Raw genomic sequence first — 57,671 nt, 5'->3', positions numbered from 1 at the left:
ACGGCACTACGCTGAACTTCCGCCTGGACAGCCTGATTAAATGGTTTAACTGCGACCGTCTTACCGGCAACAACCCAAGAACAACCGTACTGGGCTACTTCACCAACTTCTACAACCCGAACACCAACACCAGCTACATGGGCGAAGAACCAAGCATGCTGTTCTTCAAGGCAAGAAATGTAAACTCCATCGTTAAATTCTATAATGTTATTCTTAACCCGGCGCCGGGCTTCCAGGGTTTCCTCAGCTATCAGACCAGCGTGCCTGTTAACCAGCAGGGAACATTCCTGGCGATTACGTCGCTGAACGGGAATTTTTATGCAGAGCAGAAAGATGTGGTGATCAGTGCACCTCCTGCGGGTCAGAACTATACTTCTGTCAGCTTTAACCTGGTACAGGTATCTGCTACAGATCTGGTTAACCTGATCAACAGTATGAATACCAAGTAATACAGGTGTTCATTTTTTTTAACAGGAAGAACCGCTCCGGGGGGAAAGGTTCTTCCTGTTTTCATTTTCAGTTCATGTGAAAGCGGTAACTTCAGGAAGTGCTATCGTAAACAGATATACGAATTTATTCCTGCCGGAACGATAGTGTAAAGCCGTTGTCCGGCATTGAACGAATGCTGTTCCAAAAACGGACAATTCAACGGCGGGCATATATACAAATTATTGGTTAACAGCGTGCTGTATTATGGCATCATACTGGTATCCGGAGTCTGACCCGGCATACACCGGTACAGGCATTGCCGGAAAACATCAGATATGTTCAGAAATTATGTAAAGATTGCTGTCAGGCAACTATCGAAAAACGTTACATTTTCCTTTATCAATATTGCAGGTCTTGCCACCGGAATGGCTGCCTGTATGCTGCTGTTACTGTATATCCGGCATGAAATGAATTATGACCGGCATCATTACCGTTCCGGCGATATCTACCTGGTTAACAGCGAAGCTGTTTTATCTACCGGCGCGAAAGAGGAATACCCTGCGTTATCCGCGCCTTATGCCTCCGCGCTGACAACCGCCTTCCCTGAAATCATGCAGGCAGCGCGCCTCTATGTAATGGAAGAAAAGACGCTGCTGGGCATACCCGGGCAACCTGCTACTGCTTTCTATGAAAAACGCGGATGCCAGGCAGACACCTCCTTTTTCTCCCTGTTTGCCTATCATTTTTCAGAAGGCGATGCCCGTAATGCGTTACGGGAGCCTGGTTCCATCGTACTTTCCGCCACCGTGGCAAAGAAACTTTTCGGGGACAAGCCGGCCCTGCATAAAATCATTACCCTCAACGGCAAAGAGACATACCGCGTCAGCGGCGTTTACAGGGATGAAAGCGGCCGCTCACATATAGATGCCCGCTTTTTTATTCCCCTGGGGTCCGGCTGGATGGGCCACTTCCTGCGACAGCCGCAGCATTATGCAGGCAACAACATCTTTTATACTTATCTGCGGCTACATCCCGGCGCCTCCGCAGCAAGGCTGAACCGGAAACTGCCTGCCTTCATGGAACAGCATGCCGGCGCGGAGCTGAAAGCAGCTGGCTTCAGTAAACGTATTTTTCTTACCCCGGTACACAACCTCCACCTGCACGATCAGCTGGGCACTATTGTAACAGCCACCAACAGTCGCGCCTATCTGTATATGCTTGCATCGGTGGCCCTGTTGATACTGCTGATTGCCTGCGTCAATTTCATGAATCTTTCCAGCGCACGCGCTGTACGCCGCGCTGCAGAAGTAGGCATCAGAAAAGTGCTGGGCGCAAAAAAAGGAGAACTGATACGGCAATTCATGGGCGAATCCCTGATACTGGCACTATTGGCGCTCGGTGTTGCCTTCCTGCTGGTATGGCTGGTACTACCGCTGTTCAGTCAACTTACCAGCAGGGAACTAAGCAGTGCATTACTGCTGCAACCCGGCGTTATCACAGCTTTCATTTTACTGGCAGTACTGACGGGTATCGTCTCCGGCAGTTACCCTGCATTTTTCCTGGCAGCCTTTAAACCTATCTCTGTATTAAAAGGCAGATATGCCAACACGATGCACGCTATCAGCTTCCGGCGCGGACTGGTAGTATTTCAGTTCGTCATTGCAGTCGGCCTGATACTGGCTGCCATGGTGATACGCGATCAGATGCACTTTATACGGCATCAGCCGCTGGGCTTTCAACAGGACCAGCAGGTGGTGCTGCCACTGAACAGCGAAGCTGCGCAGCAAGCCTATACCGGTATCCGCAACAGTATGCTGCAGCATCAGCAGGTGCTCGGTGCAGCAGGCGCCGTGTACTATCCGGGCATCAGCAATCCGACCGACTTCAGCTTCTACCGGCCGGACCAGACAGTAAACGATATTCAGCATGTACGCATCAACCAGGTAGCACCGGAGCTGCTGGAAACAATGGGCTTCCGGCTGGCAGCAGGCCGTGGCTTCACTCCTGCTGATACTTTCCGCAATATGATCGTCAACGAAACCACCCTGCGTAAATTCAATATCCCGGCGGATAAAGCCATCGGTTATAAACTCAACTTCGACTGGGAGGGCGTAACTTATCCCTATCAGATTATCGGTGTGGTAAAAGATTTTCATTTTGAAGATCTGCACAAAACCATTACGCCATATGCCTTTCTGACACAGCCGGCAGGATTTAATTACCTGATTGTACATGTACAGACGGCAGATATGCCGGAGACAATAGCCAGCCTGGCGCAGCAATGGAAAACAATAATACCGGAAGAACCATTTGAATACAGCCTGCTCCAGGAAGATTTTCAGCGGAATTATCATGCAGACCTGCAGACATCCAGATTGCTGGACTTTTTCACAGGTATTGCTATATTCATTTCCTGTATGGGATTATTTGGGCTCGCTGCTTTTGATGCGCAGCAGCGCATCCGCGAAATAGGTATACGCAAAATCATGGGTGGGTCCGTACTGCATATCACCACCCTGTTATCGAAAGATTTTCTGCGACCAGTAATTACGGCCATTCTCATTGCCGGCCCGCTGGCCGGTATCTGTATGCAGCACTGGCTGAATAACTTTGCCTATCATACCCATGTCAGCGGCCGGACATTTCTGCTGGCAGCCATGATAGCCATTACTATGGCGGTGCTCACCACCGGTATGCAGGCACTGCGCGCAGCATTATCCAATCCGGTAAAAAATCTCAGGGAAGCATGATAAAACACGGTGGTTGCCGTTATAACGGAGAAGTACAAACGAAGTATTATAAAACAGGAAAGCGTAACCGGACAATGAGCCTTGCCGGATACGCCTTACTTTTCCGGATACACTGCCGGAATCAGCTGCACTAGTCTTTCCACGCATGGCGTAAAAATCTCAGCCAGTTGCCATGCATGACATTTTCTATATCGGTAGCAGTATATCCTCTTTTTGATAACAGGTCAGGCACCTTTTGCAGGTCTGCAATGGTTTCCAGGTCGTACGGACATTGCTCTTTACCAAAAGCGCCGTCCAGGTCGGAACCGATGCCGATATGCAGGGAGTTACCTGCCAGCTGGCAGATATGATCCATGTGATCGATCATCTTTTCCAGGTTGCAGTTCATTGCTTCCGGGGTAGACTGTTGCCTTACCCAACCCGGCACCATCATCCAGGCATCCAGTGCACCGCCAATGACAGCGCCTTTCTGAATGAGTGTGCGGATCATGTCGTCGCTGAACTGGCGGTTATGATCTACCAGTGCGCGACAGTTGTTATGGCTGGCCCAGACAGGACCATGAAAAATATCCATGGCATCCCAGAAGGCATCATCACAGAGATGTGTTGCATCCAGGATCATGTTGAGCTGTTCCATTTCTTTGAGCAGTGCGCGGCCCTGTTCGTTCAGGTGGCCGGTAGCATCGGTGCCGTTAGCATAGCGTCCCGGCCCGTAGTGTGCGGGGCCTGCCGCGCGCAATCCTTTATTATATGCTTTCTCCAGGTGTTTCAGTGTCACGATGGAGTCTGCCCCTTCCAGGCTGAGTATATAGCCTATAGGCTTTTTATCGTTGGGAGTGCCGTCGTTCCAGAGGGAGAGGTGTTGTTCCAGCGCTTTTTTATCTTTTATCATCACCATCTCGCCGGCATCTTCCATGGCTTTGTACCAGGCCAGCTGGCCCTGTGTCTGCGCCCATGCCTGCTCAGGAGAATGCCATCCCGGCAGCGGGTTATCCGGCGCTACATATCGTCCTATCTGTGTGGCCACTACCAGTCCGATATTGCCCTTCCTTAATTCAGGGAAGGCTACCACGCCTTTCGTGCGGTCGGGTTTATCATTCAGTCCGGCCTCACGGCGGCGGATGGCGCTGACCGGCTGCTGCAGGTCCCTGTTCCATTCCAGCGCGTTCATGCTGAGATCCAGATGTGCATCTATCGTAAACATATACTTGTATAATTAACGTACAATTCTTCCCGACAAACCATTCTTCATCAGGTCGGTCACTTCATTCCTGCTGATGATGGCCCAGTCGCCGGGGATACTCTGTTTCAGGGTACCACAGGCCACTGCGAAATCAATGATCTCCTGCGGCGGATATTGCTGCAGGATGCCGAAGAGCATACCTGCAGTAAAGGCGTCGCCTGTTCCTATCTGATCTGTGATCTGTGGCAGGGCAAATCCCCGGGAAAAATAAAACTGATCATCTTTCACCAGTGCACCGGTATATATCAGGCGGTTGTCTGTCTGCTTCCGGAAGCTCATGCCCAGTGTAGTGAGCCTGGGCATTCTTTCTTTCAGGGCGATGTAACAGGCGCGGAATCTGTCTTCCAGCGGCTGTTCCGGGTCTGTTTCAATACCGAAATATACCTGCGCGGCATCCAGGTCTGCCACGGTGATGTGGCTGTGCTGCAACAGCCGCGGCATAACAGCTGCCGGATGCTGCCCGTATTTCCACAGGGTGGAGCGGTAGTTAAAATCAGACGAGATAATCAACCCAGCGTCCAGCGCGGCTTCCAGTGCTTCTTCACAAACGGCGGCACTGCTGGCGGAAAGGGCGGCGGCAACGCCGGACCAATGAAAAACCTGTGTATCCTTCAGTATTTCCGTCCAGTTGAACATCCCTTTCTGCAGGGTGGCAAAGGAAGAATGTTCCCGGTCATAGATCACCCTGGTAGGCCGGACCTGATGGCCGGGTTCCGTAAAATACAGTCCCAGCTTGTCTCCTCCGTAAATGATCTTTTCCGTATCTACCCCGTGGCCCCGCAGCTGCTGTACACCTGCTGCAGCGATGTCATGTCCGGGTATACGCGTGATGTACGATGCCTGAATACCTAACCGCGCCAGCAACACGCATACATTGGCTTCTGCGCCGGCATAGTATGCGGTATATCCGTTCGTTTGCGCAAACCGCTGTCCTCCGTTACTGTGGAGCCTCAGCAGAAATTCTCCGAAAGCTGCCAGCCGGATATTGTTGTTATCATCCCCCTTTTGCATTGTCCCGATAATTTAAGGGAAAGATAATATTTTCCCGGACATGCCCGTCCGCAACTGTGTCAGATGGTATTAATACAGTTCAAATAATGCTTCAATTTCTACCGGGATATTATCCGGCAATGAGCCAAAACCTACTGCACTCCTCACTCCTATGCCATTCTCTTCACCCCATACCGCAGCAAATAATTCGCTGCATCCGTTGATGATGTATGGATGACGTTCAAATTCCGGTGTGCAATTCACCATGCCCAGTACTTTAATGACACGTTTTACTTTGGCCAGACTACCTACATGCGTTTTGATGGTAGACAGCATGGTTAAGCCTACCTGGCGGGCAGCCAGCTTACCCTGTTCCATATCCATATCACGGCCTATACGTCCGATGATGAGCGACTTATCCTGCTGCACAGGACCGTGGCCTGACAGATACAGGTATTTGCCATCGATCAGGTAAGGCTTGTAAACGCCCAGTGGCGCAGGGGCAGGAGGTAATTCCAATCCCAGCGCTGCTAACTTTTCTTCCGCATTGTTGTTTTCCATATTTACTGATTTAATTATTACTGACTGATAAATATATTCAATACCAATACCCCCAGCAGACCGGCTATGCCTACAATGGTTTCCATGACCGACCAGGAGAGAAAGGTGTTTTTGAGATTCAGGTTAAAATATTCCTTGAACATCCAGAAGCCGGCATCGTTCACATGGGAGAACATGAGGCTGCCTGCACCGATGGAGAGTACCATCAGGTTAGGATCTGTCTGCGATGTCAGCAGCATAGGCCCTATCATGCCTGCAGCTGTAATGCCTGCTATGGTGGCAGATCCTATACAGGCGCGTATTACCGCGGCCATGAGCCAGCCGAGTACCAGCAAGGGAATGTGCCAGGACTGCATTACCAGGGCAATGTCCTTACTCACGCCGCTGTCTGCCAGCACCTGTTTCAGCGCGCCTGCACCGGCAATGATGAGCAGAATCATGGCCACATCCTTCACCGCATCTGCATAAATAGTCATAACAGATTTAATACTGCGCTGCTGGCAGATGCCCAGTGTGAAAGTGGCGATGATGACGCAGCACAGCATTACCACCGGCGCGTCGCCGGCAAAAGCAATGAAGCGCTGTGTTTCAGGAGATGCCTGTTTCACGGCATACGTCAGCACGGTGGTCACAATCAGCAGCAACACCGGCAGCAGAGCTGTCAGAAAGCTATTGGCGGCGCCGGGCAATGCCTGCGCGTTTTTATCTTCCGCTGCAAACATGGCTGCAGGAGCGGCAGGTATTTTTTTCAGGTATCTGGCAAAAAAAGGCCCCGCGATAAGCAACGCCGGTATGGCTACTATCAGCCCGTACAGCAGCGTCAGTCCCATACTGGCTTTAAAAGTGGTAACCAGCGCTACCGGCGACGGATGCGGAGGCAGAAATCCATGAGTGATGGATAATGCCGCCAGCGTGGGTAACCCGATATATACCGCGGGTAGTTTATACTGATAGACCACCGAAAATATCAATGGCACCAGCAATACAAAGCCAACGCCGTAAAACAGGGGAATACCGATGATGAAGCCTGCAATCAGCAATGCCCATTGCACATAGCGCGGACCGAATGCCTTCATGAGGGCGTTGGCGATCTGTTGTGCAGCGCCGCTTTCTGCCACCAGCTTTCCTAACATGGCGCCCAGGGAGATGATAATCAGCAGTCCGCCGATGGTATCGCCTATCCCCTTCTGCATGGACGCGGTGATGGTATTCACCGGCATTCCCAGCAGGAAGCCGGCCAACAGCGACACCACCAGGAAAGCGAGGAAGGCATTGAGCTTTCCCCAGGTCAGTAACAGGATTAATATGAGAATACAAATAAAGACGATGAAAAAAGCCATGCCCTGCTTGCAATTACAAATGAGTGATGAGTTAACCGTGGAATGCGGAACAGCAGTAATCAGTTAACAATAATTTCGTCTATCAGCATCATGCTGCTGGCGCCTGCCACGTATTCTCCGGGAGGTATCACACCTTTATTGGTGGCTGTCACCCTGATGTAGCGGGCTTTCAGCGGCGCGATGGTCCATCTGGCTCTGTTGATGCCATTTACCGGAAAACTATCAGTAACGGCTATACGCTGATAATGTACGCCATCGGCAGATGCTTCAAACTGTAACGATACGGGAGGCCACATTTTCTGCCAGTGGTAGTTGAGCGTGTTGGCGCCCAGCTGCGTAACCGTTTGCACGCTGCCCAGGTCAATGACAGCATGCAGGTCCCTGGCACTGAAACCGGTCCACTGTTCATCGTTATAGCGATGCGTACCTTCAATGCCGTTTACCAGCGTAGCCGCATTACTGCTAAAGCGGTTGGGCGCCTCCTGCAGGGAAATAGCCGCACCAGTAGCCTTATGCACTAAAAATGATTGTTGGAAAAGCCGCCCTGCAGGTTTGCCCGAAACATATAACATGGCTTTGACCGTTGTATTTTTTTGCAGTAAGATAGATTTGCCGTCACTGATTTTGCTGTTTCCGTCAGGTTGCGAGCCGTCTGTTGTATAACGGATGACTGCTCCCGGCAGGTGGCTGCGCAGGGAAATATAAATCCTGCCTTTAGCGATGCTGTCAGCCGAATAACGGATTTCATTATAAGGTGCTGCCGGTGCAGCGCCGGTCTGCATTTCCAGCCTTTGTGTGAAATTGCTGTAATCCGTTACTGTCTGCGGCGACCACGCTCTTTCTGCCATTGCCTGCAAACGCGGGTAGATCATATAACGCGCCTGCGCCTCATCCGGCAGGTATTCGCTCCACATCTGTCCCTGTATGCCGGCGATGAAAGGCAGCAGGGAGGTATCTGCTGCAGCACGCAGTGGCTCGTAGGCATACACTTCCTCCAGCGGCGTATAGCCGGTAGCGGTAGGCTTCTCTGCCAGGTATAATGACTGGTAATGATCGAAGTAGAGATCGTCTTCCGGTGTCATGATAACATGATGCTGTTGCCGGGCGGCGCTCACTGCACCATCTACGCCCCGCCAGTTCATCACGGTGGCGCCGGGTGCGAGCCCGCCTTCCAGTATCTCATCCCATCCGATGATATGACGGCCTTTACTTTTCACAAAATCACTGATACGGCGGATAAAATAACTCTGCAGCGCATGTTCATCCGGCAGGTTTTCCCGGCGCATCCGTTGCTGGCATGCGGCACAGGCCTTCCACCTCACTTTCGGGCATTCATCCCCACCTATATGGATATACGAAGAAGGGAACAGCGCAATGACTTCTTCCAGTACATCCTGCAGAAACAGGAAGGTACTGTCTTTACCGGCGCAGAAGACATCATCGAAGATGCCCCAGAACTGGGCGGTTTTGTACGGGCCGCCCGTGCAACCCAGCGAAGGGTACGCAGTGAGGGCTGCCAGCGCATGTCCCGGCATTTCTATTTCAGGGATTACGTTGATATGCCTGGCTGCGGCATAGGCTACTACTTCGCGGACCTGTTCCTGCGTATAGTAGCCGCCGTAACGTTTGCCATCGAAGCGGTGCGGCAGCTCCTTCTTATGACCGATCATCGTCTGATCACGCCAGGCTGCCACGCTCTGCAGGCGGGGATATTTCTTTATTTCTATACGCCATCCCTGGTCATCCGTCAGGTGCCAGTGGAAGTTGTTGAGTTTGTAATAAGCCAGCTTGTCAATGAACTCCTTGAGAAAATCAACGGAGAAAAAGTGACGGCCAACATCCAGGTGCATGCCCCTGTAGGAAAAGCGCGGATAGTCTGTAATCAGACCTCCGGGTACCACCAGCACAGCACCTTTCGGGCGCCACAGCTGCCGCAGGGTTTCAATACCATGCGTTACACCCGCCGCATCATGACCTGTAATTTTTATCTGTGCCGGCGTGATATGCAGCTGATAGCCTTCCGGCTGTTTCACCACGGAACTGTCCAGCTGCAGCACAATAGCGCCGTTATCCTGTACAGGTAAGGCATGGCCGGTTGCGTGGTGTACATATTCCTGCAGGAGCTTTGTTTCCTGCTGTAATGCGGGAGCATTTCCTATTGCCGCGTTGGCGGTAATAAAAAAGGTATCCGCTGTCATGGAAACTGCTACGGGCAAAGGAATCAAGGCTGCCACAGGGGCAGCCTCTTTCCTTTGTGCGAACAGGCAGTTATGAATCAAAAGAACAAGTAAGATGAGTTGTAGCTTTTTCATGGTTATTTGTCCCACCAGATTCTGGTTGTTAATAAATCCGGCCCTTGTCTGTCAACAGCCGCTTTGTAATTCACACCGTTGATACCCTGCTCCGCCTGTGAATAGGGGAAACGGCGCGGAATAGTTCCGTTGGTAACGTTTCCGTTGTAATTCACGGGAGTGAGCTGCGGGTATCCGGTGCGTCTCCAGTTGGCATAGGCTTCCTGTTCATCGAGTAATAAAGCCACCCAGAACTGAGTGTGAATCTGATTCATCTGCGTTTCGAATGAACCGCCTGCATCCAGTGCGTTATCGCTAACATACTGGCTGATTTTTTCCTGCGGGATAACGCCTGCTGCGCCAAACTGTGCCCAGTTACGCAGTGCGGCGGTTACGCCCTCTCTGTAATATTGTGCTTTGTCGCCGCTGCTCCATCCGCGCAGGGCCGCTTCGCTGAGCAGCAGATTGGTTTCTGCGCTGGTCAGTATCATCAGCGGTGCGTTATATTGCAGGATGGTAGCCGGGTTCGGCTCTGAATAGGTAACAAAATCGGGCAGGCGTACATCGGTACCGTTAGGCATACCTTTCTGAATGGCAGCGGAGGTATCCGGGTTACCAGCATTCCACACCACAGACACCACGCCTAAACGCGGATCATTATGCGACTTCAGGAAATCGATGAAGGTTTTGCTGTACTTGCCCCATTCTGTGTTGGCAGCGCCTTTGGAGGTAGATACATAATCCTGTCCTACCAGTTCAAAAGCAACCGGGTTGTTGTTGTATGTCTGCGGTCCGTTACTGTAACGCAGGATGGCATTGTCTGCCGCACCGGTAATCACACCGCCTTCAATGGCTTTCTGCACCCAGTCTTTCGCAATCACCTTACCGCCGGTTTTCTTCGTGGTGCGCATGGCTACACGCAGCATCAGGGAGTAACCGAATTTCTTCCACTGTGCGATGTTGCCTTTGAAGAGCAGATCGGCACTGCCGAAGGTAGGTTTGGTGGCATCGAATGATTTGATGGCAGCTTCCAGTTCTTTCAGCATGTCTGCATAAATATCTTCCTGTGTGTCGTACTTGGGAAGAAATAATTTAGACCTGCCGCGGATGGCCTCGGAATAAGGCACATCTCCGTAGAGATCCGTGATACGTTGCATCAGCAGTACTTTCCAGATACGGGTGGCAGCCAGCTTGTTCACATCATCTGCTGATGTGGCGGCCATCAGAATCTCTCCCAATGTTGTAACTGCATTGGTATAGATGTACCTGAAATAAAAACTCTGATAGAAATCGTTCACGGCATATTTGTCACCCGCACCGGCACCGCCTATTTCCTTGGCGATGGAGAAGTGCTGGATATAAGTACCGCAATGAAGATAGGAAGTATAAAAATACCCCCTGTCATATGGTAGTTGACCTTTCAAAAGACTTTGTGTGAACAGCAGATCAATATTCGGATTTTCTGCAGCATTGGGATTCACATTCATTTTCTCAAATCCTTTGTCACAGGATGTAAAACCCAGCACTGCACCTAACAACAGTATATATTTATATTTAGCGAAACGTAGCATGTGTGTAATGTTTAATGATGAACTAAAGTTTTACCTGCAGATTCAGACCGAAACTTCTGGTACGTGGTACACCAAACATTTCAAAGCCCTGCGCGTTGGAGTTGCTGAAAGTAGACTCCGGATCGATGTTCGGCGCATTTTTATACAGGATAAACAGGTTTCTGGCTACAAAGGAAACAGCTACTGACTGCATCTTTGCGAAAGCAAATACTTTAGCCGGAATATTGTAGGTGAGTACTACCTGTCTTAACTTAATGAAGCTCGCATCATACACAAACTTCTCTGACAGGTTTTTATAGTTGTCATAATATCCCTGCAGGTCTTTATCGTAGGTAAATGTTTTGGAGAACGGTTTACCATCCTGGTCTACACCGGTTACGGTTAATCCGCCATCGCGGCCGGGCAGGGTCATGTCATGCAGACCGAAGCGCGTGCCGTACAGGTTGGTGGCAGAGTACACCTGACCGCCGAATTTACCGTCAATCAGGAAGCTCAGGTTAAACTGTTTGTAGCGGAAATTGTTGGTGATACCGGCGGAGAACGGAGACACACCGGTGCCGAGATCTGTCAGCGGCGTTCTCATTTCATAACCTGTCTTGTTATCATAAACGGTATTGCCACTGGCATCTTTCAGTACCTTGAAACCTTTGATGGTGCTGTAGGGCTTACCTACTTCTGCAAAAATATAGGCGTAGCTGTTTACGCTCACATCCAGCTGCAGGCTGTTGATACCTTCAGCCAGTTTCACCACTTCATTTTTATTGTAGGCCATATTATAGCTTACATCCCAGGAGAAATCCTTCTTTTTCACGGGGGTACCGCCGAGCATGACTTCAATACCCTTGTTGCTCATTTCGCCTACGTTGAGCAGGGCGAAGTTATAGCCGGAAGCCGGAGAGATGGCTGCCTGCATGATGTCGTTGGTAGTTCTGCGGCTGTACCAGGTGATGTCTGCCGATAAGCGGTTGTTGAGGAAACGTCCTTCCACACCAGCTTCAAAGGTGGTAGACAGCAGTGGTTTCAGATCCGGGTTAGGCGCCTGGAGTAATCCGGAGCCACCGATACCGGTAGCAGAAGGTGTCTGCGTAGGCATCTGCAGTGGTTGTCCCAGGTGCCCGCCACCGGTTAGGATGGTGTAGGTCTGGTACAGGGCATAAGGCTGTGGCGTAGCGCCGCCCACCTGCGCCCAGGAGGTTCTAACCTTCGCATAGTTTACCCAGGATGGGAGCTTCACGGCTTCAGACAGCAGGAAGCTGGCGCCCACAGAGGGATAGAAGATATTATTGTTTTGTGGCGACAGGGTAGAGAACCAGTCATTACGGCCGGTAGCAGTCAGGAAGAGGATGTCTTTCCAGGAGAGATCTACCGAACCGAAGAGGGAGTTGGTTGCCTGGCGCTGGTTTACATTTACGGTACCCAGGCTCACCACATTGGATGGATCATAGAAGCCGGGTGCGAAGAAATCAGTACCGTTCAGGTTCACCGCATCGGAAATGGATTTGCGTTTGTTACCACCGGCCATGGCAGTGAGCGCGAAATCGCGGCCCAGTTTGCCCTGGTAGTTGATGGTCAGCTCTGCATTGGTTTCCGTGCTGGTAGTAGTATACTGCTGGTAGAAGCCTTTCGGTGCATAAGCGGTACCGGTAGGCACAATACCTGTGTAGTTGATGTTCATGTAATCGTGGTTCACACGGCCGCGTACAAACAGGTTATCGAACAGGTTGTATTTGATGCTCGCATTACCGATAAAACGTTTGCGGTCATCATTGTTGCGGAATTTGTTGATCACGAAATACGGGTTGCTGGCGAAACCGGAAGGGTTCCAGTCCACTTCCCTGCCGGCAGCATTGTAGCCGGGATCCAGGCTGCGGATGTCTACCGTGTTGGCAAGTACATACGGGCCCCAGTTCACGTTACCCGGTGCATCGGATACGCCGCTTCTGTTTTTGGCTTTTTCAATATTATACTGTGCGTAGCCTTCCACGGTCAGTTTTTTACTGAGGTTGGATACCAGGCTGACAGAGAATATTTTTTTGTTGAGCGACTGGTTAGGTACCAGGCCATGGTTGTTCATATCGGATAAGGATACACGATACTGCGTGTTGTCCGAACCGCCGGAGAAAGCCAGGGTGTTGGTAAAGGTGTTACCGGTATTGTAGAAGTTCTTGATGTTGTTTTTCTGTGCTACATACGGGCGGCTTACTCCATCAAACTGAATCACATCGCTGCCGTCTATTTTAGGTCCCCAGGAGAGGCGGCCGGCGGCGATAGCTTCACCCATGGTGACCGGCTTTTTGCCATTCTGGCCGGAGCCGTACTGGTATTGCCAGTCAGGGATGATGGAAGGTGTTTCCAGCGTGAAGGTGGAGTTGTAATCCACGCCGATACCTTTTTGTTTTACACCTTTTTTGGTAGTGATGAGGATAACGCCGTTGGAAGCACGCGCACCGTACAAGGCAGCAGCAGGGCCGCCTTTCAGCACAGTGATGGTTTCAATGTCGTCCGGGTTGATACCACCGATACCATCGCCACGGTCGCTGTTCAGACCAATAGAACTGTTGCCGCTGGCCACATTGCTCTGTGTGGTGTTATCGATAGGCATCCCGTTCACTACATAGAGTGGCTGGTTATCACCGTTGAGGGAGCCGTTACCGCGGATGATCACGCGGCTGGAGCTACCGGGGCCGCTGGCGAGGCTGGAAGCGTTGACACCGGCAATTTTACCGGTCAAGGCATCAGCCACGTTGATTTCGCGGGCCTGGGTGAAGTCACTGCCTTTCACTTCCGTTACGGCGTAGGCCAGTGCTTTCTTTTCCTTTTTAATGCCGAGTGCAGTCACCACCAGTTCGCCCAGTGCTTTGGCGCTGACGTCCAGTGGAATGTTGATGGCGGTTTGTCCGGGTGCAATTTTTACGGTTTTTCTTTCAAATCCAATGAAAGTAACCGCCAGTTCGATGTTGCTGGCATAGGCTGCCGGAATTTTGATCGCGAATTTTCCTTCCGCGTCGGTCATAGCGCCTACTCCTTTAGCGGCTACGAGCGATACGGTGGCGCCGATAATTTTTTGTCCGTCGGCTGCGTTGGTCACGGTACCTGAGATTTGTGTTGTCTGCGCGTGGCTGCATACAGCTATCAACAGGCCTAGCAGTGGCAGGAGGATCTTTGGTAAGGAGGCCACTCTTATCATATTTTTCATCATGTGGTAAGTTGGTTGACAATTCTTCAAATAATGCGGAATACAGGTCTAAAAATAGGGATTTCATTTATTTCTGCAAATTATTTGCAGAAAAATATTGCAAATAATGCATAATATTTATCAAGAACAGCAATAAACGCGGCTATACCGGGGAAAATTAATTATTTACAGGTAGTAAAAAATTGCGGAAAAATTATTTTCTTTACTAAAAGTGCAAATTTGTGGGGTAACTGCTAATTTTGTCACTTAACCCGGAATAGGCAGATTCCTGCGTTTTTTGCAAATGCTGGAATTTTTACCTATCATCACTTTGAATTTTATCAGACGATATGGATAGCATTAACACTCAGGACCACGTACCCCCCGCTTCCCTCACCAAAAAATCGAGGAAACAACTGATCATTCAGCAGGTGAACATCCATACCCGCATCACCTACAGTGAACTGGTCAGCCTGATTAATGTTTCTGAAGATACCATACGCCGCGATGTGAATGAGCTGGCGGATGACGGCGAAGTGGTAAAAATAAAGGGCGGCGCCATGTCCATCGCCTATCATTACGGACATGACTCGCAAACCTACGCACAGAACAACAAACTGGCCATTGCAGAAAAAACGCTGCAACTCCTCCGCGATGATATGATCGTACTTATCGGCGGCGGTACCACCATCCGGGAATTCATCAAAAAAATACCGGCCACCCTGCGCGCCACTTTTATTACGGTGAATGTACTCTCCGCCGTAGAACTGCTGGATAAACCGATGATTAAAACCATCGTTATCGGCGGACAGATATCCGCCTACAGCCAGATGACCGTCAGCGGCGAAGTATTTGAATACCTTTCCAATATCAAGGCGGACCTCTGTATCATCGGCACCAACGCCATTGATCCCGTGAACGGGCTGACGGATGCGGACTGGGAAACTATACAGGTAAAGAAAGCGATGATTAAGGCAGCCGATAAAGTAGCCATACTGGCCATTTCTGAGAAGCTGAACTCATCCATGAAAATGAAGATCGCCGATCTGCAGGATATTGATTACCTGATTACTGAACTTCCTGCGGGCAGTGAAGCCTTGCAGGCATATAAAGCGAAAGACCTGATTATTCTCTGACGTGCTTAACAAAAGAGCTACAAATTATCCTGTCAGATTTCGTATATATTTAATAATTTGCCAGCTGGTAATTGAGTAGCAATCATTCTCACAAAGCAAATAAATGGGTCCATTAGCTAAATCTCTAAAGAGAGTTTACGTTTTTCTGTTTGCAAGAAAAATTTTCTATCCTGTACATCAGTACGTGTATAAACTGAGCATGCTGGGCATGGGTATGCAGAACTATGAAAACGACACCGTATCCGGTGAAAAGGCATTCATCAAGTACATCACCAATACCGGCATCCTGTCTTCCGGCGCTATCCTGGACGTTGGCGCCAACGTTGGCCACTACTCAGTTATGCTGCGGAAGAACAACATCAAACTTCCCATTTATGCTTTTGAACCGCATCCGGTAACATTCCGGGAACTGGAAAAAGCCGCTGCCACCTATCAGTTTACCGCTGTGCCTTTCGGCGCAGGAGAAGCTGCTACCACCACCGCTATCTACGACTACGGCGCGGGTACTTCTTCCCACGCTTCCCTCTATAAAGATGTGATCGAGCAACTGCATCACGGCGTTGCCCAGGAGGTAGCCATCGCGCTGACCACCATCGACGAATTTGTTGCGGCTCATCAGATCAATGAAATCGCTCTCCTGAAAATAGATACGGAAGGCCATGAACTGGCTGTACTGAACGGCGCAAAGGAAACCATCCGCAGAGGTATCGTGAAAGCGGTGCAGATAGAGTTCAACTCCATGCATGTCATCTCCAGAACATTCCTGAAAGATATCGTGGACCTGCTGCCGGAATACGAATTTTACCGCCTGCTGCCTGACGGATTAAGAGCGCTGGGGAAATATAATACCATCACCTACGAAATATTCTCTTTCCAGAACGTGGTAGCTATCCGGAAAACGGCCCGCTAATTTTGTGCAGCCTGCTCAAAGGCAGGCATTATTTTATCTACAGATAAATGCTCCAGGGCATATCTGCGGGCATTCTGCGCATATATATCCGCATCGCCGGCAATAGCTTTGCTGATAGCGTTATTCAATTCAGACTGGTCGTCTGCTTCTGCAACAATACCCATCTCATGACGCGTTATCAGCTCATGCAGGCTGGTACCCGGATTGGCTGTTACAATGGCCAGTCCGCCTACCGCCATGATGGTCGTGAGTTTGGAAGGCATCACCAGGTCTGCGGCATGGCCTTTCTGAATGACCAGGTGCACATCTGCCATATTCAGAAACCGGTTGAATTTTTCGAAGGGCTGCAGCGGCATAAAGATAGTATTCTGCAGCTGCAGCGATTCGGCCATCAGCTGCAGCTGCTGCCGGTAAGGCCCGGAGCCGCAGATCAGGAACTTCACCGCCGGGTTATCCCGGAAAGATGCTGCTGCATGCAACACCGCCTCCAGCCCCTGCTTTTCCCCGATAGCACCGGAATATAAAACAATCCGGTCCGACGCCTTAAAACCATATTCCGCTTTCAGCACTTCCTTGTTTTCCAGTGGATGAAACAGGCTTACATCTACCCAATTGGGAAACAGCATCACTTCCCTGCCGGCCTTCTCCCCTATCTTCCGGATCATACCATCAGAGATACTGCTGATGACATCGGCGCGCCGCATGATAAAACGCTCCATGCCGAAAAGCCGCTGCAGCAGCCAGGGAGAGCGGATCATGCGCAGGTCCCTCGCCGCTTCTATCTGCATATCCTGGATATGATAAAGAAACTTTGCCCCCCGTACTTTTTTGTAGAATACCGCCAGCAAGCCCAGGATAAAGGAGGGCACCACGGTCATGACTATATCAAACCGCTGCCGCGGTAAGGTTAACAGCAACTGCCACGCTGCAGCTACCGCAAAGGTGGCGTCCTGTAATATGCGTTTCTTCCCGGAAGGCTTCACCGGCACATATTGCGGGCATCTGTAAACAGTAATCCGGCCTGTATCAAACTGCTGTACTTCTTTGGTAAACCGGTACTTCCGGGAGGTGTAGGGTGCCTGTACCTTCCATTCAGGATAGTAGGGATAGGTGGTAATAACGGTACAGTCATACCCGCGGCCCGCAAGCCAGCGGATCATCTCTCCGTTGTATTTGCCGGTACCGTTGGGTTCCGGTGAAAAATTCCCTGTGATCAGTAACAACCGCATAAGCTAAAAAGCATTTCTGTCTCCCTTGATCATGGATACAAACGTCTGAAATATAATCTGACAATCGAGCCACAGACTGTAATTCTCCAGGTACCAGATATCCAGGTTAATACGTTTCTGCATCTGTTCCGGGTCAGACAGGTTGCCCCTGCACCCGTTGATCTGCGCCCAGCCTGTAATTCCCGGCTTGATATAATGTCTTACCATATAATGACTCACCTTTTCCTTCAGCTCCATATGTTCGGCGGTGGCTAACGGTCGCGGCCCTACGAAAGACATATCTCCTTTCAGCACGTTGATGAACTGCGGCAGTTCATCCAGGTTGGTCTTCCGCAGAAAACGTCCTACCAGCGTAATACGCGGGTCATTACGCATGGTCAGCATAAACTGTCCGCTGCTGTTCCATTCGCTGTTCGGCACCATGGTCCGGAACTTATAGCAGGTGAGCCGCTGGTTCTTCAGTCCCCATCTTTCCTGTTTGTAGATCACCGGGCCGCGTGAGGATATTTTTATCAGCAGCGCTATCAGGAGGAAGAGCCAGGAAAAGGTAATCAGCAGTGTGATGGTGATGAAGATGTCGAACAGGCGCTTGAGCTGCTGCCGGCCGCTGTCGTCCAGCGGCGAAGAGCGGATGGTAATCAGCGGAAAAGTGCCGAATAAGCTCATGCTCACCGTAGTGGTACAGTGATGATGGCAACCGGCAATAATCCGCACCCGCTTGGCGGCGCCTTCACTGGTGGTGATAATCTGCTGCGTCTGTTCCCGCGAACTTTCCGGCAGGGCTACCACTACATCGTCTACCTCGTGCTTCTCAAGTATCTGTTTTAATTCTGACAGCGTGCCCAGGTATTGCCCGTTCAGCTGTTTGTTCCGGATATCATCCACAAAGCCCACGCAGCGGTAGCCATAGTGTTCATTGTCGATGATGGTCTGGTGAAAATTCAATCCTGTTTCACCTGCGCCCACAATCAGTATATTCCTGGTATTATGCCCGTGCATACGGAGGCGGAGCAGAAACTTCTTTATTAATAATTTGGAAATGATAATCCCTACAAAAATGTTGATGGAGTAAACAACGGTGAAAGTACGTGAGTAGGGATAGTATTTAAAGAAGTAGAAAAACAGGAAGGTCAGCACACAAACATGCAGCAGGATGGTTTTGAGGATAACTACAAACTCATAGGAAAATGGCCTGGAGCGGAAATCATCATATAAATGCAGATAAGTACCGATGATGGTCCAGGACAGGAGGCTCATCATCAGCAGTAATAAATTCAGCTGTAGGAATGCTGCATTTCCCTGTACATGAATATACTGCTGCGCCAGCCAGAAAGATCCGGCCAGTACAGCATAATCCATCAGCTGTCTCAGAAACAGGGATGCATTCAGGATCTGTCTCATACTCGATGCAGCTTTACATTTTCACATTTGACCATTGTACTCAGTATTTATGTCTTGCTGATCCGTTAATTCTTTTTCTCCGGTACAGCAGGTCCATCTGCAGTATCTGGAGATTATCCGACTGCAGGTAGCCTACCGGCGCTATCAGTTCAAAGCCCTGTTCTTTTACAAAATGGTGCATTTCATCAAACAGCGGTTCGCCTTCGTACATGCGTACAAAGGAGGTTTCAAACACCAGATAGTCTATCTGTGGAATACATTTTTCTGCGCCCAGCAATACTTCTTTTTCAAAGCCCTGTACATCCAGTTTCAGGAGTACCGGGGCGCGGAAGGTGATATGTCCGAGCAGGGAATCCATCTGACGTACGGCCACTTCTATCTTCCGGGCGTTGGCGGTACGCGGTATCAGCTGCTGTTGCAGTTCCGACACCTGTAGGGCGGAGCTGGCATGTGAATAGCTGTTACTGTAAAATTCCAGCATGCCGTTGCAGCTGCCCAGCGCAAAGTTGTGGGTATGTATCGCCGGTGTTTTCCTGGTGTTCTGCAATAATTCCGCAAAGGTATCCGGCACGGGTTCAAAGGAATGAATCACCGCATCCGGATAGCGCTGTGCTGCGGCCAGTGCAAACTGGCCTTTGTTGGCGCCTACATCCAGGATGGTGTTCAGCTGCGGAATATAATGGGAGCAGTTATGCAGCAGGCGTGTGGAAGCGATGGAAGCTCCCTTTTTCATCAGCGAAAAAAAGCTGTTGCCTGACTGTAGCATCACTCTTGCTGCATCTACTACTTTAAACAATGTACTCATGTTGAAAATTTATTACTCCAGCAATCTTTATAAAAACGAATGGTTTCCGCTATACTTTTCTCCCAGGTGAAAAGCGCTGCCTGACTGAATCCTGCCTGTATCAGCTGTCCGCGCAGCTGTTCGTTTTCCAGCATCCGGATTTGCGCTGCAAAGGAGGCTGCATCAGCGGTACGGGCCAGCAGTCCGGCCGGCCCTACCACTTCCGGAATGGAGGCTGCCAGCGTACTCACTACCGGACATCCGGCCTTCATCGCTTCTCCCGGCGGGAAGCCAAATCCTTCGTAGGTGGAGGTATACAGGAGACAGAAAGCATGATTATACAACTGATTCAGGTCTGCTGCGGTTACCTCCGGAAACAGCTGGTAGCGGCCGGGAATGCGGCTTTCCAGCAAACTGATTTCCCAGGGTTCCCAGCGTTCGCCACCCGCGGCTACGAGGCGGTATGCGCGTGGCAGCCGTTGCATGGTATCCAGTGCGGCCAGAAAATTTTTATATTTCCTCCGGCCGCCGACATACAGAATGTAAGGCTGGCGCAGCAGGCACGACTGCTGTTTAGCGGCCGGGTAAAAGTCGTCTGCAATCCCGTGATGGATCACTCTTACCTTCGCGGGATCAGTATCCGGATAAAAATGCAGCAGGTCTTTCCTGGTATTATGAGAGATACAGATGATACCATCTGCCCGCCGGATACCGTATGCCTTCTGCATTTTATTGGCCAGCCCCCGCGGAAAGCCGGTAGCCAGCCGGTGTTCATGCGCGAAATCATGCAATGTCAGTATGTTCACAATATCCTTCTGCGGAGATACGCGGAGATAGCCTCCGTGGAAAACCGCCGCTGCCGGCAGCTTACAACGCACCGGCAGGTAACGCAGGTATTTGTCGGGAATCACACTCTCCCGGATGCATCTATGCCGCTGATAGTCCAGCCGCTGCTCAAACAGGTTGGAAGATGACGGATGCGCGTTGAGGAAATTAACGGTCATCCCGCTGTTACAGATGCCCTTCAGCAGCTCGTACCAGTAAACAGACACACCGCCTGCCTTCTGAATGGTAAATACGATATTATCCATAAACAGCTCCATAAGCACCATACATTACAATCCCCGGAGACGCGGCGCCACCTCTTCTTCCGCATCATCCTCTTCCGGGTCATTATTGCCGTACACGCTCAGCAGCGCCACAATAATCAGGAAGAGGTCAATCTGACAAAAGAAAAAACAAATGGCTACGTACGCCAGGTAATGGTTATTGAAAGATGTATTCCGTTGATTGGTTTTTGTCATGATTATAAAAAAGAAGCACAGGGCGATTGCCCCGAATTCCGCCAGTATATAAAACCAGCGCATATTGATATTATGCCCGCCGATACCGGAGGCCCATGCCTTGGAAGTATACTGTCCGAAGAAATAGGTTTCCGGAATAAACACGCTGTTACCTGGCCCGTATCCTGAAATCAGCAGGTATGGCTCGCTGCGGAAAAAGTCTACAATAGGCAGTTCCATATCCCGCTGCAGCGGAATACCCAGCACGATGTTATCTTTCTGCCAGATCTCATTATCATAGCGGTAGGCGGAACGTTCAAAAAGCGTTTTATACAAGGGATCGTTCCTGTTTTCCATATAGTGTTTCAGGAAGAAATCCTTGGAGGCTGCCACGATGAGAAACACGCCGATTACGACGCCGAGTGTTCCGAGGATTTTAGTTCTGACGGAAGGCATGTTCTTCAGAAAAACAAACAGCAGCCCTGCTATCATCATATTTACCCAGAAAGTCTGGGAGGAAGTAGAGAAAGCGATTAAGAAGGCGAATAAAGCGGATTTATACTCCCGGTCCTTTATCAGTATCGGAATGGAAAGCGACAGGAAAGCGCTGAAGGTTTTAGGTTCCGAAAACAGCGCCTGAACCCGCATCCCGAGGATACCGTTGCTGACGCCTTCTATGAGGTAGCGCCGTTGCAGCCCGAACACTTCTCCCAGTTCAATACTGTTGAAAATACGGATCACCAGTATCTGCAGAACGGCAATACAGCAGGCAATCATGGTGATTCTTTTCATGGTGGCATAAAAACCATTAAAGGAAATAAATTCCCGGTCCTGTATGATCCTGGCGCCCAGCGCCATCAGCGGCAGGTAGGTTTTTATATAGAAGTAAAGCGGTTTGGTATAGAAGGTAAACATCTTACCCTGCGGATAGGAAAAGGGATCTTTGTACAGCTGTATAATGAGGAACACCGCTACCTGCGACAGCAGTGGCATCATCAGCAGCAGCAGGTATTCCTTTTTAATGAAAAGCCTGCCGGTAATGAGCCGGTGTACCTGATCTACCAGGAAGAACATCTGGATAAAGAAGCTGGCGGTAAAGGTAGGGCCGATGGCCAGCATGGTGTAGGCTTCCGATGCGAAGGCATACAGCAGGGTATCAATAATGGTGATTCTGCCCCGGTAATAGAGGTACAGCAAGGTGATGGCAATAACCAGGGGCATCAGTTCCCTGAATATTTCCACAAAAACATTTGTGCTCTGAAAACTACTATAGGCCGATTCCAGATCCATTAGCTGTAAATGCGTTTATAGAGATGATACAATAATTTGTTTTCCTTCACAATCCGTTTCACTTTTCCCAGGAGCTTGTTGCCGCCGAATATGGTTTCTTCCGTATAATCGTCTGCTGCCCGGTTTATTGCCTTTACGGCGGGGTGAGTGATCTGTTCCAGGTCACCGTATACTATTTTCCTGAACCAGCCCGGCATATGCCGGGTGTGGGTGGCGTCTTTTCCGTAGCCGATATTCCGGACCAGGCAAACGTTGGGCGTAACAGCCAGTCCTTTGTTAAACCAGACGGTCATAAACCACTGAATATCCCAGGTGTCGATAGCGTGGTCGTATATGGCCTGCACATCCTGCAGGAGTTTTTCGTTCATGCCTTCCCGTGAGGCATTGCGATAATGCAGCAGGGTGAAGTCATACCGCTGCCAGGCGCGTTTCCAGGTAGCCCATCCCCATATGTGGCTGTAGCGGGAAAAATAGTAGGATGCTTCGCCCCGCTGTATTCCAGCCTGGTAGTTGCTGCCATTGATATGCATCACGGAGGTATCATGCCGGTAATGTTCCAGCAGGCGGGTGCAGAAGGAAAAAAATCCCGGTGCGGGGATACAGTCATCTTCCAGGATGATGCCTTCTTCCACCTGGCTGAAGAACCAGTCGATAGCGCTGCTTACCGCCTTTCCGCATCCCAGGTTTTCTTCCCGGAACAGGGTACGTACCTGGCAGGGCCAGTCGATTCCTTTCAGCACCTGCTCCCTGGTAATGGCGCACTGCTGCGCTTCTCCGGGCCTGTTGCCCCGGGGGCCGTCGGCTGCGATATAAAAATACTGCGGCCGTTGCTGACGGATCTGTTCCAGCACCTGCATGGTTTGTTCAGGTCTGTTAAACACAAGAAATAACACGGGGGTATGCATAACTACTACTTGGTAGCCTCAAGGGCTACGGCGTTATTGAATCTTATTTCTTCTTCCACTCTGGCGAACATATTGTCCGGCGCGTCGTTGAAGCGGCAGTTACGGATATTGCGGAAGCCGGCCTGCTGCAGCGCATGGCTGAGCGAAACGGCGTCCCACATGAACAGGTGTTCGCTGTTACCGAACGCGCTTTGTACGATGTGCCGGAGTCCTCTTTTTCTTTCTTCCCTACCCAATAGTGTTTCCTGCAGGAATTTTACGTTTGCTTCCCTGTCCTGCCGGCCCAGGTTGTCGATATATCTTTTGGCGGCCACTTCCAGATCCGGTACCACACAGCGGAAATAGCCGCCGGGCTTCAGGATGCGGTAAGTATTCCGGATCGCTTTGAGGCAATCTGCATAAGACAGATGTTCCAGCACATGACTGCAATAAATACCGTCGCAGGAATTTTCGGCAATGCCGGGCAGCCCGCTGATGATATCGCCATGTATTACATCCGGATGGAAAGTTACGTGCATGCGCTTCCTGAGAATCCTGCCCATCAGGGGCAGCTGCTGCAGCCGGAGTGTCGGGGAAGAATCAAAATTCTTCCAGCCTTCCGGCGCCGAAAATGGGCCGCTTCCATATTGAACATATAGCTTATCTCCTGCTTTCATCACTCATCATATTTTTGAAGAAATACGTATAATACGTTTTAGCAAAAATGTTGTAGCCTACCTCCTGCATATACCTGCATAAATCGCTGCGGTTGATGTCTGACAGCTCATTGGGCTGCGACTCTACCAGTACGTAGGCAGGCCGGTACTTATCCCAGTTGTTGGAACGCAGCACATCCATATCCAGCCCTTCGGCGTCGATGGTCAGGAAGTCAATGCTACTGCCTTTCAGGTAATGGTCCAGTATATCTGCCAGGGGCCATGTCTCGATCTTCTTCTCTGCTATCACCTTGTACTGCGGTTCCCTGGTATATTCCTTTACTTTATCTGCAGAAAAAGTATTCAGCGCCGGTTCGTTAAAAATAGAATAGGTCAGCAGCTGCCTTTCTGCGGATACGCCTATTTCCAGGTTGGTATCCATCGGGCGGTACCGGTTAAACAGGGCGCTGGACCCCGGCATGGGATCGATGTTGATGCCGGTCCATTTCATCCGGTAAAAAAGATAGGTGTTGGAGAAACGGAACGGATGATGCGCACCGACATCCACATAGGTGCCTTTTTCTTTCTGATGGAAAATCCTTTTCAGAATCAGGTCTTCTCCTTCAGAGCTGTAGGCCCTGACACTGTATCTTATTCTGGGGAACAGTCCGGATGCAATCTTATTGATGATATAATACAGCTTACTCATTCGGTAAAGGATTTTTTTCATTCACAGATAACAGCTTACTGATAAACACGCGAAATCCTGCGCAGGCCTGCCGGAAATCGGCGATGGCCGGCTGCAGGCGGAACATCTTTTTGCTGAGCTGCCAGTTGCAGCCGGTAGTATCGAGCAGCAGCATCATACTGTAGACAGACATATAAGACGCTACTGTGGCGATAGCGGCGCCCACGCCGCCGTACACCGGGATCAGCAAAAAGTTAACCCCTACATTTACTATCAGCCCTGCAATATTTGCATACATATAGTTTTTATACGCTCCTTCAATAATAAGATGCTGTACCAGCACTGAACAAAGGAATACCGGAATACCGGCCCAGATGTGGATCATCAGTATCGGGGAAGCTGCCAGGTACCTGCTGCCATACAGAAAAGGTATAATCAGGTGCGCGGTAAACATCACTGCCCAGGCTACCAGGAAGCTGACCCAGAAAGACAACCGCAGCCACTTTTCCAGCGTGCGCAGGTAGCTGGCTTCACTGATTTTTTTCTGCCGGATCAGATCAGGCAGCATGGCCGTAGCAATAACCGTGGGAATAGCGTAGCCCAGCTCCGAAATGCGGGCAGCTACCACATAAACACCCAGCTGGTAAGGATTTCCCAGCACATCCAGCAATACCTGGTCTACCTTCACAAACAATACTACCACCAGGTTGGAGAACATCAGCGGCCAGCTTTGCGCCAGCAGCCCTTTTACCAGCGGCATGTCTATATCATTCCATGACAGGCGCTCATAGTACCTGCTGTACAACAGCAGTATCACAGCATAGGTGACTACCAGCTCCAGTAACGTGATCCACAGGAAGGCCACCAGGGTAGCATTCAACGCAATAGCTATCAGTTTGATTACACTGAAAAGCAGGAATACAGATATTTTGGGGATGATTACTTTCCTGACATCATTCTGTACCTGGTAGTAGTAATCGAACACATCGAACGACTGCAGCAATACCGTAAAGGAGGAGAACACCGTACAAACGATGTACACCGCCTGATGCTGCCGTGTGGCGCCTACAATGGCAATGCTTATCAGCATACAGATCAGGGCCGCGGTAAAGCGCATGAAGATGATACTGGTGATAACAGCTGCGCGCCGGTCAATATTCTTCACCAGTTCCTTCACCGCAATTTTATCCATTCCCAGCAAAGCCATACTTCCCACAATAGTGGTCAGCGCAATGGCGTAGTTCCATATGCCGAACTGTTCCGGTCCCAGGTGCCGCGCCAGCAGCGCCAGTACAAGGATGCCGGGAAACAGCTTGCTGACTTTATCTGCCAGCAGCCATGCGCTATTTTCGTATAGTTTATGCAATCCGTTTGGCTGTTTTCCTGATGAATGATACCCAGTTCTTTTTCTTATCCCTGTTTTCCTTATAGGAATACTGATCGTAATAGTAGTATGGATAGAAAGTATCGTATTCTATACCGTTAAAGATGAGGCCCATCTTTTTGAAATACCCTTCCTTGATATTTTCGGAAACAGGCATCAGTTTGGATTTTAAAGTGAAATTATATCTCACCACAAAGAGGGTGCAATCTACCACCGAGGCCAGGCTCTTGGCATCGGACACCATACCTATCGGCGATATGTCGATGATGATATAATCAAATCTTTCTTTCAGTACCGCCAGCAGGGCTGCCATGCGCTGGCCCTCTATCAGCTCAATGGGATTGGGCGGTATCGGTCCGCAAGACACCACATACAGCCGTTCTGTATTGGGTACCGGCCGGATGATTTCATCGATGGTTTTGTTGCCCATGATATAATTGGTGATCCCCGCCTGCTGATCCATGCCCAGGAAGTGCGACAGCTTGGGCTTGCGCAGATCCATTTCCACCAGTACCACCGTCTTGTTGCTTACCGTCAGTGAATTGGCCAGGTGAGCAGAGAGGAATGTTTTGCCTTCTCCGGAAACGCTGGAGGTCAGCATTATGGTGGCATGTCCTTTATGTTCTGACAATAAAAATTTCAGATTGGTACGCAGATTGAAAATCTGTTCAGATAACATGGACCGTGTACTGATGGCCAGGCTTTTTTCTCCTTCGTCCTGTTGATATATTTCTGCGATCACCGGCAGCCCGAATACCTGTTCTATTTCCTTGCGGCTCAGCACCCGCGGGTTCAGGAAGTACTTGATGTAGATGTATATGCTGGCCAGTACCAGTCCGGCGGCGATGAATCCTACGAATACCAGCGATTTCCTGGGCGACTCCGGTTTCTCCGGAATGAATGCCGGAGAGATCACCTTATTATCTGTTACATTGCTGGCGTAGGCGACAGACGCTTCTTCCTTTTTCTTCAGCAGGTAGAGATACAGGTTTTCCTTGACAGACTGCTGCCGTTTGATGTTGATATATTCCCTGGCGTATGCCGGTATATTGGCGATACGGCTCTGTATCTGGTTTACCTTATCCTGCGTTTTGCGCTGTACAATACCGGCATTACGTTTATAGCCCGCGATGTAGTCCCGGATGGTATTGCGGGCTTCCGTTACCTGGTCTTCCGCATTCTGCAGGATAGCGCTTCCCGGCTGCAGGGAAAGCGAAAGGTGCCTTTTCTCCTTCAGTCCTTCTTCATACCGGTTAATCATGGCTGTCAGTGTCTGATCCACTGTTCCGCTGGTAGGTGCAAAGGGGTAAGCACTGGAAGGGTTGCTGACATAATTTTCTATCTGATCAAAAACAGAGAGCTGCAGGTTCGCTTCGCTGAGGCGCACATCGGCTTCCTTCACCTGTTCCAGCGCCAGTTTGGAGCCGGCGTCTATGTCTGTGATACCGCGCTGCACCTTAAAACTTTCTTCCTGTTTTTCGAGTACACCGAGTTCTTCCCGGAGAGAGTCGATACGGATGGTGAGGAAGCGTACTGTCTGCAGTGCGCCTTTGTTTTTATCGTCCAGCGTATAGTCGTTATAGGTATTCAGCAACGCCTGCAGGAAGCCGGCAGTACGCTCCGGTACGGGGTCCCTGTAGGTGACCAGTACTACGGTAGCATCACGGTTTACCAGGGCGGTACCTATGTCTTTGGATATGTCGTAGGCCATCTGCAGCACGGAGTCTACCTGAATCCGGTAAACGCCCTGGAACTGCCTTTCGCCGGAAGGATGCCAGAAGATGGCGAACCTGTCTTTATCAATGGTAAAAGGTTCTCCGGATTTAACATCCAGCTGCATGGTGGAGTCTTCATCTGAGCCGATGCGTTTTACGTGCAGCAGGCCGTTTTCGGGCATCACATCAAATTTATAATTGCCAACGCGGGCGCTGTCTGTCAGGATGCTGACGGACAGCGGCAGATCGTTGTACAGTTCTACATTGTGGAGTGTGCCTTTTTCATAGTAATGAATATTGAAACCGTTTTCTCCGATTGTTTTTTCCAGCAGGATGGGAGATTTGAGGACTTCCATTTCATTCTCGATATTTTTACCGCTGTTGAAGAGGGATAATGATTTCAGCACGTCTCCTTCTTCGCCGGGCGTCTTTTTTTCGTCCTTAAGGTAAAGCCTGGCGCTGGACATGTACATCGGCGTTTTGTATTTCAGATAGAGCAGCGCGCCCATAACGGCGATCAGCAATACCATGAAATACAAAGGCCAGTGGAAAAATACTTTCATTATCAGATCGTTGAGATCGATAATTGTATTCCTGCTGTTGGGTGCTTTATGGTGGCTCATATGGTACTGATCATTTACTGAGAATAACAATCGTGGTAATCAATGAAATGATTCCCGTGATAACAGGCAGCAGCTGAATGGTGCGGGAAGACGGGAAGCTTTTGTTCGGTCCTGGTTTTACATATATAATGTCGTTATTGGTGAGGTAATAGTAGGGAGATGACAGGGCATTTATATCATTGAGATTGATATTACCATAGCTTTTGACGCCGTTGATTTCGCGGATGACCATGACATCATTCCGTTTAGCCGTTACGTTGAGATCGCCAGCCATACTGAGGGCATCCAGCACGGAAGCGCGCTCACCGCCGATGCGGAAGGATCCGGGACGGGCCACATCGCCGAGTACCGAGACGCGGAAGTTGACCAGCCGCGTAGATACGTACACGTTACGTACGGTTTTTGACAACTCGGCCGTGACCAGTTCATTGATACCGGCGGTAGTTTTATCTTTTACATATAGTTTCCCGATAACGGGCATGGCTATATACCCGCTGCTGTCAACCAGGTAACCCTGATCCATACCGTTGCCGGGCGTTTGGCCGGCCGCTGCGGCAGTATTGGGATTGAAGATCTGTGAGATTTCCTTATCGAAGGTGGTTACGGTGATCTGTAGTATATCTCCGGGTTGTATCTTCAGTTGCTGCAGCCGGTTCACCGAATCTGCGCCGGGAGTGACGGTGTCGTTGAAGTAGGTGATTTTCTTTGTATTGACACAGCTGGCGAATATTACCAGGGCCATCATGAGTAAATAATTAGATTTTGATCTCATATCAGATGATTAATAAATCAATGATGGCGCTAACAAACGATGGCAAACAGTCTGCCGGGGCAGGCTGTTCCATTTTTTTGCATTCTTATAAGCCAGCGTTTTTCCTACGCCGGGACTACGGAATATTTTCTGTTAATATTACAGGCGCTTCCGGAATGGTTGTTTTTAATTTCCGGTTGGCGTACCATTTTCTGATGCTGTTCTGTACCGGTAATTCAAACCGGTAATACACCACGATGCTGAGGCTCACCAATACCAGGAGGAACAGGATCATCGCAGCAGGATGGTGCATGACATCTCTTTTCAGGCCCAGCCATTCCAGGGATAATATAGTGAGTATCATCAGCGGAAAATGCATCAGGTAAATGCCAAAGCTGGCATTTCCGAAGATGTTCCACCGCTTGCTCATGCGCAGCCCTGCAGCCTCCCATACCACCAGGAATAACACCGTTACAGGTGATGCAGTAGAGCGGAAAAGCAGGTTCTTGGCCACATTGAATGATTTGGTATAAAATGCCGCTGACCTGTCCGGAATAAAGTGCTGCATGAGTTGTACCCATGCTGCTTTCACCGGCGGATAGTAGAAGACAACGGCTATCATGATATACATCGATATGGTAATTACGGCAAGGACTTTCAGTCCTTTCTTCATGTTGTCGGTTTTGATCAGCCATAAATAAATATAGTAGATGATGGCTCCCAGGAAGAAGCAGTAAATCGCTTTTCCGAAGAGCAGCCCCATCGCCTGGAATAATAAGCCCACCATCACAAGACCGGCCAGTACTATCATTTTGCGCTGCCATTTCATGAGGCAGAGCAGGAAGAATATCAGGTAGGTGACTACTTCTACAGATACGGACCATGAAGGTCCGTTGAAAGAGGGGCCTTTTTCAAATCCCCAGGTCTGCATGAAAAATATGTTCAGCATAAAATGATACAGGTCGTTATACTGTATCACAAAATAGTGTCCGACATCCCGGAGCATCAGTCCCTGAAAGACGGCCACCGCCACAAGCGTCACAGAATGCACCGGATACAGCCGCGACATACGGGTGACCATGTATTTACCGAATGATACTTTTCTTTGGGCAATGGATTCCGCATACAACCAGAATAAAACGAAGCCTGACATCAGAAAGAACAGGTCTACCACAACGCTTGCATCGTCATAGATGACCGACAGGTAATTATACCAGGGTAATGCAGCTTTATTGTACCCGTCTTCAGTAAACACATCATTGGGGTAATAAAACATCTGCCAGTGAAATATGACGACAATTAACGCACCTACTGTACGGATTGCGTCCATAGAATAAAAATGCGTCGGATAGTTTCGGTTTGGAGTCATGGATGGCGTTTCAGCAAAGTCAACCTAAAATCGGATAAAGGGAAGTCAATGAGGACGTTGCAATGTGTTAGTAAATTAATTATAATAATCATTCAACACATAAACTGCCATCTGAATGAACAAAATGAATACTCCGAAAACACTCCAGAGATAATGAACAAATTGAACAGCAGAAAAGTTGAACAAAACATAATTTATCTGCCAGCAGGCACAGCAAAAGTGAAATTGTCCTTACACCCCGCTAAACTGTCCGGATGTCAAATATCTTTTTCCACCCTCCGTATAGCCGGTACGTTTGTAAAAACACCACTCATGCAACCAAATACTGCTGCTCCCAGGGAAGCCTGGCTCGACTGGCTCCGCATCATCTCTATCGCCGGCGTACTCTTCTTTCACTCCGCCATGCCTTATGTACCCTGGTGGTGGCATATTAAAAATGCCGCTACCAGCAACATACTGATGGAGATCAATGATTTCCTGCACCGCTGCCGGATGCCGCTGCTGTTCTTTATTTCAGGCACCGTCAGCTATTATATGCTGCAGAAAAAAAGCGGCGCAGGTTTTATTGCCATCCGCTGCCGGCGCCTGCTCATCCCGCTCCTGCTGGCCATGCTGGTAATAGTACCGCCACAGGTATATATGGAACGCGTATCCCAGGGATATACCGGTAACTTCCTGCAGTTCTATGCCCGGATGTTCAGTACCGGCGCTTACCCCAAAGGGGATCTCAGCTGGCATCACCTGTGGTTCGTCGCCTATCTGCTGGTATACGACATCCTGTTTGCGCCGGTATTCGTCTGGTTCAACTCCGCCAGGGGAAAGGCTTTCCTCCAACGGCACTACTGGCTGGCCACCCGCCGCTATATTTACCTCCTGATGATACCCGGCGTACTGATCTACACCATCCTGGTCATGAAATATCCGGCCACCGGTGACTTGATCCATGACTATGCCTTCTTCCCCTATTACCTTACGTTTGTACTGGCAGGGTTTATCTGTATTGCGCATCCTGCGCTGATGGACAGCCTGGAACGCAACCGGCGGCTGTCTTTCGCCCTGGCGCTGCTCACGCTGATCTTCATTAACTACTGCCGCTGGAATGATGCCGATCCATGGGGGGAGAGATATGCGGGACAACCTCTAAATATGTCTTTTGCCTACAGCTACCTGGCTATACAGGCCATCTCCGGCTGGATGTGGGTATTCATGGCCCTGGGGTATGGGAAGCGATACCTCAACAGGCAGCATCCGGTGATACTGACGTATGCAAATCAGGCGGTGTATCCTTTTTATATACTGCATCAGACGGTGATTGTCATTCTCGCCTATTATGTGGTGAAAGCGCCGGACGGCGTAGGTATGAAGTATCTCTTTACCGTAGGGTCCACCTTTTTCGTCAGCATGAGCATCTATCACCTGTTTATACAACCGTTCCCCGTGATGCGTTTCCTGTTCGGCATGAAGCCCAAACCGCGGGAGAAGCCGGTGGTAAAGGAAAGCAGCACTCCGGAGATAGCCGCTCCCCTGCCGGCAACCGCATAATAAATTGTATCTTACCATTGCGTCATGAAAATATTCCATAAATATATTTTTCCCGGATTGTATGGACTGCTGGTCTACTTTACCATCCGCCTGCTGGTAGACAGCTGGTCGGGCAACGAATTCTGGCGCCGCCCGGCCGCTACCAACATCATCGAAATCAGCTGCAGCATCCTGATGGGATACCTGTGCCTGTGGGCCTATAACCGTCTGTTCAGCCGGTTTGATAAACAATATGCGCCCAGCTTCTCCTACCGCCGCGTTTTCCGGGAACTGCTGTATGTATTCCTGGTGAATACGCTGATACAAAACACCCTGATGGTACCCATGGCGGCCGTGACGGATAACGGGCTGCAGGTGTTCGACGTCATCGATATCAATATCGTCACACTGCTGTATTCCTTTATCTATTATGGCATCAAGCGCAGCAACACCTTCCTGCAGGCATATATCAGCAATCAGCTGCAGCTGGAGAAAATAACGAACGATCAGCTGCAGACAGAACTGAAATTTCTCAAAGCCCAGTACCATCCGCATTTTCTGTTCAACGCCCTCAACACCATCTACTTCCAGATGGACACTGATGTAAGGGGGGCGAAAAAGACGGTGGAAAAATTTTCGGAGCTGCTGCGCTACCAGCTGTATGACCAGCAGCAGATGGTCAGTATCCGCAGTGAAATCAATTACCTGCAGCATTTTATAGACCTGCAGCAGGTGCGGTCTTCCGCCAGGTTGCAACTGCAGGTAGACATTGACAAGAGCTTCAACGGGGAGCAGGTATATCCGCTGCTTTTTCTGCCGCTGGTAGAAAATGCCTTTAAATATGCAGGCGGCAAATTCCGTATCAGCATACAAATGAAAAAGCAGGATGACAGTATTTATTTCTGCGTGGAAAACTCCATGCCGGTTCCGTTTGCGGCCCTGCGGGAAGGCGGCATCGGACTGGAGAACCTGCAAAGAAGACTGGCATTGTTATATCCTGGCAAACACGTGTTCACAACTGGTATACAGGAAGACACCTTCTGTGCTGCATTAAAACTTACGCTATCATGAAAGAGAAAAGGATCATACGCTGTGTTATAACCGATGATGAACCGCTGGCCGGCCAAGGCCTGCTGGGATATGCGAAACAGACGGGTTTTCTGGATGTGGTGGCTGTCTGCGAAGACGCTCTGCAACTCAATACTGTGCTGAAAGAACAACCGGTAGACCTCCTGTTTCTCGATATAGAAATGCCTTATATCAGCGGTATAGAATTTCTGAAAAACTTTCCGAATCCGCCCAGGGTAATATTCACCACGGCATATGAACGTTATGCCCTGCAAGGGTTTGAGCTGGATGTGCTGGACTATCTGGTTAAGCCGATTCCATTTGAACGTTTTTTAAAGGCAGCGAACAAGGCCTATGATTTCTTCTCTGCCCAGGAGGTTGATGCAGCACAGTTCTGCTTTATCAGAACCGGTAATAAACTGGAAAAGGTTTTATTCCAGGATATTCTTTTTGCAGAGGCACTGGAAAACTATGTAGCCATTTATACGGCAGACAGGAAAATCGTAACGCATGCCACGCTGAAGTCGGTGCAGGAGATGTTACCCTCCCGCATATTTGTACAGCCGCATAAGTCTTACCTGGTCAGCATTCCACATGTCAGCGCCATAGAAGGCAACATCCTTCATGTAGGAAAATACGAGATTCCGGTGAGTAAATATCAGAAGGAAGAAGTACTGGAAAAGATTGTCAGCAACAGGGTGCTGAAGAAATAATTACGTAAATTAGAAGATGATTCACCATTGCTGCAACTGTGCAGCAGTGGATGTTTGCCCAAATTCCAAATCGTTACTTCCGATGATGAAATCACCTCTGTTAACAGCGCTGCTGACGCTTGGTATCAGCATCACCTATGCGCAATCCACCATTCTGCACTGTGGCGCACTTATTGACGGCATCAGCAATACGGCGAGGAAAAAAGTGTCGGTCATCATCTCCGGAAATAAAATCAGTGAGATAAAAGATGGCTTTGTAAATGGTTCTCCGCAGGACCAGATTATTGACCTGAGCCGGCAGACCGTTACCCCTGGCTGGATGGATATGCATGTGCATATGGTCAGCGAGATGAGCAAAAGCTCCTATGCAGACGAGTTCACCAAAAACCCCGCAGATTACGCCTTTCAAAGTGTAGGCTATGCCGAACGTACCCTGATGGCCGGCTTCACTACTGTCCGTGACCTGGGAAGTACTGACGGCGTGAACATTTCCCTTCGCAATGCTATTAACAAAGGGCTGGTAAAAGGTCCGCGGGTATTCACTGCCGGCACGCCCATTTCCGCCACCGGCGGACATGGAGATCCGACCAACAGTTTCCGCAAAGACCTCATGGGCGACCCCGGTACCAAACAGGGAGTTACCAACAGTGTGGATGAATGCCGTAAAGCTGTACGGCAGGCCTATAAATACGGCTCTGACCTGATTAAAGTAACGGCTACCGGCGGTGTACTGAGTCCGGCGAAAGATGGCAGCGCCCCGCAGTTTACAGAAGAAGAGCTGAAAACGATCGTGGAAACCGCGAAAGACTATGGTTTTCGTGTAGCCGCGCACGCACATGGGACCGAGGGTATCAAACGCGCTATCCGTGCTGGCGTTACCTCCATTGAACATGGCACCTATATGGATGACCAGTGTATATCGCTCGCTAAAAAATATGGCACCTGGTATGTGCCTACCATCACCGCCGGGCGCTCTGTAGCTGATTCCGCCAGGATCCCCGGCTTCTTTCCGGCTATTGTGCAACCCAAGGCAGAAACCATTGGCCCTAAAATACAGGGTACCTTTGCCAGAGCATATAAGGCGGGCGTCAGAATAGCCTTCGGCACCGATGCCTCCGTATATGCGCACGGTAAAAACTGGATAGAATTTACCTACATGGTAGAAGCAGGCATGCCTCCTATGGAGGCCATCAAATCCGCCACCATTCACGCTGCCGACCTCCTCGGCATGAAAGACAAACTGGGCAGCATCACCGCCGGCAAACTGGCAGACATCGTAGCCGTAGACGGCGATCCGCTGCAGGATATCCAGGTAACCAGCAAAGTGAGCTTTGTGATGAAAGACGGAGTTGTGTATAAGAATGTGACGGGTAAGTAGGGGAATTACGAATTGCGAATTACGAATTGCGAATTACGAATGATGAGCGAAGACCGGTTTATTTTTTTATTTAGTTATTTGAGATTTATATAAAAGCGAAGAACTGAGCGGTTTTTTAAAGTACAATCGCTCAGTTCTTCGCTTTTATATAAATCTCAAATAACTAAATAAAAAAATAAACCGGTCTTCGCTCATCATTCGTAATTCGTAATTCGCAATTCGTAATTTCACTAACTTACACCAAACTACTTTTATGGCTGCAAACGAAAACCTGGAGCAGATTGCACAACGATGGCTGGACGCTTTTAATCAACGTAACCTGGAGCAGCTCCTTTCGCTGTATCATGAAAATGCGGAGCATTACAGTCCCAAGCTGAAGCTGCGGCTTCCTGCTACCAACGGACTGGTTACCGGAAAGCCTGCCCTGCGCAGCTGGTGGCAGGACGCCTTTGACCGGCTGCCTACCCTTCATTATAAAATCAATACCCTGACAGCTAACGGACAGCGGGTATTCATGGAGTATACCCGGCAGGTTTCGGGGGAGGCGGACATGCTGGTGGCTGAAGTGCTGGAGATCCGCGACGGCAGCATCATAGCGTCGAGAGTATATCACGGATAGGCGACCGTTGTTCGCAATTATCCCCTTATTTGTCGCAACGTACCATTTTACCGGTATCTCTATCGCCCTACCTTTATGAAAGTAAATTACTATTCATGAAGCAACAGATTACATGCTTCCTGTTCATCATCCTAACAACAGCAGCCATGTCACAAAACAAAGGAAATTATGCGCCGGTCAACGGTCTGAAAATGTATTATGAAATATATGGCAAGGGCGCTCCGCTGGTACTGATACACGGCGGAGGTTCCACCATCGATGTTACCTGGGGCAGAATTATTCCGCAGCTGGCGCAGCATCATCAGGTAATAGCAGTGGAAATGCAGGCGCATGGCCGTACCGCAGATATTGACCGGCCCTTCAGCTTTGAACAGGATGCCGATGATATTGCCGCCCTGCTCCAATACCTGCATATACCTAAAGCTGATATATTCGGCTTCAGTAATGGCGGGCAGACCACCCTGCAGGTAGCTATCCGCCATCCCGAAGTGGTCAACAGGATAATTGTAGCCTCCGCCTTCTACAAAAAGGCCGGCGCCTACCCCTGGCTATGGGACTTTCTCGCCAAAGGCTCCTTCGAAGGTATGCCTCAGCCCCTGAAAGATGCGTTCCTGAAAGTAAATCCCAGCCAGGAAGCCCTTCGCGCCAGCCATGACCGCGACCTGCACCGGATGCAGCATTTCCAGGACATGAAAGAAACCGATATCAAAAACATCAAAGCTCCCACCCTGATCCTTTGCGGCGATCATGATGTTATCACCCCCGAACATGCCGTGGAAATGTTCCGCCAGATACCCGGCTCCCGCCTCATGATACTTCCCGGCGGCCACGGTGAATACCTCGGTGAATTACTTACTCTCTCTCCTGCGCATAAAGGAGATTTTGCGGTAGTGCCATTGGTGGAAAGCTTTTTAAATTAATTACGAATTGCGAATTACGAATTACGAATGTAAAGGCGAAGATCAAAACGAAGATTATCAGGGATAATTATTAAATATCATCATTAATCTTCGTTTTGATTTTCGTTTTGATCTTCGCCTTTACATTCGTAATTCGCAATTCGTAATTCGCAATTAATTCCCCCTCATATTTCCGTTTTGCGTAAAAACATTTCCCGAATAGCGTATAATGGCAGCCTGCGGTTTTATTGCTTTGCAGTAACCAAATCACTGTCTGCACTACTATGCGCTTCATTATAACGGCCTTGCTGGCTTTCTTCCTGACAAATTCCTATGCACAGACTATCATAAAAGGACAGGTAACTGATCCGGAAGGCAACCTGGTACCCGGCGCCAGTGTGATGCTGACGAATGGTAGAACAGAGATTACCAGCGATAAGGGCGAATTCATTTTTACAGATCTCACTCCGGGAAAGTATACGCTTCATTTCTCCTTTATTGGCTATGAGCCGGCGGTGCGCACCTTGCATGTAAAAGCAGGGGAAACCCGTGTGTTGCAGGTAGCCCTGGCGTCTTCCGCGGAGCAGTTGCAACATGTCGAAATCATCGGCAGAAAAGAAACAGGATATAAAAATACCAATTCATTTATAGGCACTAAAACGGCTACGGCACTCAAGGATGTGCCGCAGTCCATCAGTTATGTAACCAAAGAGCTGATGCAGGACCAGCAGGCGCTGCGTGTGGGCGAAGTAGTAAAAAACATGAGTGGTGTCAGTCAGTATACCACTTATGATGATTTTATGATCCGAGGTTTCCGTACCCAGAACAACGGCCAGGTGCAGCTGCTGAACGGGCTGCGTACCATCACCGGCTTCTGGAAACAGCCGCTGACCAACTACCTGGAGCGGGTGGAGGTCATCAAAGGGCCGGCATCAGCGCTGTTCGGCAACAGCTCTCCCGGCGGTATCATTAACAGGGTCACCAAAAAGCCGCTGACCGAAAAAAGGCAAAGTCTCAGTTTCAGCACCGGCAGCTTTAATACCTTCAGGGGATTTGCAGATTTCACCGGCCCGATGAATGAGTCCCGCTCTCTGCTGTACCGTCTGAACCTGGGGTATGAAAATGCCCAGAGCTTCCGGGACCTGCAGTTTGATAAGAACTTTATTATCGCTCCGTCGTTTTCCTTTCTTCCCGGAGCGCATACGCGTGTAAACCTGGATGTGGTGTATAACCGCAGTATGAGCCGCCTGGACCGCGGGCAGGCCGTTTACGGCAACAATGATATTTATTCCGTGCCTGTTTCCAAAAGTCTGAATGCCGCGAACGACTACCTGAATGAAGACAATATCATGATTACTACTTCTTTCAGTCATCAGTTCAACAAACATATACAGTTTAACTTCGCCTATCTGAAAACCATATGGGATGAAGATCTGCTGGAACACCGCACAGCCAACGGCTATGCGAAAGACAGCGCCGGCAGGGAACTGAGCACGCTGGTGGAAATGCAGGTGCTGATACGCAAGCGTAAAGTATTTTCCGATAACGTATCTGCCTATTTCAATTTCGATGTCAGCACCGGTGCGATAGCACATAAGATAGTAGCCGGCTTCGATTATGCACAGAACAAAATGCCCTGGGGTGCAGCGCAATCCGTTGCCAACGGCTACCGCAACAATACCAATACCGGCGCGGGAGCCTATAATAAAGATATGCCCGGCAGGTTCCTCTATGAAACCGTGAATGGCATCAAGCGGCCGGTACCTAATGTGCCGCACTTTGACCTTACCTCAGAAAGCCCTTACCAGCTTTTTGATATGAGCAAATACTTTTACAGCAAAAGCAACTACGACGCTACCTTCTATAACACACAGGGCATTTATGTGCAGGACCAGCTGACGCTTGGCCGCTTCCAGGCTTTGCTGGGACTGCGTTACGACCGTTACACTGATTTTCTGAATTACACCAAAAAGGCAGAACAACATGTATCCCAGGATGTATTGCTGCCGAGAATCGGGTTGGTATATACGCTGAACAGGCATATCAATCTTTATGGTACGTATACCGAAGGATACAATCCGCAGACAGCTTCCATCATTAACAATCCTAATGCCGGCGGGCCTTTCAGTCCATTGCAGAGTAACCTCGTGGAAGCGGGCGCTAAAAGTGACTGGTTTGGAGATCGTTTATCCGTGACCGTATCCGCGTATCGTATTCAGCTGAAAAATGTGCTGTACAAATCCGGCGATGCCGGCAATCCCGATCTGATGCGGCAGGTAGGCCGGGTGGAATCCAAAGGCGCCGAGGTAGATGTTAAAGGACAGGTTACGCCCCACTGGTTTATTACCGCCGCCTATGCCTATAACGAATCAGCCATTGCCGAAAGCCCGGTAGCTAAAGAGATCGGGCGGCAGAGCCCCGGTGCGCCTAAGCACCAGGGCAGCATCTGGACCAAATACAGCATCGGCAGCGGCAAGCTCAAAGGGCTGGGCATTGGCGCCGGCAGCAACTTCGTGACCGAACGGAATGTAGACGGCAATGATGTACAGACACTGCCGGCCTATCAGGTAGTCAATGCCGCATTGTATTACAGGATAGATAAGTTCCAGCTGCAATTCAACCTGAACAATATTCTCAACAAAACCTACTGGGTGGGCGGTTACGATTACCTCCGGCTGTTTCCCGGAGCGCCGCGCAACTGGATGTCTTCCGTATCCTACATGTTCTGATAACGGATTTTATGAAAAGGGTATTTAAAAAGATAACCGGACAACTGCATTTATGGCTGGGACTTGGTTCCGGCCTGGTTGTTTTTGTGGTGGCGCTTACCGGCGCGCTGCTGGTATTTGAAAAAGAGCTGGATGAAACGTTCCGGCGGGATACCTATTTTGTAAGCTATAAGTCCGGACAGCAACGGCTGCCGTTGGACAGTATCATCCGCAGGGCGAAAGCTGCGCTGCCCGGCGGACAGCTGCGCCGGATGGAAGTGGAAACGAACGCTCCCGGCCATACGATTTTATGCCGGGTAGTGCAAAAAGGAGAATTTTACCAGATAGCCTTACATCCCTATACCGGCCAGATAGTATATACCGGTGCAGAAGACAGGCAGTTTTTCCGGGTGGTGCTGCAGCTGCATCGTACCCTGCTGGCAGGTGAAGCCGGCAAGGCCGTCACCGGTGCCTGCTGCCTGATCTTCCTTTCGCTGGTGCTGACAGGGCTGGTATTATGGTGGCCTAAAAAATGGAAAGGGCTGAAACAGCGCCTGCAGATCAAACGGGGCGGCAATATAAAACGGTTTACCTGGGACCTGCATGCAGTAGGTGGCTTTTATATACATGTGGTGATTTTCATTATCGCGGTGACGGGGCTTACCTGGAGTTACAAATGGTTCAACAACGGGATTTTTCTGTTGTTTGACGGCAAGCCCCCCGTCGCCAATAAAGCGCCGGCAGATGTGAGGATGTTGCCCAACGGGGAACACTATTATGAAGATATTTTTGCCGGAGCCAACCGGCGGTTGGCATATCCGGGGACCGTCAGCATACAGTTTCCGGAGAAAGACAGTATATCCGTCACCGTTAGCAAGATAAATGCTGCTGCCTCCATACCCAATGTGGTGGACATGCTGTATTTCGAAAAAGGCAGCGGCCGGTTGTTATCCACGCGGCTGTATAAAGATCAGAGCCGTGGTATGAAGGTCCGCAGGCTGATTTATCCGGTGCATACCGGCAGTATCTACGGCTGGCCTACTAAAATACTGGCGCTGTGCAGCAGCCTCTTTGCTGCCACCCTGCCCGTTACCGGATTCCTGATGTGGCGTAACCGCCGGAAAAAACCGGGCAGAAAGAAAGCTACAGCTTCCGGGCGCCGCGACCCGGTAAAAAAGCAGTCCCAAAGCCCGGCCATAGCCACTTCCGGCAGATATACGCAGGAAGAGGCATAATTTCTTTAATTTCAGGCGGTGAAAACCGCTGCATATGCATGATAATGAAACCTCCCGGCTGGCACGACTAACGGCAATACTGACGCACTTACAAACCAAACGACTGATAACAGCCACTGAGCTGGCCGCAAAATTCGGCGTCAGCGTAAGAACCATCTATCGCGATATACGGTCGCTGGAGCAGTCCGGTGTTCCCGTGCTGACAGAAGAAGGCAAAGGCTACATGCTGATGGAAGGCTACCGGATACCGCCGGTAACATTCAGCGAAAGTGAAGCCAATGCCCTGATTACCGCAGAACAGCTGGTGATAAAAAACAGGGATGCTTCCTTTGTAAAGGAATACAGTGCCGCCGTTGAAAAAATAAAAGCGGTATTAAGATATACTACCCGTGAAAATGCCGACCTCCTCTCCGGCCGTGTGGCCTTCGCGCAGAACGCCGGGTACGACCGAACCAGCAACTACCTGTCATCCCTGCAGCTGGCCCTGACGAATTTCAATCTTATTCATATCATGTATCAGTCTACCGAAAACAGCAAGCCAACCGAGCGGATAGCAGAGCCTTTTGCGCTGCTCAGTACCCAGGAGAACTGGCTGCTGGTAGCCTGGTGCCGCCTGAGAAAGGACTACCGCCACTTCCGGCTGGACAGAATCCAACAGTTACAGGTGCTCAGCGATAAATTTGAACCGCATAAAATCAGCCTGCAGGAATATTTTAAATATTCAGAAAAAAATTCCACCCACCCCTGACATAGGGCTGTCAAACTGCCATTCTACCTTTGAAGTAAACAAAGATTATTCACTTTTAAAATACTTCAGATTATGGCAAACACACAGACTTTACGCGGATTTACAACGATGACCAGTTTTGTCGCCGATCATAAAGGGGCCATTGAATGGTATACTGCATTATTTGGTATGCCTCCCTACTTCAACAAGCCAGGGTATGCAGAATTCCGTGTCGGGGATTACCAGCATGAATTTGGTTTGATAGATGCACAATACGGCCCTCCCGGCATCACCGGCGGCACACCTGCCGCCAGCACCCTGTACTGGCATGTAGACGATATTGATGCTGCACTTGAAAAGTTGCTGGCTATGGGCGCCACTGCCTGGGAGCCTGTTACAAAACGCGGCGAAGGATTCATTACCGCCTCCGTCATTTGTCCTTACGGCATCGTGATCGGACTGATGTATAATCAGCACTATCTTTCAGTACTGGATGCTATTAAGCAGCAGTAAGCTGTTTTAATGATGAATTAAGAATTATGAATTATGAGTTGGTGAGAAGATCTAAGCGAATGATAAAACACCTTCATTCGCTTAGATCTTCTCACCAACTCATAATTCATAATTCTTAATTCATCATTAAAAGTTTTATTATATTCATTCCTGCATCCATCTCCAGCCTTAATATACCTAAGCCGTTATAAAATCACGCAAATGGAGCATACTATGTTGCAACTAACACATGTAAAAAAATTTTACGGCGGGCAGGTAGTGCTGGATATTCCGGATCTGCAGCTGACCAACGGGCTTTACTGGGTAAAGGGGGCCAATGGATCCGGGAAGTCTACTTTTCTGAAGATGATTTCCGGGCAGATTCCTTTTGAGGGAGATATTCTTTTCCGGGGTATCAGTATAAAGCGGCAGCCGCAGGATTATCGCCGTCAGATAGGGTGGGCAGAGGCGGAGCCATTATTTCCTCCTTTTATGACAGGTATGGATCTTATCCTGTTACATGAACATATCCGGAAGGCAGATAAAGCCGCCACCCGTTTGCTGATGGAGCAGCTGCAGCTGCATAGCTTCGTGAAAGGCGCCATTGGCAGCTATTCTGCGGGCATGACAAAAAGGTTATCCCTGGCGCTGGCATTGATTGGCCAGCCTTCGCTGGTAGTGCTGGATGAGCCGGTGACTACACTGGATGCACATTCCTTTACAGCAGTATCAGACATCATACTGGAACAGCAGCAGCGGGGCGTTACTTTCCTGATGAGTTCCCACCAGGATCTGGATACCCGCATTTCGCAATCACAACAGGTACTCACCGTTGTCAACAAAAGCGTATTCAACTGATGAACCAGCCTGCACGCATCTTCTTCCGCGCCTTTGTCAAGCCCTTCTACCAGGAGAACGGCGGCATTCTCGTATTTATCTTTACCATGATGTTCTTTATTGTCAGCCAGCAATCGGGCGCCGGGTTATATGAATATCATCTTTTTCTGGTGATTGGTATGCTGAAAAGTCCGGCTATACTGATAGTGGTATTTTTACTATGGCTGTTGTATACCCGGAAACTTTCCGTTTTTGTTACAGCGCAGCTGCGGCGGCAGGAGTATGCATTTCTGCATATCATCCGGCATCTCAGCAGCAGACAGCAGTTCAGCCTGTTTTTCTTCACGGTTCTGTGGCTGCAGCTGCCGGTGTGGCTGTATACCGTTTTTATTGTTATTACCGGATGGCAATATCATTATTTCACAGCGCTGATAATCGTACTGGCGTACCTGTTAGTACTCTGTGCCGGCACAGCATGGCTGCAGGCATACCGGCTGAATCATCCGGAAAGCAGGTTGCTGACGGCTTTCCGGAACAGGGCGTGGATGTCGTCATCTACCTATACAGGAATATTGCTGCGCTTTGTTTTTTCCCGGCAGATGACCACGTGGATGGGTATCCAGCTGTTTACCTGTATACTGCTATATTGTATTGCTGTAAATAATCCGTTATCTGATTTTGATGCACCTGCCGTTTTTATTGTTTTTATGCTGGGCATACTGGGTAACGGGGTACTGGTATATCGTATCCGGGAGTTTGAGGAGACGTATGCCCGCTTCTACCGGAGTATGCCTGCCGGATGGTGGCAAAGGGCAGGACAGTATGCAGGAGCTTATTTGCTGCTACTGCTTCCGGTACTGCTTACACTGGGTATACTGACACCTGCGCATATTCCCCTGAAGGCAGCCCTGCATTTTGCCTTATGTGGCTACAGCACCCTGCTGCTGATGCATGGTATACTGCTGTGGCAGCCATATAACGGGAAAGCCTATACGGTCATTTTGTTCCTGTTGTTTTGTCTGCAGTATGCATTCCTGATGGTATCCGGGCTGACAATATTGTCTGTATTATGTTTTGCAGGAAGCCTGCTGTTGCAGCGCTATGCGTATTATCATTACGAACGAAGTATGTAAATTTCTGATTTTGAGATTTTGAGATTTGAAATGCAGCGGAGAACTGAGCTGATACGAATGATTTAACTGCTCAGTTCTTCACTGTATTTCAAATCTCAAAATCCCAAAATCCGTAAATTCGAAAATCCCAATTCCATTTATATGAAAAAGATCATTCTTCTCCTGCTATCCTTCAGCCCATTATTATTACCGGCGCAGGATAGCATTCCTTCATTTGTCCGGGACAGCCTGGACACCTATGTTTCCCGGGGCCTGACCGAGTGGCAGATACCTGGTGCAGCCGTATGTATTATCAAAAACGGGAAGGTGATAGTCATGAAAGGTTATGGTGTGAAAGAGATGAATACCGGTGATAAGGTAGATGAACATACCGTATTCATGATTGGCTCAAATACCAAGGCTTTTACCGGTACCACGCTGGCGATGCTGCAGGCAGATAAAAAGCTGTCGCTGGATGACAAGGTACAGCGGTGGCTGCCTGATTTTAAGCTGTATGATCCGTGGGTCGCCAGAGAAGCCACCATCCGCGACCTGCTGTGTCACCGGCTGGGCTTTGAAACCTTCCAGGGAGATTTCATGTACTTCGATTCAGATCTTACCAAAGCGGAGGTGCGGCAGAAGCTCGCCCAGGTGAAGCCGGCACACAGCTTCCGCAGTCAGTGGGGATATACCAACGCTGCCTTTCTCACTGCCGGAGAAATTATTCCGAAAGCCAGCGGCAAAAGCTGGGAAGCATTTCTGAAAGAAAGGATATTTGAGCCACTGCAGATGAACAGTACCATCGCGCTGACCAGTGGGATAAACAGCGTAGCCAACAAAGCTGCCGCGCATACCGTATTTCAGGGAGTACTGCAGAAAATACCCTATGGTCAGATAGACAACCTGGCTCCTGCCGGCAGCATCTGCTCTTCCACGGAAGACCTGAGCAAATGGGTAATGATGCTGCTGCAAAACGGCAAAGCAGGAGATAAACAGGTAGTAGCCGAAGAAGCCATCGCAGAAACGAGGCTGCCCCATTCTATCCTGGGTAATGGCGGTCATCCGTACAACCGCGCGCACTTCGCGCTCTATGGCCTCGGCTGGATGCTGGAGGAATACAGTGGCAGGGAAATTATCTCGCACACCGGCGGTGTAAACGGCTTCGTTACCAGCATCACCCTGCTGCCCGAAGAACAGCTGGGCATTATCGTACTCACCAACACTGACAGCAACGGGTTCTACGAAGCCCTGCGCGACGAAATCCGCGATGCCTGGCTGGGTTTACCTTACCGCAATTACAGTCATATTTTCGGGGAGTACTACCGTCACCGCGACATGCAGGCAGCGAACAAGCTGCAGACCATCCGTAAGAGAACAGCCGCGCAGCCCCCTACACCGTTACCACTGCAGGCATTTACCGGCGTATACCGTCATCCTGTGTACGGCCAGATGAATATCACCCTGGAAAACGGAGCACTGGTCATGCATTTCTCCCATCACAAAAAACTGCTGGGCAGGCTGGAACATGCCGGTAACAATGAATTCCTATGTACTTACAATATTCCTATGTATGGCATACAGCTGTTACCTTATACGGTAGCCAAGGGCAAAGTGAGTTCGCTTACGGTGAAGGTGGATGGCTTTGTAGAGGGGACGCCGTATCAGTTTGTTAAATTGTAAAGCCAGTAATTAGAGACTATCTCATCAATTTTGTAAAAGGATACTACAGCCTTCATCTTATTTTTAACACAGTTGATGGGATAGTGTAACAATGGGACTGGACGCGAAAGTATCATTTTGCATCTCTCTCCCATTTAAACAATTCATTAAATGAAACTGTGTCTATCTTAATACTATGAGATTTTATTACTACTCTAGTACCATAAATATATTTAGTATCCAAAGATGACATTTGAGCCTTTTCTTCTGCCCTTATTTTTGCTGTATCCCAATTTTCAATCAGACTTAACACATGTTGCGAATATTTTCGCTTTAGGTATCGAAAAGGATAATAACCAAAGCCTTCACACGATTATGAGCACCATGATTATTTTCTTATTCTATCTGGTTTACAGTCACAAATCACTCAAATAATATAACATTGGATTAACCTCTTGCTACACAGATAATAATTGTTTTTTCTTGAATAGGCTATTCAAAATTGTTTATTTCTTTTCCTTCAAGAATTTTCCATTAAGTTCAAATTTTTGTTTATTCATAATGATATAATTTTCAATAGAAACATCTGTCAATACTGTAAGTTGTAGCCTGGCTTTCTTTTCCTCGACAGCAATCCATTTTGATGAGATTCCATTTTCAAAAAGAACCTTCACTCTATTTATGATTCCAAGTGAGCCATTACACCTCCCTATTGACGGAAGACACTTAAGACTATCATTATTAACTAATACAAATGCACTTGTCAGCAGTTCATGTTTTATATTCCTAACAACTGCAATATCAAAACTGTCGATAGAACTACTTTCATTTTCATAAGATATTTCTACCGGAATATTATTTCTTTTATATGTACTTTCCAGTGTTAATAAATTATCGACCAGCTTCCATTTGCCTTCACTTATTCCATGATAAGCAAAGGTATTTATACTATAGAAATAAGTTTTATTTTTATTAAGTATCAAACTAATTATACCATAGCTATCATTTGCTTCATAAGTAAATTTCCGAAAGACCCCATTTATTTTATCCTTTGCGGTTAGACTACGCTTTTCAAGTGTCTGACATTTTCCTTGGTCTGAAAGTGCCACCAAAATTATCAGTAAAAAAAAGGCTCTCATACTTTGTCTATTTTTTATTAAGTAATTGTCCTGTAAACAACTCTGGAACGCCATTAATTTTTTGACTGCTGGCATTAATAACGTTTATTGCTTCCATCACCGTTATATTTACATTATTTTTAAATCCAAGCACAAAAGATATGCGAGTATTAGGATTATACTTTGTATAGGTTGCAGAAGAAGTATTTGTTGTGAGCTGTTCATCACGCCCCATCAATGAGGCATATTGTTTATTTGTCCCCATTGTTTTCTTAAACCAATTCAAGTCATAATCGCCTTTGGCTACTGAATTGGATGCACTTCTAACCTAAATGGCTATCCAGTTTACTCATCAGCATCTTTTCAATTCCCGCTTCTGAATCCAGGCCAGGAAATTGTTTAGTTGATCGGCCGTTTTAAACTGCTTCAGAAAGTCGTCTGATAAAAAATCTTCTGTCTTCATAAAACTGTATATGCTTTAAAATTAAAAAATCGGAGTGAAACCCCGATTTTTAGAATTTACACAATTTTTGAGATAGTGTCCAATACGTTGATTCATTGCCTACTCAAATGGGTTATCATTTACCAGAAAAGGATTAAAACCATGCGGAATTTGAGAAATAATAGGTCTTAGCCCATTCCATACTGATTGATCCCATCGATAAGCATCATACACCTTTTTATTCTTATAATATATCTCAACACGGGGGATAGTACCCATTGGCTTTTTAATTGTTGAATCAATGTTAAGCTTGCTCAAAATATGAATTAAACCTTTTATTGAATCGACTCTAAATATATTACTACTCACTGAAGAATCTATTCTCAGTGGTTCGGTATAATAAGAACCTATTCCTTTGACTACATAACCAAATCCATCCTTATGCAGGAAAATGGAATAGAATCGTTGCCCAAGCCTTACATCGGTATGAATATCATATTCTCTCTGTGTTATTTTCGCCGCCCCACATGATACTATACCTTGAAGCAAACCAACTAATATTATTATATTCTTCATAACTCTTTATTTGCGTATAACATTGGCTTTATTAATTAATTGGCGTATCAGCCTCAGTTCCTGCTTTCTTATTTCCATACCTTTTGATACAATTTCAACCTGTTTAGTTTTCGAATTATACCGCAATTTATCATTAGATTTGTCCTGCACAACTTCCTGATAAAAATAAATTAACAATTCCTCATAAAGCACTCGTGCCTCCAAGATTTTCTATAAAAGACCATTATCCAGTTTAATGCTTTCACTAAGCACACTGTCCAAGTCCTTCGAATAAACAGAGACTTGAATACTCATTCTGAACTCAGCGGCCAGACTAACCAAATCTCTTGGCATAAATATAGACTGCAATAATTGACCATTTGAACTTTCAATGCCAAAATCCAGATTTATGTGATCGATTCCCCCTGTTGTTTTGATATTCATAAGCTGATTACGGTGTTTTCTTAAATACTTAATTGTATCTTTTACCTGCGCATTTAAATCACCGTAATCTGCTTTACTTGTCTCTATTGTAAGATAAGAATAAGGCAATTTTTCTCCATCAGGTCTTAACGAAGAACGTGGCTCCCCTTTAATCATTTTCTTTAATACCCGTAATCTGGTGACATTTAGAAACTGCGGGATATCAAAATCTTTTCCAGCTATCATTAAAATACAAGGCATAAAATCAGAAACATTCAGGGTAAGGTATGATTTGTCATATTTTTATGCCGACAAAACTATTGTTTATATTTCAGCCTGGTTCTATTTTATATAGTAAAATTGTCTTGCACTATCAAACAAAATAAAAACAGGGGCAACGGAAATTCATTCCCGTTGCCCCTGTTCATTTTATACATTTCCGGGTCTACAAATGCAGATCCCTTGCACCTTTCACTTCGGTGGATATTTCTCCCAGCATAGTTCCGGCATTACAATTCTGACCGGTATATACTTTTACGAAGTCGATGGCATTCAGGTTTACGGACTGGCCACTGCCATTCACTGCCCAGGCGATATCAAAAGTGTTGTAGCCCAGTGTCGGGTACTCGCTGGAGTAGCTGTCTGAATACCCCCAGGCAAATGCCAGGTTGGTGATGATAGCGCCAGGTTGCAGCGTATTCACCAGTTTGGTGCCTGTAAAGGAAACAGAGTCCTGATTCGGGGCGGTGGCCGGGTAATAATTGTTGGCGGTGTGGTAGGTGTTGGCTACTACATAACCGGAAGCGCCCTGGTTATCTTTCCACAATACGCTGGTACCAGCGGCATGCGGGTTATAATAGGTGATGCGGTAGTTTTTAATGGTGCCCGCAGCGTTATACTGGCTGCCTGCCAGCTCGTACCAGGCATCGTCCGGCTGACCGTTACCATTAACATCCTTGCTCACCATTACGACGCCGGGCTCAGACCACTGATACGTGGGGCCCAACGGATTGCCGTAGATGCCCAGGTCTGCGCCGGTGCCATTCACTACGGAATGATCGAAGCCAAAGATGATGTAACCGCCGAAACCACCCAGCGACACCATATTGCTGGTGCTGCCGATAAGCGCCTGTGCAGCTGCCGGGGAGCCCAGTGCTGTTTCATTGATGAACTGACCGGCAGCGGGCTGATAAGCATAAATTTTACTGATCAGCGGACTGCTAACTAACGTTGCCGCACGTACGGAGGCATCGCCTGCCAGGCTGGCTGCCAGCCCTTTGCCGGCAGGTATGGAATTATCAACAAGGTTTTCCTTGCTACAGGCGGCAAACAGTACGGTACCGGCCAATGCGATGAATGTCAGATAGGATTTTCGCATGATGTATTGTTTTGAGGATAAAAAAATCAATAGAATACAGGGAGTGCAGGGAAATAATATCCCTGGTAGTTGACGGTCTGTTTTAATGTTCCGGACACGGCATCATAGAACAGCCACCTGTTATCATTGCTGCTGCCCCACTCGTCGGTAAGGGTGAGCACTATCAGCTCCCGGGTTCTTTCGTTAAACCTCACTACGGACCCGTAGAAGTATTGTCCGGCCGGCAACGTGATAAACGGCGATGTTACGGAGGCGGCATTTCCTGGCGTATAGCGGTACAGTTTAGTGCCGCTGTATTCGATGGTGCCGTCAATACCGGCTGTCTCCTTTCTTTCTGCGATATACACTTCATTGCCGGAAGCACTGGCAGTGATGCTGCCGGAACGCCATGACCACAGCGCCCAGGGGTTAGTGACTTTAAACGGCAGTTTCACTTCGCTTACTGCCAGTGAGGCGTCGATCCTTACCAGGGCAGAGTCTCCGGCTGTCCATACAGCTCCGTCTTTGGTACGGGTGAAACCCATGGTGCCTTTGGGATATTTTTTGACGATGCTGTAATCGCTCTTCTTCAGGATAACAACACCCTCTTTTTTGGTGAGTACAAACACATATTCTTCTGTCACGAGCATATCTCCTGCTGCGCCGTCGATGCCGGCTACTTTAGCGCCCAGGGAAGGCCCAGTCAGGTTCACCCGGTATACGCCGTCTACTGCGCTGAGCAGGCCCCGGTTCTCGTCTACACCGGCAAATGCATACCCTTCGTTCTGCGGCAGCTGATCTATCCTGCCGGTTTCTTTCATGGTATAGGCATCGGCTACTACCAGCGGTCCGCCTACTTTTACGGCCAGGTACATCTTGCCTTTCCAGATGGTAGCAAACTGCAGGGTGGATGTTACCGGTCCCAGGCTCTTACCGGGGTTCTCCGTCTGAAAAACATTATAGGCTATCCTGTTGCTGTCATAGCTGTAATAAAACACATCACCGTTGGCGACGCCATACTGCGCCTCCTGCACCACCCAGAAACCATTTTCATACTTACCCCACACCTTCACTTCATACACGGCGGAGTCGGTCGCGGCCTGATTGCTGGCGGAGAATACAATGCGGTAATCTCCGTGCTCTCTGGCAGTGAAGGTAAATACTGCCTCCCTGCTTACCGGTGTTCCATTTACCTTCCACGTATATGCGGCGTTCGACGGATTGATCACCGACGGCCGGAAAGTAACGGCGGCACCTATTTTCAGGGTATCCCGCGTACTGCCGGTAATGATACCCGGCCCCGGATCTACTTCATCTTTCTGGCAGGAAGCCAGGAAAGCCATTACTATACCTGCCGTCAGCAAGGCTTTTGTAAATTTCATTTTCATGTAATGATATTTATGAGAGATGTATGATTTTATTCTCCAGGTAACACTTACGGGCACAGCATCTCCGGCCGTTGCACACAGTTGTCTTACAGCATTTACATCAGACAAAAAAAATTCCTGCACGGAGTTATCTCCATGAAAAAATCCTGTTCAGGGCATACAGCACACAGCAAACAATAGCGGGCATACAAGCGCTTAACACTGATACACGTACTATGGAATAAAACTGATCACCGGGCACACCGGCATTCCTTCACTCATTACTTTTCACCCGAAAGCACTGAACGTTTGAGCGCAACTGGCAGGTCTTCTGGCTTCCTTCTTTCCGGGGGCCTTCCCGTCCGGGTCAGGACAGTGGCAGGGAGCATTCCGGAAAAAGATCTTACTGATCTGAAGGTCACAGCTACGGGGATAGCTCCGGTATCACACCGGATTCCCTTTTAATACAACGGCAATAGCCGCCGCAACCAAATGCGGAGCAAAACTACGAATTATTTGAGATTTTATTATTTGGTTATTTGAGATTTGGTTATTTAAAATGCAGCGGAGACAAAAGCGAATACTTTCGCAACAATCTCCGCTGCATTTTAAATAACCAAATCTCAAATAATAAAATAATAAAATAAAAACTGCCGACAGATGGAGTTTCTGCCGGCAGCGCCTTTTCAACTAAAGATAAATAAACGGTGTCAGATCTTTATAGTGATGATGTCTTTTCCGTTCCAGGCGGAGCGGTAAATTTCTTTTCGTTTGTTCGTTACTGTTATGAGGAATGATTTCCCCTGACGTTTAACGGAGATGTCCAGGTCTGACTGGAAGGCGCGGATATGACGCAGGGCCATATGGTTCCAGCGGGCAGGCAGCCGGGGGCACATGGTGAATTGCCGCAGGCCGGTGGGAACAATGCCAAAGAGCCCTTCCGTTACGGTACGGCAATAGAGGGCGCTTTCGGCGGACAAATGCCGCTGATTCCCTTCCGGCCACGCTTCTACCGGATACGGCACATGTTCTCCCAGTAAGCGCTGACGCGTATAGTAAGCAAAGGCTGATAATGCCGTATCGGTTGCACCGGCGAAGAACATGCCCCGCAACGCATACAAGGTGGAACGATCCCAGAAGGTATGATCTCCGGCGGCAGTGAGCACGCCGTTGGGGCTCCACAGCGCCGGTGAAAGCAACGCCTGTATAGTAGCATCCCTGCGGGTGAAGATGCCCATCGATAAAGGCAGGCATATCCAGGAACGCAGGATGGTGTTTTCTTCATAATAACGGTAAGTGTCGAATCCCTGCACCTGGTGACCGAAATAGCGCTCTATGGCATCGGCCAGTACGCGGGCCGACTGCTCCCAGGCGGCGGCAGTATCTTTATGCCCCAGCGCGGCAGCAAGACAAGCAGCGCTTTCATATGCCCCGTAAGCCAGCGAATTGGTGGACAGGTTTGCCTTCCCTGCCGGGAAACGGCCTTCCAGTTCATCGGAGTCGGAGGTGATGATACCATCCGGACGGCGCTTCCCCTCCAGGTACCGGAGGCACCACTGTATCAACGGATACAGCTGTTGCGCTACGGCCGTATCGCCGGAGGCAAGGGCATACCGCGCAGCGCCATAGGCAATCATCGCCTGGTCCCCACGGTCACCGGCGCCGTTCCAGATCCCCGCCCCTTCTGCTATAATGGAACTGGGAATAGGCTTATAGCGGTCATTCATATACGTAGCAAACAACCGGAAGCTGTTGGTGGCAGACTCATTGCCGGCGGCATCTCCCAGGAAAGGGAAAAACGGATTGGCATACTCTGCCTGATCATTGGCCCATATGGCAGCGTAATAAGCGCCTCCACCCGGACCATGCATCAATCCGCCCCTCGTATCGTAAATGCTCTCCGCCGCTCGTATCTTTGCAAAGGAGAAGCCCTCATTCAGTGTATCATCAGGCGTTTCCAGCACCAGGTTCTCCTGCAGCGACTGCACAAACATACGGCGGCGCTGCAGCTCATAGGCGGCTGAATAATAGGCCGATGGAGCAGATACTACTCTTGCGCCGTACATATATGCTACCTCCAGCTTCTCTCCCGGCTGCAAACGGAAAGTACCCGCCCTGCTGCCGGTGGCCGTAATGAGGTAAACGCCGTATACTCCTTTCTCAGCAGCGGTATACCGCTCCACAGACAGGCTGTCCAGCTGCAACGTGCACACACTGCTGCCCCTGTTCTCAAACTGCCGCCATTGAATAAATACCGGCTTGTCTACCGATGGATACAGTATATCCTTTACCGTTATATCGCTGTTGCTGCGCGAAGTTATCTGCAAAACGCCATCCAGCTCCACCGCTACAGGATACAGCTGCAGCGGCACACCGCCGGCGGCAGCGGCAGGTATTGCCGTACTGTCGAACGTCGTGCGCAGGCTTGCATGGGTGTTGTTCGGAATGGTGCGCAACATGGGAAACACCAGCTGCTTATGTAATACCAGCAAGCCCTTATCATCGGCGCCATAGGTGATAATGCCTGAAAGCTGACGGCCGCTCATCTCTATATGATCCCGGTGCGCCGGCCCCGGCTGCACCTTCCAGCGGATAGTACGCTCCGGCGTCAGCTGCCAGCGGAGTGATTGCGCCATCCCGGTGCTGCAGACAACCGCCAATACCGTCAGCGCTGATATAATTTTTCTCATTACACTACTTTTCTGCTTAAAATAATAAAAAATAACCCGGTGTAGAAACACCAGGTCTGATCACTTTCAATAATCGATGTTTTGAACCAATAAACTATTCTTGTTCATCTCTTCTTTCGGAATCGGGAAGAGGTAATTATTGAGGTTAAACTTGCGGTCCTGTAATGTCGGATAGGCATAGGTAAAGGAACCATCCGGCTGTTTGGTGATACTCACCCTTTTCAGGGGCTTGTTATCAGTTATCTCTGCAATCTTCCAGCGACGTACGTCGAAGAAGCGGTGGCCTTCAAAACACAGCTCTATCTGTCTTTCATGGTAGATAAGCTCTTTCAGCGCCTCTCCGGAAGCGGCTACCGCCGGTTGCTGCACGCTGCTGCGGCTGCGGATGAGATTGAGATATTCCAGTGCGGCAGCTTCATCTCCTGCTTCCAGGCTGGCTTCTGCATAGTTCAGGTATATCTCTGCCAGCCGGAAGATAATCCAGTTCTGGCTGCTGCCGCTCTCTATGCGGTTGTTGTTTTCATCGGCATACTTGCGCCAGTTGTAACCAGTCAGGCTTGCATTCCAGTTGTCCACCGGACTTTGCGGGCTATCCATACCTCCTGTGAAATACTCCACGGTGCGGCCTTTGAAAGGAGCGCCGTTGTACAGGATGCTGGCATAGAAACGCGGATCGCGGTTATCATAGGGATGCTGCGGATCATATCCTGAGCCGGACGCTGTAATCATCTTACCGCTTTTCATTTCAAAGGCATCTACCATATTCTGGGAGGGCACATAGGCAGAATAGCCATGAGAGCCATTCGGATAAATGTAGAGATCAATAATGTTATCTGCATAGGTAGCATTCATACCGAATGATAAAATTGATTCGGGTGTTCTCTTATCCAGGAATATCTGTTTGTAATCTGCGCGCTGATCCAGCTGATAGTATCCCTCTTTGCCCAGATCTATTACCGCTTTGGCGGCCTCGGCAGCTTGCTTCCACTTCGTGATATCATGGGTGGGATTATGCAGCTTGCTGGCAGCATACAGGAGCAATCTGGATTTCAGTGCCAGCACTGCGCCTTTGGTAGCACGGCCGGTGCTGGCGGCATCGTACTTAAACGGCAGCAAAGCGTATGCATCTTCCAGATCCTTTAATACAAACTGCAGGCATTCTTCATAAGTGTTACGCGCTACCAGGAAGTTATTATCAGAGATGGAATATGATTTTGTAATCAGCGGAACCCCGCCATAGCGGCACATCAGATCGAAGTAACACCAGGCGCGGATGAATTTCATCTCTCCGTTCAGGCGGTTCTTCCAGGCCTCATCTCCGGTAACCTTATCAATCCGCTCAAAGAAAATATTACAGCTGCGGATATAGGCATAATCATCTGTCCAGTTATCCAGCCCGGTATAGTCCGGCGTGATCTGCCCCAGGTTGAAACGGAATTCATTTTCATAATTCCAGTGATCATATCCTTCGTCAGAAGCGCCGGAAAGACCGGTAGTGCTGGCTTTGGTAGAAGCGTCGATAAAGTGTGGCAATATCCAGTAGCGGGCATTCACATAGGCTTCAACAAGGCGGAGGTCAGACCACATCACTTCGTCGGAATAGCTCATCGGAGGCTGTTTGTCCAGTATATCCTTGTTGCAGGAGGAAAACCCCATCCACACGCAAAAGCCGCCCACCAGGCATTTATATATTGTGCTGTTCATACATTTCATTTTTGTCGGATGATTATAAAGAGATGCTGACGCCGGCGTTAAAAATTCTCGTCTGCGGATAATAGTTACCGGTTACGTTATTGAGTTCCGGGTCATATTTTTTCACCGGGCTGAACACCAGCAGGTTAAATCCGTTGGCATATACCTTCAGGTGCTGGAGCTTCAGCTGCTGCAGGAATGCAGGTGTGAAGGTATAGGACAGCTCCACTGTTTTCAGGCGAAGGAACGCGGCGTTTCGGATCCAGAAATCAGACTGGCGGTTGTTCACGTAGCTGTCGCGGTCAAATGCGGCCGGCATGGAAGCATTGGGATTGGAAGGCGTCCATCTGTCTTCATACATCCACAACGGCGGGGTGATAGAGCCGCCATGCTGTGAGGGCAGTATCACCATTTTAGCGCCCAGCTGGCCCTGCCAGAGTACATTCAGTCCCCAGCCCTTATAGTTTACGCCCATGGTTATACCGAAGATGCTGGTAGGGGTCGTGCTTTCGTATATGCGTACCTGATCGTCGGAGGTAATCTTTTTATCGCCGTTCACATCGATGTAGCGGATGTCGCCGGGCTGTGTACCTGCCGGATGTATGGAGTTATCTATTTCCTGCTGGTTATGGTAGATGCCAGCTGTTTTGTACACCAGCCAGGAGCCCATCGGGTGGCCCTGTACACGTTGCCATTCAGGGATATTGGCTGCTTCGTCATTGAATACCACCTTATTTTTCGCAAAGGTGTAATTCACGCCGAGATTGTAGTTCAGATGACGGTTCACCTGGTAACGGTGCGTTGCCTCGATTTCAAATCCGTGGTTGTCTACAATACCGATATTTTCCGGCGGCAGGCTTCCGTTCAGTCCTGTAGTAGCAGGTACAGAAGCGTTACGGGCCACCAGGATGTTGGAACGGCGGGAAGTAAAATACTCTGCATTCAGTGTCAGCAGGCCGTTCCACCAGGCTGATTCGATCCCGATATTTTTTGTTTCTGCTACCTCCCAGGTAATATTGGCATTGGGAGATACGCCGGCAGAGAGGCCGGGCACGCGTTGCGGGTCATTACCAAAATACACGCCGTTATCTCTGTTGTATTGCAGGATGTACTGATAGGGATTGATTTTATCATTTCCCATTTTACCCCAGGAGGCTTTCAGCTTCAGCTGATTGGCGGCAGGTACGGCATCCCTGAAGAATGGTTCTTCTGAAATGCGCCATCCTACGGTGATACCGGGGAAAGTTCCCCATCTTTTATTTTTGGGGAAGTTGAAAGATCCGTCATGACGCAGGATCAGTTCTGCCAGATACCTGTTATCGTAGCCGTAGCTTACGCGGCCGAAGAGGTTCTGCCGGGCTACCTGTGCGGCATTGCCACTGTTGTCTTTATCCTTATCGGCGCCCAGCGAGATCTGATCTACCTGGTCGCTGAGGAAATCCTTACGCATGGCTGTAATACCCTCATCGTATCCTTCACTCTGTTCATACGCTACAAAGCCGCTGATATCATGTACGCCGAATTTTCTTTCATAGGCTACTTTCAGCTGATAGGTTTTGTTGCGGTAGTTTCTGAAGCCCTGATCCAGCCGCATCGGCCCTTCCGTGCTACGCACGTTATCATACTGTTTTGTATTGGGATTATAGCGGAAGGCGTCCCAGTTGCTCTGGAACCTCTTTTCCTGGTGGAACTGGAAGTCAAAGGCCGCCAGACCGCTTACGGACAGACCCTTTGTTACATCGGGCAGTTTCAGGTCGAAAGACAGGTTGGATTGCAGAAAGTAATCTTTCACTTTATTGTAGCCGGTCTTGCCCGTCGCCATCAGCACCGGGTTGCGGCCGCCGGCGAGGCCGGGGCCAGGCAATCCGTTAGGGTAGTAATCGGGCAACGTAGGATAAGCAGATAGTGTTTCGCCGAAAATAGTTCCGCTCCCGTAGTTGGAATACGCCCTGTCTTCCAGGCGGCCGGAAACGTCTACGGCTACACGCAAATCACGGGTAATGGAAGCGCCTACGTTGGAACGCAGGTTATATTGCCGGTAGTTGGTGGCAGACTTCCGATAGATACCATCCTGGTAGAGATATTCACCGGAGATGAAATAATCGGTTTTATCGCTGCCGCCGTTAACGGACAAGGCGTGCCTGGTCTGCGGAGACAAATTTTTCAGCACAGCCTTGTACCAGTCAGTATTGGGATGCCCCAGCGGGTCGCTGCCATCATAATATTTCCTGATATCTTCATCAGAATACAGCAGCGGCTTGTTGGCGCGGGCAAATTTTTCATTCATGTAGGTAGCGTATTGTCCGGCATTCAGCAGTTTGGTGATGTTGGTAGGCTGAGACAGGCCATAGCTGCCGTTATAATTGATAACAGGCTTTCCGGGCTTTCCTCTTTTGGTGGTTACGAGGATAACGCCGTTTGCTGCCTGCGCGCCATAAATGGCGGCTGATGCGTCTTTCAGCACGGTGATGCTTTCCACATCGTCCGGGTTAAGCCGTTCAAAGGCGCCCCGGTTGGCGATACCATCGATGACAATCAGCGGGCTGTTATCGTTCAGGGTACCTTTACCACGAATGAGAATCGTGGAGTAATCGTTACCGGGTTCA

46 protein-coding genes and 1 riboswitch (2 of these 47 only partly in view) are annotated in these 57,671 nt (G+C 49.1%); of the genes, 18 read left to right on the top strand and 28 right to left on the bottom strand.

Annotation, left to right across the window (positions count from 1 at the left end):
* The 3 genes from GWG06_RS20205 to GWG06_RS20195 all read left to right on the top strand — a co-directional run.
* On the top strand, window positions 1-449 hold the 3' end of the coding sequence (locus GWG06_RS20205; RefSeq protein ID WP_127034845.1) for a hypothetical protein. Its footprint begins 667 nt before the window's first position; only the last 449 of its 1,116 coding nucleotides appear in the window; its start codon lies off the left edge, out of view; it ends in the stop codon at window positions 447-449.
* Between the two features lie 315 nt (window positions 450-764).
* Window positions 765-3,179, top strand: a complete 2,415-nt coding sequence (locus GWG06_RS20200) for an ABC transporter permease (protein WP_160715504.1) — start codon at window positions 765-767, stop codon at window positions 3,177-3,179.
* Window positions 3,176-3,313 carry a hypothetical protein gene (locus GWG06_RS20195; protein ID WP_160715502.1) on the top strand — a complete coding sequence of 46 codons (138 nt, stop codon included), beginning with the start codon at window positions 3,176-3,178 and terminating at the stop codon, window positions 3,311-3,313. Before GWG06_RS20200 ends, GWG06_RS20195 begins: the two co-directional genes overlap by 4 nt.
* Here GWG06_RS20195 and GWG06_RS20190 read toward each other — a convergent pair.
* From GWG06_RS20190 to GWG06_RS20160, 7 genes are all read right to left on the bottom strand, one after another.
* On the bottom strand, window positions 3,310-4,383 hold the full coding sequence (locus tag GWG06_RS20190) for a dipeptidase (protein WP_160715500.1): 1,074 nt from the start codon (window positions 4,381-4,383) through the stop codon (window positions 3,310-3,312). The two genes, GWG06_RS20195 and GWG06_RS20190, sit on opposite strands and share 4 nt — an antisense overlap.
* 12 nt (window positions 4,384-4,395) lie before the next feature.
* Entirely contained in the window at window positions 4,396-5,433 is a 1,038-nt protein-coding gene (locus GWG06_RS20185; RefSeq protein WP_127034849.1) for a sugar kinase, read from the bottom strand.
* Between the two features lie 69 nt (window positions 5,434-5,502).
* The gene (locus tag GWG06_RS20180) at window positions 5,503-5,973 is read right to left on the bottom strand and encodes a RidA family protein (RefSeq protein ID WP_127034851.1); all 471 of its coding nucleotides are present in this window, start codon (window positions 5,971-5,973) and stop codon (window positions 5,503-5,505) included.
* A gap of 17 nt (window positions 5,974-5,990) precedes the next feature.
* Window positions 5,991-7,313: a gluconate:H+ symporter gene (locus GWG06_RS20175; RefSeq protein WP_127034853.1), complete on the bottom strand. Its 1,323-nt coding sequence runs from the start codon at window positions 7,311-7,313 to the stop codon at window positions 5,991-5,993.
* 59 nt (window positions 7,314-7,372) lie between these two features.
* The gene (locus tag GWG06_RS20170) at window positions 7,373-9,625 is read right to left on the bottom strand and encodes a glycoside hydrolase family 20 protein (RefSeq protein WP_160715498.1); all 2,253 of its coding nucleotides are present in this window, start codon (window positions 9,623-9,625) and stop codon (window positions 7,373-7,375) included.
* Window positions 9,626-9,627: 2 nt separating this feature from the next.
* Complete coding sequence (locus GWG06_RS20165) at window positions 9,628-11,175, bottom strand: SusD/RagB family nutrient-binding outer membrane lipoprotein (protein ID WP_127034857.1); 1,548 nt, start codon at window positions 11,173-11,175, stop codon at window positions 9,628-9,630.
* Window positions 11,176-11,197: 22 nt separating this feature from the next.
* Complete coding sequence (locus GWG06_RS20160; RefSeq protein WP_160715496.1) at window positions 11,198-14,374, bottom strand: SusC/RagA family TonB-linked outer membrane protein; 3,177 nt, start codon at window positions 14,372-14,374, stop codon at window positions 11,198-11,200.
* A 326-nt stretch (window positions 14,375-14,700) separates the two neighbouring features.
* On the opposite strand from GWG06_RS20160, the gene GWG06_RS20155 reads away from it, so the two are divergent.
* Both GWG06_RS20155 and GWG06_RS20150 read left to right on the top strand, forming a co-directional pair.
* A complete protein-coding gene (locus tag GWG06_RS20155; RefSeq protein WP_160715494.1) occupies window positions 14,701-15,486 on the top strand; it encodes a DeoR/GlpR family DNA-binding transcription regulator in 786 nt (261 codons plus the stop codon).
* A gap of 184 nt (window positions 15,487-15,670) precedes the next feature.
* Window positions 15,671-16,396, top strand: a complete 726-nt coding sequence (locus tag GWG06_RS20150; protein ID WP_235938438.1) for an FkbM family methyltransferase — start codon at window positions 15,671-15,673, stop codon at window positions 16,394-16,396.
* Here the strand turns inward: GWG06_RS20150 and GWG06_RS20145 are convergent.
* The 12 genes from GWG06_RS20145 to GWG06_RS20090 all read right to left on the bottom strand — a co-directional run bounded on the left by GWG06_RS20145 (window position 16,393) and on the right by GWG06_RS20090 (window position 30,414).
* Window positions 16,393-17,625 (bottom strand): WcaI family glycosyltransferase, encoded by a 1,233-nt coding sequence (locus tag GWG06_RS20145; RefSeq protein ID WP_127034865.1) that lies wholly within the window; start codon window positions 17,623-17,625, stop codon window positions 16,393-16,395. The genes GWG06_RS20150 and GWG06_RS20145 overlap by 4 nt on opposite strands.
* A 3-nt stretch (window positions 17,626-17,628) precedes the next feature.
* Complete coding sequence (locus GWG06_RS20140; protein WP_127034867.1) at window positions 17,629-19,026, bottom strand: undecaprenyl-phosphate glucose phosphotransferase; 1,398 nt, start codon at window positions 19,024-19,026, stop codon at window positions 17,629-17,631.
* A gap of 40 nt (window positions 19,027-19,066) precedes the next feature.
* Window positions 19,067-19,831 carry an FkbM family methyltransferase gene (locus GWG06_RS20135; RefSeq protein ID WP_127034869.1) on the bottom strand — a complete coding sequence of 255 codons (765 nt, stop codon included), beginning with the start codon at window positions 19,829-19,831 and terminating at the stop codon, window positions 19,067-19,069.
* Entirely contained in the window at window positions 19,828-20,913 is a 1,086-nt protein-coding gene (locus GWG06_RS20130; RefSeq protein ID WP_160715492.1) for a glycosyltransferase family 4 protein, read from the bottom strand. Before GWG06_RS20130 ends, GWG06_RS20135 begins: the two co-directional genes overlap by 4 nt.
* A 12-nt stretch (window positions 20,914-20,925) precedes the next feature.
* Window positions 20,926-22,383 carry a hypothetical protein gene (locus GWG06_RS20125; protein WP_160715490.1) on the bottom strand — a complete coding sequence of 486 codons (1,458 nt, stop codon included), beginning with the start codon at window positions 22,381-22,383 and terminating at the stop codon, window positions 20,926-20,928.
* Window positions 22,383-23,264 carry a glycosyltransferase family 2 protein gene (locus GWG06_RS20120; protein WP_127034875.1) on the bottom strand — a complete coding sequence of 294 codons (882 nt, stop codon included), beginning with the start codon at window positions 23,262-23,264 and terminating at the stop codon, window positions 22,383-22,385. Before GWG06_RS20120 ends, GWG06_RS20125 begins: the two co-directional genes overlap by 1 nt.
* A 29-nt stretch (window positions 23,265-23,293) precedes the next feature.
* On the bottom strand, window positions 23,294-23,944 hold the full coding sequence (locus GWG06_RS20115; protein ID WP_160715489.1) for a class I SAM-dependent methyltransferase: 651 nt from the start codon (window positions 23,942-23,944) through the stop codon (window positions 23,294-23,296).
* The gene (locus GWG06_RS20110; RefSeq protein WP_127034879.1) at window positions 23,928-24,632 is read right to left on the bottom strand and encodes an FkbM family methyltransferase; all 705 of its coding nucleotides are present in this window, start codon (window positions 24,630-24,632) and stop codon (window positions 23,928-23,930) included. Before GWG06_RS20110 ends, GWG06_RS20115 begins: the two co-directional genes overlap by 17 nt.
* On the bottom strand, window positions 24,625-25,977 hold the full coding sequence (locus GWG06_RS20105) for a flippase (protein WP_160715487.1): 1,353 nt from the start codon (window positions 25,975-25,977) through the stop codon (window positions 24,625-24,627). Before GWG06_RS20105 ends, GWG06_RS20110 begins: the two co-directional genes overlap by 8 nt.
* Window positions 25,970-28,333 (bottom strand): GumC family protein, encoded by a 2,364-nt coding sequence (locus tag GWG06_RS20100; RefSeq protein ID WP_160715485.1) that lies wholly within the window; start codon window positions 28,331-28,333, stop codon window positions 25,970-25,972. The genes GWG06_RS20105 and GWG06_RS20100 overlap by 8 nt, the downstream gene beginning before the upstream one ends.
* Before the next feature lie 10 nt (window positions 28,334-28,343).
* Entirely contained in the window at window positions 28,344-29,105 is a 762-nt protein-coding gene (locus tag GWG06_RS20095) for a polysaccharide biosynthesis/export family protein (RefSeq protein WP_127034885.1), read from the bottom strand.
* 115 nt (window positions 29,106-29,220) lie between these two features.
* Window positions 29,221-30,414, bottom strand: coding sequence for an acyltransferase family protein (locus tag GWG06_RS20090; protein ID WP_158631322.1), 1,194 nt, complete (start codon window positions 30,412-30,414; stop codon window positions 29,221-29,223).
* A gap of 351 nt (window positions 30,415-30,765) precedes the next feature.
* Between GWG06_RS20090 and GWG06_RS20085 the strand changes: the two genes are divergently transcribed.
* From GWG06_RS20085 to GWG06_RS20025, 13 genes are all read left to right on the top strand, one after another.
* Window positions 30,766-31,995, top strand: coding sequence for an acyltransferase family protein (locus tag GWG06_RS20085; protein ID WP_160715483.1), 1,230 nt, complete (start codon window positions 30,766-30,768; stop codon window positions 31,993-31,995).
* Between the two features lie 24 nt (window positions 31,996-32,019).
* Window positions 32,020-33,045 (top strand): sensor histidine kinase, encoded by a 1,026-nt coding sequence (locus GWG06_RS20080; RefSeq protein ID WP_160715481.1) that lies wholly within the window; start codon window positions 32,020-32,022, stop codon window positions 33,043-33,045.
* On the top strand, window positions 33,042-33,755 hold the full coding sequence (locus GWG06_RS20075) for a LytR/AlgR family response regulator transcription factor (protein WP_160715479.1): 714 nt from the start codon (window positions 33,042-33,044) through the stop codon (window positions 33,753-33,755). Before GWG06_RS20080 ends, GWG06_RS20075 begins: the two co-directional genes overlap by 4 nt.
* Window positions 33,756-33,837: 82 nt before the next feature.
* The gene (locus tag GWG06_RS20070; RefSeq protein WP_235938436.1) at window positions 33,838-35,133 is read left to right on the top strand and encodes a metal-dependent hydrolase family protein; all 1,296 of its coding nucleotides are present in this window, start codon (window positions 33,838-33,840) and stop codon (window positions 35,131-35,133) included.
* Window positions 35,134-35,386: 253 nt separating this feature from the next.
* Window positions 35,387-35,752, top strand: a complete 366-nt coding sequence (locus tag GWG06_RS20065) for a nuclear transport factor 2 family protein (RefSeq protein ID WP_160715477.1) — start codon at window positions 35,387-35,389, stop codon at window positions 35,750-35,752.
* A gap of 95 nt (window positions 35,753-35,847) precedes the next feature.
* Window positions 35,848-36,672: an alpha/beta fold hydrolase gene (locus tag GWG06_RS20060; RefSeq protein WP_127044257.1), complete on the top strand. Its 825-nt coding sequence runs from the start codon at window positions 35,848-35,850 to the stop codon at window positions 36,670-36,672.
* Window positions 36,673-36,935: 263 nt separating this feature from the next.
* On the top strand, window positions 36,936-39,380 hold the full coding sequence (locus GWG06_RS20055; protein WP_160715475.1) for a TonB-dependent receptor: 2,445 nt from the start codon (window positions 36,936-36,938) through the stop codon (window positions 39,378-39,380).
* Between the two features lie 11 nt (window positions 39,381-39,391).
* Window positions 39,392-40,594, top strand: coding sequence for a PepSY-associated TM helix domain-containing protein (locus GWG06_RS20050; protein WP_160715473.1), 1,203 nt, complete (start codon window positions 39,392-39,394; stop codon window positions 40,592-40,594).
* Window positions 40,595-40,628: 34 nt separating this feature from the next.
* Entirely contained in the window at window positions 40,629-41,342 is a 714-nt protein-coding gene (locus tag GWG06_RS20045; protein WP_127044254.1) for a helix-turn-helix transcriptional regulator, read from the top strand.
* 72 nt (window positions 41,343-41,414) lie between these two features.
* The gene (locus tag GWG06_RS20040; protein ID WP_160715471.1) at window positions 41,415-41,834 is read left to right on the top strand and encodes a VOC family protein; all 420 of its coding nucleotides are present in this window, start codon (window positions 41,415-41,417) and stop codon (window positions 41,832-41,834) included.
* A 213-nt stretch (window positions 41,835-42,047) separates the two neighbouring features.
* Window positions 42,048-42,671 carry an ABC transporter ATP-binding protein gene (locus GWG06_RS20035; protein WP_160715469.1) on the top strand — a complete coding sequence of 208 codons (624 nt, stop codon included), beginning with the start codon at window positions 42,048-42,050 and terminating at the stop codon, window positions 42,669-42,671.
* Entirely contained in the window at window positions 42,671-43,783 is a 1,113-nt protein-coding gene (locus GWG06_RS20030; protein ID WP_160715467.1) for a hypothetical protein, read from the top strand. The genes GWG06_RS20035 and GWG06_RS20030 overlap by 1 nt, the downstream gene beginning before the upstream one ends.
* A gap of 141 nt (window positions 43,784-43,924) precedes the next feature.
* On the top strand, window positions 43,925-45,442 hold the full coding sequence (locus GWG06_RS20025) for a serine hydrolase (protein WP_160715465.1): 1,518 nt from the start codon (window positions 43,925-43,927) through the stop codon (window positions 45,440-45,442).
* A 485-nt stretch (window positions 45,443-45,927) separates the two neighbouring features.
* Here the strand turns inward: GWG06_RS20025 and GWG06_RS20020 are convergent, their stop codons facing one another.
* From GWG06_RS20020 to GWG06_RS19980, 9 genes are all read right to left on the bottom strand, one after another.
* Entirely contained in the window at window positions 45,928-46,560 is a 633-nt protein-coding gene (locus GWG06_RS20020) for a hypothetical protein (RefSeq protein WP_160715463.1), read from the bottom strand.
* Between the two features lie 7 nt (window positions 46,561-46,567).
* Entirely contained in the window at window positions 46,568-46,804 is a 237-nt protein-coding gene (locus GWG06_RS20015; protein ID WP_160715461.1) for a hypothetical protein, read from the bottom strand.
* Between the two features lie 297 nt (window positions 46,805-47,101).
* Window positions 47,102-47,557: a hypothetical protein gene (locus GWG06_RS20010; protein WP_160715459.1), complete on the bottom strand. Its 456-nt coding sequence runs from the start codon at window positions 47,555-47,557 to the stop codon at window positions 47,102-47,104.
* 210 nt (window positions 47,558-47,767) lie between these two features.
* Window positions 47,768-48,220, bottom strand: coding sequence for a hypothetical protein (locus GWG06_RS20005; protein ID WP_160715457.1), 453 nt, complete (start codon window positions 48,218-48,220; stop codon window positions 47,768-47,770).
* 184 nt (window positions 48,221-48,404) lie between these two features.
* Window positions 48,405-49,337, bottom strand: coding sequence for a PKD domain-containing protein (locus tag GWG06_RS20000; protein WP_160715455.1), 933 nt, complete (start codon window positions 49,335-49,337; stop codon window positions 48,405-48,407).
* A gap of 26 nt (window positions 49,338-49,363) precedes the next feature.
* Window positions 49,364-50,704, bottom strand: coding sequence for a DUF5074 domain-containing protein (locus GWG06_RS19995; RefSeq protein WP_160715453.1), 1,341 nt, complete (start codon window positions 50,702-50,704; stop codon window positions 49,364-49,366).
* A gap of 283 nt (window positions 50,705-50,987) precedes the next feature.
* Window positions 50,988-51,191: riboswitch (cobalamin riboswitch) on the bottom strand.
* 202 nt (window positions 51,192-51,393) lie between these two features.
* Window positions 51,394-53,373 (bottom strand): glucosidase family protein, encoded by a 1,980-nt coding sequence (locus tag GWG06_RS19990; protein ID WP_160715451.1) that lies wholly within the window; start codon window positions 53,371-53,373, stop codon window positions 51,394-51,396.
* A 66-nt stretch (window positions 53,374-53,439) separates the two neighbouring features.
* Window positions 53,440-55,077 (bottom strand): RagB/SusD family nutrient uptake outer membrane protein, encoded by a 1,638-nt coding sequence (locus GWG06_RS19985; RefSeq protein ID WP_160715449.1) that lies wholly within the window; start codon window positions 55,075-55,077, stop codon window positions 53,440-53,442.
* Window positions 55,078-55,099: 22 nt separating this feature from the next.
* A protein-coding gene (locus GWG06_RS19980; protein WP_160715447.1) for a TonB-dependent receptor crosses the window boundary here: on the bottom strand, window positions 55,100-57,671 show its 3' portion. The gene runs 788 nt beyond the window's last position; 2,572 of the gene's 3,360 nt are visible here — the last part of the coding sequence; the start codon falls outside the window, past its right edge; the stop codon is at window positions 55,100-55,102.

It is taken from the genome of Chitinophaga solisilvae, assembly GCF_009928525.1.
Classification (GTDB): Bacteria; Bacteroidota; Bacteroidia; order Chitinophagales; family Chitinophagaceae; genus Chitinophaga; species Chitinophaga solisilvae.
The sequence above is the reverse complement of the archived record's forward strand: the minus strand, read 5'-3'. Positions and strand labels throughout refer to the sequence as shown.

Coding starts and splice junctions, on each gene's coding strand:
- GWG06_RS20200 (WP_160715504.1), top strand. CDS start 765: ATGTTCAGAAATTATGTAAAGATTGCTGTCAGGCAACTATCGAAAAAC.
- GWG06_RS20195 (WP_160715502.1), top strand. CDS start 3,176: ATGATAAAACACGGTGGTTGCCGTTATAACGGAGAAGTACAAACGAAG.
- GWG06_RS20190 (WP_160715500.1), bottom strand. CDS start 4,383: ATGTTTACGATAGATGCACATCTGGATCTCAGCATGAACGCGCTGGAA.
- GWG06_RS20185 (WP_127034849.1), bottom strand. CDS start 5,433: ATGCAAAAGGGGGATGATAACAACAATATCCGGCTGGCAGCTTTCGGA.
- GWG06_RS20180 (WP_127034851.1), bottom strand. CDS start 5,973: ATGGAAAACAACAATGCGGAAGAAAAGTTAGCAGCGCTGGGATTGGAA.
- GWG06_RS20175 (WP_127034853.1), bottom strand. CDS start 7,313: ATGGCTTTTTTCATCGTCTTTATTTGTATTCTCATATTAATCCTGTTA.
- GWG06_RS20170 (WP_160715498.1), bottom strand. CDS start 9,625: ATGAAAAAGCTACAACTCATCTTACTTGTTCTTTTGATTCATAACTGC.
- GWG06_RS20165 (WP_127034857.1), bottom strand. CDS start 11,175: ATGCTACGTTTCGCTAAATATAAATATATACTGTTGTTAGGTGCAGTG.
- GWG06_RS20160 (WP_160715496.1), bottom strand. CDS start 14,374: ATGATGAAAAATATGATAAGAGTGGCCTCCTTACCAAAGATCCTCCTG.
- GWG06_RS20155 (WP_160715494.1), top strand. CDS start 14,701: ATGGATAGCATTAACACTCAGGACCACGTACCCCCCGCTTCCCTCACC.
- GWG06_RS20145 (WP_127034865.1), bottom strand. CDS start 17,625: ATGCGGTTGTTACTGATCACAGGGAATTTTTCACCGGAACCCAACGGT.
- GWG06_RS20140 (WP_127034867.1), bottom strand. CDS start 19,026: ATGAGACAGATCCTGAATGCATCCCTGTTTCTGAGACAGCTGATGGAT.
- GWG06_RS20135 (WP_127034869.1), bottom strand. CDS start 19,831: ATGAGTACATTGTTTAAAGTAGTAGATGCAGCAAGAGTGATGCTACAG.
- GWG06_RS20130 (WP_160715492.1), bottom strand. CDS start 20,913: ATGGAGCTGTTTATGGATAATATCGTATTTACCATTCAGAAGGCAGGC.
- GWG06_RS20125 (WP_160715490.1), bottom strand. CDS start 22,383: ATGGATCTGGAATCGGCCTATAGTAGTTTTCAGAGCACAAATGTTTTT.
- GWG06_RS20115 (WP_160715489.1), bottom strand. CDS start 23,944: ATGAAAGCAGGAGATAAGCTATATGTTCAATATGGAAGCGGCCCATTT.
- GWG06_RS20110 (WP_127034879.1), bottom strand. CDS start 24,632: ATGAGTAAGCTGTATTATATCATCAATAAGATTGCATCCGGACTGTTC.
- GWG06_RS20100 (WP_160715485.1), bottom strand. CDS start 28,333: ATGAGCCACCATAAAGCACCCAACAGCAGGAATACAATTATCGATCTC.
- GWG06_RS20095 (WP_127034885.1), bottom strand. CDS start 29,105: ATGAGATCAAAATCTAATTATTTACTCATGATGGCCCTGGTAATATTC.
- GWG06_RS20090 (WP_158631322.1), bottom strand. CDS start 30,414: ATGGACGCAATCCGTACAGTAGGTGCGTTAATTGTCGTCATATTTCAC.
- GWG06_RS20085 (WP_160715483.1), top strand. CDS start 30,766: ATGCAACCAAATACTGCTGCTCCCAGGGAAGCCTGGCTCGACTGGCTC.
- GWG06_RS20080 (WP_160715481.1), top strand. CDS start 32,020: ATGAAAATATTCCATAAATATATTTTTCCCGGATTGTATGGACTGCTG.
- GWG06_RS20075 (WP_160715479.1), top strand. CDS start 33,042: ATGAAAGAGAAAAGGATCATACGCTGTGTTATAACCGATGATGAACCG.
- GWG06_RS20070 (WP_235938436.1), top strand. CDS start 33,838: ATGATGAAATCACCTCTGTTAACAGCGCTGCTGACGCTTGGTATCAGC.
- GWG06_RS20065 (WP_160715477.1), top strand. CDS start 35,387: ATGGCTGCAAACGAAAACCTGGAGCAGATTGCACAACGATGGCTGGAC.
- GWG06_RS20060 (WP_127044257.1), top strand. CDS start 35,848: ATGAAGCAACAGATTACATGCTTCCTGTTCATCATCCTAACAACAGCA.
- GWG06_RS20055 (WP_160715475.1), top strand. CDS start 36,936: ATGCGCTTCATTATAACGGCCTTGCTGGCTTTCTTCCTGACAAATTCC.
- GWG06_RS20050 (WP_160715473.1), top strand. CDS start 39,392: ATGAAAAGGGTATTTAAAAAGATAACCGGACAACTGCATTTATGGCTG.
- GWG06_RS20045 (WP_127044254.1), top strand. CDS start 40,629: ATGCATGATAATGAAACCTCCCGGCTGGCACGACTAACGGCAATACTG.
- GWG06_RS20040 (WP_160715471.1), top strand. CDS start 41,415: ATGGCAAACACACAGACTTTACGCGGATTTACAACGATGACCAGTTTT.
- GWG06_RS20035 (WP_160715469.1), top strand. CDS start 42,048: ATGTTGCAACTAACACATGTAAAAAAATTTTACGGCGGGCAGGTAGTG.
- GWG06_RS20030 (WP_160715467.1), top strand. CDS start 42,671: ATGAACCAGCCTGCACGCATCTTCTTCCGCGCCTTTGTCAAGCCCTTC.
- GWG06_RS20025 (WP_160715465.1), top strand. CDS start 43,925: ATGAAAAAGATCATTCTTCTCCTGCTATCCTTCAGCCCATTATTATTA.
- GWG06_RS20020 (WP_160715463.1), bottom strand. CDS start 46,560: ATGAGAGCCTTTTTTTTACTGATAATTTTGGTGGCACTTTCAGACCAA.
- GWG06_RS20015 (WP_160715461.1), bottom strand. CDS start 46,804: ATGGGGACAAATAAACAATATGCCTCATTGATGGGGCGTGATGAACAG.
- GWG06_RS20010 (WP_160715459.1), bottom strand. CDS start 47,557: ATGAAGAATATAATAATATTAGTTGGTTTGCTTCAAGGTATAGTATCA.
- GWG06_RS20005 (WP_160715457.1), bottom strand. CDS start 48,220: ATGCCTTGTATTTTAATGATAGCTGGAAAAGATTTTGATATCCCGCAG.
- GWG06_RS20000 (WP_160715455.1), bottom strand. CDS start 49,337: ATGCGAAAATCCTATCTGACATTCATCGCATTGGCCGGTACCGTACTG.
- GWG06_RS19995 (WP_160715453.1), bottom strand. CDS start 50,704: ATGAAAATGAAATTTACAAAAGCCTTGCTGACGGCAGGTATAGTAATG.
- GWG06_RS19990 (WP_160715451.1), bottom strand. CDS start 53,373: ATGAGAAAAATTATATCAGCGCTGACGGTATTGGCGGTTGTCTGCAGC.
- GWG06_RS19985 (WP_160715449.1), bottom strand. CDS start 55,077: ATGAACAGCACAATATATAAATGCCTGGTGGGCGGCTTTTGCGTGTGG.